Genomic DNA, 57,671 nt, shown 5'->3' with positions numbered 1-57,671 from the left:
TGTACTTCGACCGTCTCGGTCGGCGCTGGCGACGTGCGCCTGAGCGTCTGGAGCCGGTAGAGCAGCCATGAACCTGTCCGGACCTTTCATCCGTCGGCCGGTAGCGACCCTGTTGCTGAGCCTGGCGATCATGCTGCTGGGCGGTGTGAGTTTCGGCTTGCTGCCGGTTTCGCCGCTGCCGCAAATGGATTTCCCGGTGATCGTGATTTCGGCGAGCCTGCCGGGTGCAAGCCCCGAGGTCATGGCGTCCACCGTGGCAACACCGCTGGAGCGATCCTTCGGTGCCATCGCCGGGATCAACACCATGAGCAGCCGCTCCAGCCAGGGTTCGACCCGGGTGATCCTGCAATTTGACATGGACCGCGATATCAACGGCGCGGCGCGGGAGGTGCAGGCGGCGATCAACGCCTCGCGCAACCTGCTGCCCAGCGGTATGCGCAGTATGCCGACCTACAAGAAGGTCAACCCGTCCCAGGCGCCGATCATGGTGCTGTCGCTGACCTCGGACGTGCTGGAAAAAGGTCAGCTCTACGACCTGGCCTCGACCATCCTTTCGCAAAGCCTGTCGCAGGTGCCCGGCGTCGGCGAAGTGCAAATCGGTGGCAGTTCGTTGCCGGCGGTACGTATCGAACTCGAGCCACAACTGCTGAACCAGTACGGCGTAGCGCTGGATGACGTTCGCAACACCATCGCCAACGCCAACGTGCGCCGGCCCAAAGGCTCGATCGAAGACGATCAGCGGATGTGGCAGGTACAGGCCAACGACCAGTTGGAGAAGGCCAAGGATTATGAACCGCTGATCATTCGCTACCAGAATGGCTCGGCGTTGCGCCTGAGCGATGTGGCCAAGGTCCGCGACAGTGTCGAAGACCGCTACAACAGCGGTTTCTTCAACGATGACGCGGCGGTGCTGTTGGTGATCAACCGCCAGGCCGGTGCCAACATCATCAAAACGGTCAACGAGATCAAGGCGCAGTTGCCGGCCTTGCAGGCGGTATTGCCGGCCAGCGTCAAGCTGAACCTGGCGATGGACCGTTCACCGGTGATCAAGGCGACCCTGCACGAAGCGGAAATGACCCTGCTGATCGCCGTGGCGCTGGTGATTCTGGTGGTGTACCTGTTCCTCGGTAATTTCCGCGCATCGTTGATCCCGACGCTGGCGGTACCGGTGTCACTGGTCGGCACCTTCGCGGTGATGTACCTCTATGGTTTTTCGCTGAACAACCTGTCGCTGATGGCGCTGATTCTCGCCACGGGGCTGGTGGTGGACGATGCCATCGTGGTGCTGGAAAACATCTCGCGGCACATCGACGAAGGTATCGCGCCGATGAAGGCGGCGTACCTGGGCGCCAAGGAAGTCGGTTTTACCTTGCTGTCGATGAACGTCTCGCTGGTGGTGGTGTTCCTGTCGATTCTGTTCATGGGCGGGATCATCGAGAGCCTGTTTCGTGAGTTCTCGATTACTCTGGCGGCGTCCATTGTGGTGTCGCTGGTGGTCTCGTTGACGCTGACGCCAATGCTCTGCGCCCGCTGGCTGAAACCCCTTACGCCAGGCGAGGAAAACCGTTTGCAGCGCGCCAGTCGGCGAGCCAACGACTGGATGGTCAAGCACTATGCCAGCAGCCTGGATTGGGTGTTGCGTCATCGCCGGCTGACGCTGCTCAGCCTGTTTATCACCATTGGCGTCAACATCGCCTTGTATGTGGTGGTGCCCAAGACCTTTCTGCCGCAGCAGGATACCGGTCAACTGATCGGTTTTGTCCGCGGCGACAATGGCCTGTCGTTCAATGTCATGCAGCCGAAAATGGAAACCTTCCGCCGTGCGGTGTTGAAAGACGAGGCTGTTGAAAGTGTCGCCGGTTTTATCGGTGGTACCAACGGCACCAACAACGCCTTCATGCTGGTGCGCCTGAAGCCGATCAAGCAGCGCAATATTTCTGCGCAGAAGGTCATCGAGCGCCTGCGCAAGGAAATGCCCAAGGTAGCCGGCGCCCAATTGATGCTGATGGCCGACCAGGACTTACAGTTTGGCGGCGGCCGCGAACAGACCACCTCGCAATACACCTACATCCTGCAAAGCGGTGATTTATCGGCGTTGCGCGAGTGGTACCCGAAAGTCGTCGCGGCGCTCAAGGCGCTGCCGGAGCTGACAGCCATTGACGCTCGTGAAGGACGGGGTGCCGCGCAGGTGACGCTGGTGGTCGACCGTGACCAGGCCAAACGGCTGGGCATCGACATGGCCATGGTGACCTCTGTGCTGAACAACGCCTATAGCCAGCGCCAGATTTCCACCATCTACGACAGCCTCAACCAGTATCAGGTGGTGATGGAGGTCAATCCGAAATACGCCCAGGACCCGATCACCCTCAATCAGGTGCAGGTGATCACCGCTGCGGGCGCGCGGATTCCGCTGTCGGCGATTGCCCACTATGAAAACAGCCTGGAAAACGACCGGGTCAGCCATGAAGGGCAGTTCGCTTCCGAGAGCGTCTCGTTTGATATGGCCGAAGGCGTCACCGTTGAACAAGGCTCGGCCGCCATCGAGCGGGCGATCGCCAAGCTGGGGCTGCCGGAAGAAGTGATCGCCAAGATGGCCGGCACCGCCGACGCCTTTGCCGCGACCCAGAAGAGTCAGCCGTGGATGATTCTCGGTGCGCTGGTGGCGGTGTATCTGGTGTTGGGTGTGCTGTACGAAAGTTACGTGCACCCGTTGACCATTCTTTCGACATTGCCTTCGGCGGGCGTCGGCGCGTTGCTGTCGATCTATGTGCTGGGCGGTGAGTTCAGCCTGATTTCGCTGCTCGGGCTGTTTCTGCTGATTGGCGTGGTGAAGAAAAACGCCATTCTGATGATCGACCTCGCGCTACAGCTTGAACGCCATCAGGGCATGGAAGCGCTGGAGTCGATTCGCAGCGCGTGTTTGTTGCGCCTGCGGCCGATTCTGATGACCACCCTGGCGGCGATCCTCGGCGCCTTGCCGTTGCTGCTGAGCACCGCTGAAGGCGCGGAAATGCGCCAGCCATTGGGCCTGACCATTATTGGCGGGTTGATTTTCAGCCAGGTGCTGACGCTTTTTACCACCCCGGTGGTTTACCTTTATCTCGACCGTTTGCGCCATCGGGTCAACCGCTGGCGTGGGGTTCGTACCGATGCTTCTCTGGAAACTCCGCTATGACTGACCGTTGCCTGTTCAACCTCGACGCACCGATGGCCCGGCGCCTGGCTTCGGCCCGCGGCTCGCGCTTGCTGAGTCTTTCGCTCAGCGTCTTGATGCTCAGTGCCTGCGCCATCGGCCCGGATTATCAGCGTCCGCCAGTGGCCGAGCCTGCACAGTACAAGCAGGCAGAAGGCTGGCGTCAGGCGACCCCGAGTGACTCATTGGCGCGTGGCGCCTGGTGGGAGTTGTACGGTGATCAGCAGCTCAACGGGCTGGTCGATAAACTTAACAGCGCCAACCAGACCGTCGCCCAGTCCGAAGCCCAGTACCGGCAGGCTCAGGCATTGGTCCGCAGTGCCCGGGGGGCGTTTTTTCCAACCGGCAACTTGAGTGCCGGGAAAACCCGCTCCAGCCAGGGCACCGGCAGCAGCAGTTCTAGCCTGAGCAGTACCAGCAGCGGCATCCGCGACACCTATAACACCCAGCTTGGGGTGAGTTGGGAGGCGGACGTCTGGGGCAAGTTGCGTCGCGGTCTGGAGGCCGATAAAGCCAGTGCCGAAGCGAGTTTTGCCGACCTGGCCGCGATGCGCCTGAGTCAACAATCCGAGCTGGTGCAGAACTACCTGCAATTGCGGGTAATCGACCAGCAAAAACGCCTGCTGCAAGCCACGGTCGAAAACTATCAGCGTTCGCTGACAATGACCGAAAACCAGTACCGCGCCGGTGTGTCCGGCAAGGACGCAGTCGCCCAGGCGCAAACCCAGCTGAAAAGTACTCAGGCCGACATGGTCGATCTGATCTGGCAGCGTGCGCAGTTCGAGAACGCGATTGCGGTGCTGATCGGCGTGCCGCCGGCTGAATTCGATCTGGCCGAAACCCAGAACATCCCGACATTGCCGCAGATTCCTTTGAGCCTGCCATCGCAACTGCTGGAGCGCCGCCCGGACATCGCCTCGGCCGAACGTTCGGTGATTGCCGCCAACGCCAACATCGGCGTGGCCAAGGCCGCTTATTACCCGGACCTGACCTTGAGCCTGAGTGGCGGCTACAGCAGTAGCACGTATTCTGACCTGATCAGCTTGCCGAACCGTTTCTGGTCGGTGGGGCCAAAACTGGCCATGACCCTGTTCGACGGCGGTCAGCGCTCGGCGGAAGTCGACCGCACCGAGGCAGCCTATGACCAGACCGTGGCCAAGTATCGGCAAACCGTGTTGGACGGGTTCCGTGAAGTCGAAAACTACCTGGTACAGCTCAAGGTGCTGGAAGACGAGGCAGCGGTGCGTCAGCAGGCGCTGGACGCGGCTCGTGAGTCGTTGCGCCTGACCCAGAACCAATACAAGGCCGGGTTGATCGCCTACCTCGGTGTGGTGGTGGTTCAGGCCACGGCGCTGAGCAATGAGCGCAGCGTGCTGACCTTGCAGCAAAGCCGGCTGATCGCCAGCGTGAATTTGATCGCCGCGTTGGGCGGTGGCTGGGATGGTCAGACCCAGGCCAGTGAGAAATAGTAGGCAGGGGACCGCGGTCGAAAACCGGCTGAATCATTTCACCTGTAAGGACGTGTTCGACTTGATACAGACTGTCCGTCGCGCTAATGGCCTTTTGGTTACTTTGTGAGTGCGTTCGTTGTCGGAATCAGTACAATCGCGCACTTTGCCCCCACGAGCATGGACGCAGATCGGCGGGGCGGCCACGAGAAGTTCTGATGCTCATCGGTAGCTATTCCCCCGCCCTGGTTTTGATCTCCCTTTGCGTGGCGATGCTTGCCTCCTATACCGCCCTGGACCTGACCGGACGCATTGCAACCGCCAAAGGCCGCGCAGTTCACTTTTGGACGGCGGGTGGCGCGTTGGCGATGGGTATCGGCGTCTGGTCGATGCATTTCATTGGCATGCTGGCGTTCAGGCTGCCGATGATCCTCGGGTACGATATCGGCATCACCTTTTTGTCGCTGGTGATCGCTATTTTGTCCTGCGGGTTCGCGCTGTGGCTGGTCAGTCAGCCGCGTTTGCCGGGCTGGCAACTGGCGTTTGGCGCATTGATCATGGGTGCGGGCATCAGCGGCATGCACTACACCGGCATGGCCGCCATGCGCATGCAGCCAGGCATTGATTACGATCCGACATTGTTTGGCGCCTCGTTGGTGATCGCGGTCGGCGCTTCGGCCGCGGCGTTGTGGATCGCCTTTCGTTTGCGCCAGAACACCCCGTATGTGCGCCTCGCTCGTGGCGGTGCAGCCGTCGTCATGGGTTTCGCTATTGTTGGCATGCACTACACCGGGATGGCGGCAGCGCGTTTTGCCGATGGCAGCTTTTGTGGTGCCGCACTCGACGGTTTGAGTGGCAAGGGTCTGGATAACCTGGTGCTGATCACCACCCTGGCGGTGTTGAGCATCGCGTTGCTGACCTCGATCCTCGATGCGCGTCTTGAAGCACGCACCGCCGAGCTGGCCAACTCGCTGACCCTGGCCAACCGCGAACTCACCCAACTGGCGTTGCACGACCCCCTGACCGGATTGCCGAACCGGGTGCTGCTGGCCGATCGCATCGACCAAGCCATGCATGTGGTGCAGGAGCAGGGTGGTTGCTTCGCGTTGATGTTCATTGATCTGGACGGTTTTAAACCGGTCAACGATGCCTTCGGTCACCACATGGGCGATCAGTTGTTGCGCGAAGTCGGTGTGCGTTTGCGCGAGGAGCTGCGCAGCCAGGACACGCTGGCGCGAATCGGCGGTGATGAATTCGTCCTGCTGGTGCAGCTCGCCGAACCCGACGATGCCTTGCGTCTGGCGGCGCGTCAGGTCGGCTTGATCTCGCGCGCGTTCCGGGTCGCCGAACACGACTTGCAGATCTCTGCCAGCGTTGGCATTGCCGTATACCCTGGCAACGGACAGACCCCGCAAGAACTGCTGATGAACGCCGACGCGGCGATGTATCACGCCAAGGGCGCAGGCAAGAACGGCTACAGCTTCTTCGACGCCTCGATGAATACCAACGCCCGCAAGCAACTGCAAATGCTTCAGGATTTGCGTCATGCGGTAGAGCAACAACAATTCAGCCTGCACTACCAACCCAAGTTTGACGCCAGCAATGGTCTGCCCGTCGGTGCCGAGGCCTTGTTGCGTTGGGAACACCCAACCCAGGGCATGCTGCTGCCGGACAAGTTCATCGAGCTGGCGGAGAAAACCGGGCTGATCATCCCGATCGGCGATTGGGTGCTCAATGAGGCGTGCCGACAAATGCGCCTCTGGCACCAACAGGGTTACACCCATTGGCGCATTGCGGTGAATCTCTCGGCATTGCAGTTCTGTCACGTCGGGCTGGTGCAAAGCGTCGCCACAGCCCTGGCCACCCACGGTTTACCTGCCAACAGCCTGACCCTGGAAATCACCGAGACCACCGCCATGAGCGATGCCGACGCGAGCATGACGGTGCTTGCGCAGCTCTCGGAAATGGGCGTCGACCTGTCCATCGACGACTTTGGCACCGGCTATTCGAGTTTGATGTACCTCAAGCGCCTGCCGGCCAATGAGCTGAAGATCGACCGTGGTTTTGTCCGCGACCTGGAGCGCGACAGTGATGACGCAGCGATCGTCTCGGCCATTGTCGCCCTCGGGCAGGCATTGGGTTTGCGCATCGTCGCCGAAGGCGTGGAAACCGATGTGCAACAGGACTTCCTGACTCAGTTGGGCTGTGATTCGTTGCAAGGCTACCTGCTGGGCCACCCGTTACCGGCCGAACGGTTCATGGTCGACATCCACCGGGCCGAGCAATTGGCGACAGGCTGAACGCCAGACCGACCGCCGTCCATGCAAAACTCGACGCCGACAGGTATTCTTGCGGCGCAAGGCTTCGGGTCTGAATGGGGGAATCAGCATGGACAAAGTCATTGTCATCACCGGTGGCAGTCGCGGTATTGGCGCGGCCACGGCGCTCCTGGCCGCTGAACAGGGCTATCGAATCTGTATCAACTACCAGGCCGACGAACAGGCCGCGCAACACGTACTCGAACACGTCCGTGCGCTCGGCGCCCAGGCGATTGCGGTGCGCGCTGACGTCAGCATCGAAGACGAAGTGATCAGCCTGTTCCATCGCGTCGACTCCGAGCTGGGCCGAGTCACCGCGCTGGTGAACAACGCGGGCACGGTCGGACAAAAGTCGCGCGTCGATGAAATGTCCGAATTCCGCATTCTGAAAGTCATGAAAACCAACATCCTGGCGCCGATCCTCTGCGCCAAGCATGCACTGTTGCGTATGTCACCCAAACATGGTGGGCAGGGCGGCAGCATCGTCAACGTGTCCTCGGTCGCCTCGCGCCTCGGCTCACCAGGCGAATACGTCGACTACGCGGCCTCCAAGGGCGCGCTGGATACGTTCACCATCGGCCTGTCCAAGGAAGTCGCCGGCGAAGGCATTCGCGTCAACGCGGTACGTCCCGGCTATATCTACACCGACTTCCATGCCTTGAGTGGTGACCCGGATCGGGTCAGCAAGCTTGAATCGGGGATTCCCATGGCGCGTGGCGGCCGCCCGGAGGAAGTGGCGGAGGCTATTATCTGGTTGTTGTCGGACAAGGCTTCTTATGCGACCGGGACGTTTATCGATCTGGCGGGTGGGCGTTAAAAAGATCGCAGCCTGCGGCAGCTCCTACAGCGTTGCGTACATCCGTAGGAGCTGCCGAAGGCTGCGATCTTTTGCTTTTAGAACGACCGCACAATCCGCCCCAACGTCTCCATCGCCTGCTCGGCATCCTCTGTCCACGGGCTGCCGTAGTTCAAACGAATGCAATTTCGAAAGCGCCGGGTCGGTGAAAAGATCGGCCCCGGCGCAATGCTGATCCCTTGCGCCAACGCCATCTGGAACAACTTCAACGAATCCATCTGTGCCGGCAATTCCAGCCACAGGAAGTAGCCGCCAGCCGGTTGGCTGACGCGGGTCTGGGCCGGAAAGTAGCGGGCGATGGCCGCGAGCATGGCGCTTTGCTGTTCTTCGAGGGCGTAGCGCAGTTTGCGCAGGTGGCGGTCGTAGCCACCGTGTTGCAGGTAATCGGCGATCGCCGCCTGGGCCGGCATCGAGGCGCAAAGCGAGGTCATCAGCTTCAGGCGTTCGATTTTCTGCGCGTAGCGCCCGGCGGCAACCCAGCCGATTCGGTAACCGGGGGCGAGGCTTTTGGCGAACGAGCCGCAGTGCATCACCAGCCCTTCGGTGTCGAAGGCTTTGGCCGGTTTCGGCGCTTGCTGGCCGTAATAGAGTTCGGCGTAGACGTCGTCTTCGATCAGCGGCACCTGATGGCTGCGCAACAACTCCACCAGTTCCTGTTTTTTGGCCTCGGGCATGGTCGCGCCCATCGGGTTCTGGAAACTGGTCATGCACCAGCAGGCCTTGATCGGGTGGCGTTCGAGGGTTTGCGCGAGCACGCCGAGGTCGATGCCGTCACGCGGGTGCACGGGAATTTCCACCGCTTTGAGCTTGAGCCGTTCAAGCACCTGCAGGCTGGCGTAGAACGCCGGGGCTTCGATGGCCACCAGGTCGCCGGGTTCGGTCACCGCTTGCAGGCACAGGTTCAGTGCTTCGAGCGCGCCGTTGGTGATCAGCAATTCTTCCATGGGCAACATCAGGCCGCCGACCATGTAGCGCAGGGCGATTTGCCGACGCAATTGTGGATTGCCCGGCGACATGTCGGTGACCACCATGCGTGGGTCCATCTCCCTGGCGGCACTGGCCAGCGAGCGTGACAGGCGTTGCAGTGGAAACAGCGTCGGGCTGGGGAAGGCCGAGCCGAAGGGTACGGTGTTCGGGTCCTTGATCGAGTCGAGGACCGAGAACACCAGTTCACTGACGTCGACTTCGGTGGACTCGCTGACCTGGCTGCTGATCACCGGCTCCGAGAACGGGCTCGGCGCATGGGTGTTGACGAAGTAGCCGGAGCGCGGCCGGGCGCGGATCAGCCCGCGACGTTCCAGCAGGTAATAGGCCTGAAACACGGTGGACGGGCTGACCCCGTAAGTCTGGCTGGCATAACGGACCGAGGGTACGCGCTGGCCAGGGCCGAGCACCCCGGAGCGGATCAGTTCAGCAATGTCGTCGGCGAATTTTTCGTAGCGTTTCATCTAAGTCCCGGATTTGACGGAAAACAGGCGACACAGGGCTGGCATCTTAAAGGCTCAACGGTTCAGCGGTGCAACAAAACGGCTCTGTGCCACGCTGTTCACCGGAGGCTCATCGCTGTCGGTGATCTTGAAACTGATCTTCTGCGAGCTGCTGCTGGGCTTGTCGGTGGTCATCGCCACAGACACCGGTATGTCGACGATCTCTCCCGGCGCCAGGTTCAACTCGGTCTTGCCCTGCAACTGGAAGCCGTCGCCGTCCACCAGGGACAAACGATAGTCCTGCCGCTGCTGGGTTTTGTTGATGACTTTGAGGCTATAGATGTTTTCGATCTGCCCCTGGCTGTTTTCGCGAAACAGGCCACGGTCCTTGCTCACGTCCAGCGACACCATCGGCCGCTCCATCAGGGCCAGCGCCAGTGCGCCGATCATCACCACCAGCACCGCGGTGTAGCCGATCAACCGAGGCCGCAGCAGGTGGGTCTTGCCACCTTGCAATTCATGCTCGGAGGTATAGCTGATCAGGCCACGGGCATAGCCCATTTTGTCCATGATCGAATCACAGGCATCGATACACGCCGCGCAGCCGATGCATTCCATCTGCAATCTATCGCGAATGTCGATGCCGGTCGGGCAGACCTGCACGCACAGGTGACAGTCGATGCAATCGCCCAGCCCCACGTCGGCCGGCTTCACCTCGCGTTTGCGCGGACCACGGCTTTCGCCACGGGCGGCGTCGTAGGAAATGGTCAGGGTGTCTTTGTCGAACATCACGCTCTGGAACCGCGCATACGGGCACATGTGCATGCACACCGCTTCACGCAGCCAGCCGGCGTTGATGTAGGTCGCGCCGGTGAAGAACAGCACCCAGAACAGACTGACACCGCCCATTTGCAGGGTCAGCAGTTCATTGGCCAGCGGGCGAATCGGGGTGAAGTAGCCGACAAACGTCAGGCCGGTCAGCACGCTGATGGCCAGCCACATCGTGTGCTTGGCCGAGCGACGCAGCAGTTTGTTCAGGCCCCAGGGTGCGGCTTGCAGCTTGATCCGCTGGTTGCGCTCGCCCTCGGTGACCTTTTCGCACCACATGAACAACCAGGTGAACGAGCTCTGCGGGCAGGTGTAGCCGCACCAGACCCGCCCGGCGAACACGGTGATCGCGAACAGGCCGAAGGCGCAAATGATCAGCAGCGCTGAGAGCAGGATGAAGTCCTGCGGCCAGAACGTTGCACCGAAGATGTGGAATTTGCTTTCCGACAAGTCCCAGAGCACAGCCTGTCGGCCACCCCAGTTCAGCCACACGGTGCCGAAAAACGCCAGGAACAGAAAGCCCGCACCGCTCAGGCGCAAGGTACGGAACAAACCGGTGAAGCTGCGGGTATGAATCTGGTTGTCGCTGGATTTGGCCTTCATCTTTGGACGCGAAGGCTCGAATGTTTCTACTAATCGGACGGGGATTCTATCGCTCATGGTCTTTCGCTCATCAGCCTCCATCAGGCCGATGAACTATGACCACCGATCTGTTTGCATAACAGACTCAGGTATTGGATTAAAAAGCGGATCAGATGAGTGCTTGATCCGCCCCTGCGACAACTTGATGCACCCCGACAGGCGCGGCAACAGCGCCTGTCACAGGCGTTTGCGGCGGTCTGTGATCTGCGTCAGTCAAATCACCGAATCACTGCGGGTGACCTTCAGGTGCCGGCGACCATCGGTGGCACCTGCTACGGTTAATGCGTCGGCTTCTGCTTCGGTGATGTAGATGCGCTGGCCGTCGAGGTCCACCGCCGACATGGCTTTGTCCGCGTCGGTGATGATGGTGACATCGGCAGGAAGGCGAATCTCCTCACGGTTCTCGGTAATGAAGAAGCAGACCTGGTTTTCGATGCGCACGGTCATGGGGGGCTCCATTCTCTGCGGGATCTAAAAGATTAGGGTGCAGGCGCTGCTCATCGTTCTGTGGAACCGATTAGCGGTCGCCGGTGAAGGCACAGCACTTCTATGATGAGGTCGGGTTGTCGTCCGCACATGGCGCAGGGTCTCGATTTATTTCTGTAGAGGTTAGTTCGTGTTTGTTGTAGTCGATTCCATGGGTGTGACTGGTTGTATGCAGTTCTTTTAAAAGTGTATTTCGGCTGTCCTTTAAGTTTGTCGGGTGTCGTACATGGAAGTTCAGTAATTCATAGTTGTAGAGATTCATTGCTAGGATGGCCAGTTTTCAATTGGGCTGAAGTCAGCGCTCTAAAGGCTGCATTCGTTGTTTGCGAGCAGTATTTGGAGTTTGAAAACATGGTTTTCATTGTTAGCACTTCCTGTACGTTATGTTCTATGGGGTGTTGGTAGACAATATGTTCCTGCTTTCTGTGTTGGGTCAATGGTTAGGTGATCTGCTTGTAGGACAGGGTTTACCTGACTTTCAGGATTTTCTTGCGCTAATTTAGGGTGGCGTTTTTTACGAGTGGAGATGTTTTTGAAATGATTCGTTATTGCGGCTCTGTTTGGTTTTGGGGGGGTAGTACATTTCTTAAGACGCAGCGTTGTTGAGATGGAAATATATGGGAAATAAAAGATAAGCGGTCAGAGTCTTTGCGCTAATCATGGTGGTGGCACGGGAGCGATTCGTTCGGTGATAGATCGTGATTGCAATGAATCACGCCTAAGATCAACACATCGCAGGTTTTGACAGTGGATACAGTCCAACGATGACTGGCGGTTGGGTGACAGGTGGTTGTTCTTTCGCCGGATGCACGCTTTCAGATGGCTCCTGTTCGGGAACAGGTTCAGGCTGATCAGGTAGCAAGGTCAGGGGGGCGATGTCCGGATCGGGCGTTTCGGGCGAGATCGGGATATTCAACGGTGTGGCCTCTTTTGTGCTTGGCTTCTCTCGGTGGGCTGTTGGCGGATCGATTTGCGTCCACCGGTGAGCCGGCAAAAAACTCTCTGAACTTTTAGCAAGGCCCGGCGCTCGGAACCTAAGTAGCGTCATGCAGGCAGCACACGATCAAGCACAAATGCGTCCATGGGACGTAAGGGGCGATGCTCGATGACGACTGAAAAACCGACTGAACTGCACTACAACCCGCAACTGCCGCTGTCGCAGGCCTTGCTGCTGCCGCGGATTATTATTGAAAACACGATGCCGGTGATTGATGGCGGCCAGTTTGCGGCCAAGGCCATCGAAGGGCAGGCGGTGACGGTGACCAGCAAGGTTTTTGCCGACGGCCACGACACGCTGGCGGTGCGCGTGCGTTGGCGTGCCGAGGCCGACTCGATCTGGCAATGCGAGGTGATGACCGATCTGGGCAATAACGCTTGGCAAGGCCAGTTCAGTGTCGCACTGCCTGGGCAGTATCGGTTTTGCATCGAGGCCTGGATCGATCAGTTCGCCAGTTTCTGTCATGAGCTGGAAAAGAAGCATGTCGCGGGCGTGCCGGTCAGCCTGGAGCTGCAAGAAGGGCGCACCCTGGTATTGCAGGCGGCAGAGCGCAGTGACGGTCAGTTGAGCGAGCAGTTGGCGGCGCTGCACCATGAACTGGTCGGGCTGCTTGAAACCGAGCAAGTTGCGCTGTTTCTGCACCCGCGCAGTGCCGGGTTGATGGCCGAGGCCAATCAGCGCCCCTACCTCAGCCTGAGTCCGGAGTACCCGCTGGATGTCGAGCGCGAACGTGCGCAGTTCGCCAGTTGGTATGAGCTGTTTCCCCGCTCGATCACCGACGATCCAAAGCGCCACGGTACATTCAATGACGTGCACTCGCGTCTGGCGATGATCCAGGACATGGGTTTTGACGTGCTGTACTTTCCGCCGATCCACCCGATTGGTCGCCGCTATCGCAAAGGCCCCAACAACGCGCTGACCGCCGGCCCCGATGACTTCGGCAGCCCGTATGCCATTGGCGGTGTCGAAGGCGGGCACGAGGCGATTCATCCGCTGTTGGGCAGTCGCGAGGACTTTCGTCGTCTGGTCGCGGCGGCCGCCGCGCATGGGTTGGAGATCGCCCTGGATTTCGCCATTCAATGTTCCCAGGATCACCCGTGGCTTGCGCAGCATCCGGGCTGGTTCAACTGGCGGCCGGACGGCACCATCAAATACTCCGAGAACCCACCGAAGAAATACCAGGACATCGTCAACGTCGACTTCTATGCCAGCGAGGCGATCCCCAGCCTGTGGCTTGCACTGCGGGACATCGTGGTTGGCTGGGTCGAGGAGGGGGTGAAGATTTTTCGCGTCGACAATCCGCACACCAAACCCTTGCCGTTCTGGCAGTGGTTGATCGCTGATGTGCGGGCGCTGTATCCCGAGGTGATTTTCCTTGCCGAGGCTTTTACCACCCCGGCGATGATGGCGCGTCTGGGCAAGGTCGGCTATTCCCAGAGTTACACCTACTTCACCTGGCGAAACACCAAGCACGAGCTGGCGACGTATCTCACCGAGCTGAACCAGTCGCCCTGGCGCGAGTGTTTCCGGCCAAACTTCTTCGTCAATACACCCGACATCAATCCGGTTTTTCTCCATGAGTCGGGCCGCGCCGGGTTTCTGATCCGGGCGGCGCTGGCGACCATGGGCTCGGGCCTGTGGGGCATGTATTCGGGGTTTGAGTTGTGCGAGTCGGCACCCGTGCCGGGCAAGGAGGAGTACCTCGACTCCGAGAAGTATGAAATACGTGTCCGGAACTTCAACGCGCCGGGCAACATCATCGCCGAGATCGCCCAGCTCAACCGCATCCGCCGACAGAATCCGGCGCTGCACAGCCATTTGGGTTTGCAGGTCTACACGGCGTGGAACGACAACATTCTGTACTTCGGTAAACGCAGTGCCGATGGCAGCAACTTCATTCTGGTGGCGGTCAGCCTCGACCCGTTCAACGCCCAGGAGGCACATTTCGAATTGCCGCTGTGGGAGATGGGCCTGAGTGACGATGCGGCCACCCAGGGTGAGGACCTGATGAATGGCCACCGCTGGACCTGGTATGGCAAAACCCAATGGATGCGCATCGAGCCGTGGAACCAGCCGTTCGGGATTTGGCGGATTACCGTTTAGCCGCCCCCACAGGTCCTCACTGTACTCAGGAGTTTCCAATGGCGAAGAAACCCAGGTCAGCCACCTTCAGCAACGACCCGCTCTGGTACAAGGATGCGGTGATTTATCAGGTTCACGTAAAGTCTTATTTCGACTCCAATAACGACGGGATTGGCGACTTTCCCGGTTTGATCGCCAAGCTGGACTACATCGCCGATCTGGGCGTCAACACCCTCTGGCTGCTGCCGTTTTACCCCTCGCCACGCCGCGATGATGGCTACGACATTGCCGAATACCGGGGTGTACACAGCGATTACGGGACCCTGGCCGACGTCAGGCGTTTTATTGCCGAGGCCCACCAGCGCGGGTTGCGGGTGATCACCGAGTTGGTCATCAACCATACCTCGGACCAACATCCCTGGTTCCAGCGCGCGCGCAAGGCCAAGCCAGGATCAAAGGCGCGGGACTTTTATGTCTGGTCCGATGACGATCAAAAGTACGACGGCACACGGATCATTTTTCTCGACACCGAAAAATCCAACTGGACCTGGGACCCGGTGGCCGGCCAGTACTTCTGGCACCGTTTTTATTCGCATCAGCCCGACCTGAATTTCGACAACCCGCAGGTCATGAAAGCGGTGCTTTCGGTGATGCGCTACTGGCTGGACCTGGGCATCGACGGCCTGCGCCTGGATGCGATTCCCTACCTGATCGAGCGTGATGGCACCAACAACGAAAACCTGCCCGAAACCCACGACGTGCTCAAGCGGATTCGCGCCGAGATCGATGCCCATTATCCGGACCGCATGCTGCTGGCCGAGGCCAATCAGTGGCCGGAAGATACTCAACAGTACTTCGGTCAGGCCCACAGTAATGACGGCGACGAATGCCACATGGCCTTTCACTTCCCGCTGATGCCGCGCATGTACATGGCGCTGGCCCAGGAAGACCGTTTTCCGATCACCGATATCCTGCGCCAGACGCCGGAGATCCCGGCCAACTGCCAATGGGCGATTTTCCTGCGCAACCATGATGAGCTGACCCTGGAGATGGTCACCGACAAGGAGCGCGATTACCTGTGGAACTACTACGCGGCCGACCGCCGTGCGCGAATCAACCTCGGCATTCGCCGGCGCCTGGCACCGCTGATGGAGCGTGATCGGCGTCGCGTCGAGCTGCTCAACAGCCTGCTGCTGTCGATGCCGGGGACGCCGACTCTGTACTACGGCGACGAAATCGGCATGGGCGACAACATCTATCTCGGTGACCGCGATGGCGTGCGTACGCCGATGCAGTGGTCGATCGACCGTAACGGCGGTTTCTCCCGCGCCGACCCGGCGAGTCTGGTGCTGCCGCCGATCATGGACCCGCTCTACGGTTACCTGTCGGTGAACGTCGAAACCCAGGCTGGCGATCCGCATTCACTGCTGAACTGGACCCGGCGCATGCTGGCGATCCGTAAACAGTCCAAGGCGTTCGGCCGCGGCACCTTGAAAATGCTCTCGCCGAGCAACCGGCGGATTCTCGCTTATACGCGGGAGTACACCAGTGACGACGGCAAACACGAAATCATCCTTTGCGTGGCCAACGTCTCGCGCAGTGCCCAGGCGGCAGAGCTGGACCTTTCGGCTTTCGCCGGCATGGTTCCTGTGGAAATGCTCGGCGGTAACGCTTTCCCGCCGATTGGCCAACTTAACTTTCTGCTGACCCTGGCGCCGTATGGTTTCTATTGGTTTGTGCTGGCGGCGGAAAACCAGATGCCAAGCTGGCACGTTGAACCCGCGCAAAGCCTGCCGGACTTCACCACCCTGGTACTAAAAAAGCGCATGGAAGAGCTGCTCGAAGCACCGTCTCGCACCCTTCTGGAGCAAAGTGCGCTGCCGAGCTGGCTGCACAACCGACGCTGGTTCGCTGGCAAAGACTCCAGTATCGAAACGGTGCACATTGTTTACGGCGTGCGTTTTGGTGATCCGCTGCATCCGGTGCTGTTCAGCGAAATCGAGGTGGTCAGCGACGGTCAGACCAGCCGTTACCAGCTGCCGTTCGGATTTCTGGCGGAAGACCAGGTGGGCGCCGCCTTGCCGCAGCAGTTGGCGCTGGCACGGGTGCGGCGTGGGGGGCAGGTGGGATTGGTGACGGACGCGTTCAGTCTCGACACGTTTATTCGCGCGGTGTTGCAGGCGATGCAGACACACACGGTGTTGGCCGCAAGCGACGGCGAGATTCGTTTCGAGCCGACCGCCGAGCTGGTGAACCTCGGCCTGGCTGCTGACTGCGACGTGCGCTACCTGTCGGCCGAACAATCCAACAGCTCCGTGGTCGTCGGCGGCAGCCTGGTACTCAAGTTGATCCGCAAAGTCGCCAGCGGCGTGCACCCGGAACTGGAGATGGGCGCTTACCTGACGGCTGCTGGATTCGAGCATATTTCACCGTTGCTCGGCTCGGTGATTCGCCGCGATGGGCAAGGCGAGGACACTCTGTTGATGATTGCCCAAGGTTATCTGAGCAATCAGGGCGATGCCTGGGAATGGACCCAGAACAACCTTGAACGGGCGATTCGCGATGAGTTGGCCGAGGCGATGTCCGAGCAGGAACAGCATTACAACGCGCTCGGTGAATTGAAAGATTTCGCTGGCATGCTCGGTCAACGCCTTGGGGAAATGCACGTGCTTTTGGCGGCGCCCAATGACAACCCGGCGTTTGCTTCGCGGGTCTCCACGCATAAGGATCAGCTGGCGTCGGCGAAAGCGATTGGCGCACAACTGGAGCATGCCTTGCAGTTGCTTAAACAGCATCAGGCCGGGCTGAGCCCGGGGGATCAGGTGTTGGTGGTGCGTTTGCTGGAGCAGAAAAAAACTATCCTCAAGTACCTTCAGGAGCTGGCGGAAAAAGCGGTGGGCGGATTGCAGATGCGCGTCCACGGTGATTTACACCTGGGCCAGATACTGGTGATCAAGGGCGATGCCTATCTGATCGATTTCGAAGGTGAACCGGCGCGGCCATTGCATGAGCGAAGGGGTAAACACAGTCCGTACAAGGATGTGAGCGGCGTACTGCGCTCGTTCGATTACGCGGCGGCGATGGCGCTGAACGGGCAGGGGGTTGATGGCACCGCGCAGACGCTGGCGGCACGGCAGCGGGTGACGGAACGTTATTTGCGTGAGGCCACGGTAGCGTTTGTTCAGGCGTATCGGCAGGCAACAGCTAGTCTTGCTCATGCATGGCAAGACCCGAATGCCGAAGACGCCGCGCTGGCGTTGTTCAGTCTGGAGAAGGCGGCCTATGAAGTGGTGTATGAAGCTGAAAATCGTCCCACCTGGTTGCCCGTGCCATTGCACGGTTTGTATGGGTTGTTGAGTGGACTCAAACCCTTTTCCTATGTAGTTGGAGAGCAGTCATGAAGGATCGGGGACATGAGAAACAAGCGCTGCTGCCGACGGCGCGAGACATTGAAGCGCTGGTGCGTGCCGAGCACCAGGATCCGTTCGCGATACTCGGACCCCACACGGACGGGGTGGGCGGTCAGTTCATTCGCGCTTACCTGCCGGATGCCTTGAGTGTGGACGTGATCGCCCGTGACTCCGGCGAAGAGCTCGGCAGCTTGAACGCTACCGAGGTGCCGGGGTTGTTTGCCGCGCATTTCGATCGGGCACAGGCTTATTTGTTGCGCACCCGTTGGGCCGGCGGTGAGCAAACTGCAGAGGATCCTTACAGCTTCGGTCCGTTGTTGGGCGAGATGGATTTGTATCTGTTCGCCGAGGGCAATCATCGGGATCTGAGTGCGTGCCTGGGCGCGCAGTTGAAGAGCGTGGATGGCGTCGACGGCGTGCGCTTTGCGGTGTGGGCGCCGAATGCCCGGCGGGTTTCGGTGGTGGGTGATTTCAATAGTTGGGATGGTCGCCGTCATCCGATGCGGTTGCGTCATCCGTCCGGGGTCTGGGAGTTGTTTGTCCCGCGCTTGCAGGCCGGTGAAGCGTACAAGTACGAAATTCTCGGTGCCCACGGGATTCTGCCGCTCAAGGCTGACCCCGTGGCACTGGCGACACAGCTGCCGCCGGACACCGCCTCGAAAGTCGCCTCACCGTTGAGCATTGCCTGGCAGGATCAGGACTGGATGCAATCACGCGGTGAGCGCCATCGCCCGAGCGCGCCGCTGTCGATCTATGAATTGCATGCTGGCTCGTGGCAGTGTGAGGTGGACGACGTCGGTGAAGTGGCGCGCCAATACCACTGGGGCGAGTTGGCGGAGCATCTGATCCCTTATGTGCAGAAACTCGGCTTCACCCATATCGAACTGATGCCGATCATGGAGCACCCGTTCGGCGGTTCCTGGGGGTATCAGCCGCTGTCGCAATTCGCGCCGAGCGCCCGTTACGGCTCGCCGAGTGACTTTGCCGCGTTTGTCAACGCCTGCCACCTGGCCGACATCGGGGTGATCCTCGATTGGGTGCCGGCGCATTTTCCCACCGACACCCATGGCCTGGCGCAGTTCGACGGCACCGCGCTGTACGAGTACGGCAACCCGCTGGAAGGCTTTCACCAGGATTGGGACACGCTGATTTACAACCTCGGACGTACCGAAGTGCATGGCTTCATGCTGGCGTCGGCATTGCACTGGCTCAAGCATTTCCACGTCGATGGGCTGCGGGTCGATGCGGTGGCCTCGATGCTGTATCGCGACTATTCACGCAAGGCCGGCGAGTGGGTGCCCAATCGCCATGGCGGTCGGGAGAACCTCGAAGCCATCGACTTTGTCCGCCACCTCAACGATGTGATCGACCTTGAAGCCCCCGGCGCCTTGGTGATTGCCGAGGAATCCACGGCCTGGCCGGGTGTCAGCCAGGGTACGCAGCAAGGCGGGTTGGGTTTCGACTACAAATGGAACATGGGCTGGATGCACGATTCGCTGCACTACATTCAGCAGGACCCGGTCTACCGCGCCCATCATCACAACGAACTGAGCTTTGGTCTGGTTTACGCCTGGTCCGAGCGCTTCATCCTGCCGATTTCCCACGACGAAGTGGTGCACGGCAAACATTCGCTGATCGACAAGATGCCCGGCGATCGCTGGCAGAAGTTCGCGAACTTACGGGCTTACCTGAGTTTCATGTGGGCGCATCCAGGCAAGAAACTGCTGTTCATGGGCTGTGAGTTCGGCCAGTGGCGCGAGTGGAATCACGATCAGCAGCTGGACTGGTACTTGCTGCAATATCCGGAACACCGTGGCGTGCAAAAACTGGTGACTGACCTCAATCAGCTCTACCGCGAAGAGCCGGCACTGCACGAGCAAGACGATGTGCCGCAAGGCTTCCAGTGGCTGATCGGTGACGATGCAATCAACAGCGTCTATGCCTGGCTGCGCTGGAGCAAGGAAGGACGGCCGGTGCTGGTGGTGGCGAACTTCACGCCGGTGCCGCGTCCGGCCTATCGGGTTGGCGTGCCATTCGCCGGGCGCTGGAGTGAGGTGCTCAACAGTGACGCAGGGATCTATGCCGGCTCCAATTACGGTAATGGCGGCGGTGTGTTTACCGAAGAGGAAGGCAGTCATGGCCAGGCGTTGTCGCTGGTGTTGAATTTGCCGCCGTTGGCGGTGTTGATTTTGCGGCCGGAGGGTTGAAGTGTTAATCACGCGGTTATAGGGACGCTGGAGTGTGGCGGGTGATCCATTCCACACTCCACTTTCTGGTTATAGTTTCTAATAGGGCATTGCAGTTCGATTGCCACGATGAGCTCTGACTTCCCTAAGTTTAACGTGGTACTGGTTTTGGTTGTTTTCTCTTGTCCCGACGGCAGTGACTTCAAAGTCCGCATGCGGGGTAAATACCAGGTCTTTTTCACCGAGGGCGGAGTATTCTGTGACGACATTTGCGGCGCTGAATCCCTCTATCGTCATGAAAAGTGGATTTTCTCCATGCATAAAGCCTTCGGCTACGCTTTTGGTCTTGGCCACTGAAAGAAAGCTATTGGAGTGAAGGATGGTTTTATTGTCTTTGGCCGAAATGAACTTATCTATTCCTGACTTGGTTATACCTTGCCCCCGAAAATATGTGTTTGTTGTTGTGTTGGATTGAAGGTATAGCTGATGGCTTATCTGTTCGGTGTTATATAAGTTAAGGCCGCCTGCTATAGTTTTAATCCAGGATGCTGCCTCTTGGCCTGATTTTCCGGAAAACTTTTCATCCCCAAATCTATCGTTTAGTTCTCTAATGACTGCTGTTTTGCTAAGGAGGATTTGGGTTCCTGCTCGCATGGCGCCATTGATTGCTGCGGATCCGACGTTTGTTGAGTAAATGGCTTTAAATTCTTTCATGTAAGAGTATTCTTGCAAGGGTTTGGGGAGAGGCTTTTGTTTTTCGGCAACTGCGAGATTAGTCATTGCTTTTGCCAAAACAGCATCGCTGGCAGTCATTGTTTTCTGAACTCGTTTTATAGCCTTCGCAACAATATCCGGGTTATATCCATTCTCCAGGTACGTATCAGACATTGCCTCAAGTGCCCGTTTTGGATTTTCTTTATAGTATTCGTTAAAACTTTTGGATGCCATCATCGCTCTTGCCAAGTCGCCGTGTGGCGACAATCCATTAGAGTCAAATAGCGCAATGGGATTGTTTCTCACCATCCGAAAAAAATTGAGCCCATCAATCGCCCCCGCCGGGTCCGGATTGATCCAGCGCTGCAACCACGGCGCGTAATACCGGAACCCATAGTAATAAAGCCCTGTCGCATCTCGCTCCTTGCCGGAATAGCGCACGGTTTTGTACTTGGCCTCGGTCGCGGATCGACCCGCCCAACACGCGGTGCCCCCGAACGGGTAATAGCTTTCCTGGCTGATCAGGTTGGCCTGTTGGTCCAGTTCCAGCGTGCTGGATTTCAAATGGTCGTTGAGGCTGTAGCGCATCTGATCGTTAGGGATGTCATCGGGTTGTTTGGCGACCCAGTGCAGCACTTGCACGCTGTTGCTGCCGGCGGAAGCGCTGATGACGTGGAGGATTTCACCGGTGCCACTGTGGCTGCGAATTTCCAGGCCGGGCAGGTAACGCACCTCGCTGATGAGCGTGCGGGCGTTGGTCTGGCTGGTGCGAACCTTGCGCAGGCGTTGGCCGCCGCCGTCGTAGATGTAGCATTCGCAGTCGTCCGCCGCGTCTTCGCGCACCACCGGGCGCACTTGCTGTAGCTGATTGCGCAGATCCCAGCTCAGATATTGCCCCGCTTGGAGCTCGCACAGGTTGCCGTTGGCATCGAAGCCGGCGGCCAGTTCGTCCTCGGTCGGTGGGCGGTCCTCTCGTTCGGGCAGGCAGCGATTACTGTAGCGGGCGCGGGTCAAGGTGCGGCCGTGGGCCTGCGCGCCGACATGCACCAGATCCAGCAGGTTTCCGGCTGGGTCGTAGTGATAGGTCTGGGTGTAGTTGGCGGTCTGGTTGGGGTCGGGTGGCAAGGGTTGCAAGTCCGGCAACGCAGGGCCACCTCGGCCGGTGCTGGCCTCCCACCCTGTGGCTTCGATCAGTTGGTAGAGCGTGTCGTAGCGGTACGTCTTGATCGGCTCGATGCGCTGGTTGTTGAAGTAGCGGATCGGTTGCGCGGCGTCTTCGATGCTCTGCACGTTACCGACCGGGTCGTAGGTGTAGGTCAGGTCTTGCAGTGGCGTGCCATCGGCTTTATGCGCGCTGAGACCGGTCAAGCGGCTGTTGGCGGGATCGTAGCGGTGACGGGTGATCACGCCGTTGCCGGCAGTTTCCGCATCGACCTGGTCGAAGACGTTGTAGTGGATATCGCTCACCAGAATCTTCTCGACCTGTCCGTCACCGGCCAGTCTCAGTCGAGTGTTTTTCAGCCCACCGGCGACGGTGTAGGCGAAGGCTTGAAGGTTGCCCAGTGCGTCGGTCTGACTCAGCGGTTCGGCGGTGGGCGAGTAGCTATTCCAGGTGGTTGCGCCGTCCCCAGTTTCGAGCAGGGCGTCCCGCTCGGCTACATCGGTCGGCCAGTTGGGCGCGTCGGTACCGAGTAAAAAATGTCGCCGCTGTTGCAGCGGGGCGCCGCCCAGCCCCAGGTCGAGCAGGTGCAGGGTGCCGGCCGGGTCATCATGGCGAATCAGTTGGCCACACAGATTGTGCGTGACGGCGTCCTCATCGGCACCGGCATAGGTAAAACGCTCTAGGGTGTGCTCGGCGACCTCCCGACCACGTTCATGCACCGCCACCGGGCGCAGCAGTTCGTCGTATTCGACCAATGAATGGCTGCCACGGCTGTCCCAGCGCTCCACGACCTGACCCGCGGCGGTCTGCAAGGCAATACGCCATCCGGCGTCCACACTGTCACTCGACAACAGAGCGCCGGACAGGCTGAAGACCTGACTCAGGTTGACCGGCACCGACTCATTGGCCTGGGCCAGGGCAAACAAATACGGATCACGACTGGCCACCGGGCGGCCACCGGCGTCGTACCGTTGATGCGTGACCCGCGTTTCAAGGGCATCGGCCACCCGACGCCGATGGAACTGCACGGTCCTGAGCGCCAGGCCACGTGGGTCCGATACCAGAATGGTTGGCGTTGCAGCGTCGGCATGAGCCAAAGCGCGCGTTGTCATCCGTGATGGCCTTTATCAAGGTGAACGGCTGATCACACTGCCTGACCTCCGGGAGTTTGGATACTGTAAGAACTAACAGGTAGCGTCGGTTTTTTCACCAGCGCATCCGCACTCCAATACTGCCCATCAACCCATTCAAATCGTTGTTGACAGTCGCGCTGCTGTAATCGCCGCTGACATACAGGCTGACGGCGGGCGTGACTCTGGCCACCAATCCCAGTCCCAGTTCGACCGAGGATGAGTTTCGGCTGCTGCTGAGCTTGTCGACCTGACCGAGGGTCACGGTGTCGCTGGTATTGACCGTGTGCCAGAAGTCGGTACGGACATAGGGTTCGACCGGCAGGCCCTTGATGTCATAACTGCCTTTCAAGCTTGCACCGACCCGGCCGCTCCAGGACGTCAAGTCGCTGGATGAGGCATTGCCGCTGCCGGCATACGGGGTGTCCAGGCTAATACGCTGGTTGATCAACTGCGCCTGGGGTTCGATTACCCAGTTGTCGCTGATACCGATGGGGAATCCACCTTCCACCGAGAGGGTCATTGCGCTGCCCTCAGCGACTTGCCGCTGACCCTGATCATTGCGGCTGTAGCCATTGACCCGCCCACCGCTGGCGGTCAAATCCACATGCCAGCCGTTTGTGCCGGTCAGGCTCCAATAGGCGCCAAGGTTGGGGCCTTGCACGTTGAGGGTGTTGTTCGGGTCGACGATGGCAGGGCCGATCAACAGGCCATTGCCGTTGCTCTGAAACTGGTTTGTACCGCCCACCAGACCCACGCGCTGAGTGCTGTCGCCGTTACTTTGCAGGGTAAGCACCGCCGGGCCTTTGACTTCGGCACCGGTCATGCCGGAATACTGTGAGTTGAGGACATCGCGTTCGGCGTTCCTGGCGGGTTGGCCGTAAACCCGATCCCAGGCTGAAGGAGCGGTTTGCTCGACCGTCAGCAACTGGTTATCAAGGCCGGGATCTCGGATGAAGCGGATGCTGTTAATCGCATTGGGTGTCGGTAGGGTGAACTCTGGGACATCTTGCTGATACCAGGGGATCGCCTCGTCCTCGACAGACGACGCCTGAATCTCCATGGACGTGCACAGCAGCAGCGAAGTGGAAACGGTGTACAGAGTGACTTTGATCTCGTGTTGGATGAAGGAGGTATTCATGGACATCTACCTTGCAATCGCGTGCCATATCTCTATTTGGCGTCTCTCCTACCCCGAATGAGGGGCGACCGATTTCATTGAGGCAAAACCCGGCGGCCCGCTGCAGCGGGTTCCCGAGGCTTGCCCCAGGAGGTAATTCCGGGGGTAGTACGGTTTAGCTAAGAAGATCGCTGGCATTGCGTCAAGAAATTGAACGATGAGCGGTATGATTAAATTAGGCTCTGCAACTAACTGATTATTGGTGATTATCTAAGTCGTTGTTTATCTGGGGAATCGTCTTTTTGACGTCAAATCAGAGATTTTTTCTGGCAGCAAAGGCCTTAAAAATGCACTTCAACCGCCAGCGGCAAATGGTCGGAGAGGTGGGTCCATGGCTTGTTTCCCAGAATCTTCGGCTCGTGACTGCTGGCATTGCGCAGGTAGATGCGGTCCAGGCGCAGCAGTGGAAAGCGCGCTGGGTAGGTTTTGGCCGGGCGTCCGTGATGGCGCTCGAAAGCTTCGTGCAGATCGTCGCGTTGCGCGAGCATGGCGTTGCCTTGAAGTTGCCAGTCATTGAAGTCGCCAGCGATGATCACGGGGGCATCGTCGGGCAGCGACTCGATCAGTTGACAGAGCAGGGCCAGCTGCAATTGGCGATGGCTTTCCAGCAGACTCAGGTGGACACAGATCGCGTGTACTTCGGCGTGCCCCGGTACATCGAGCACGCAGTGCAGCAACCCACGGCGCTCGGGCCCGGTGATGGAGACATCGAGGTTGCGATAGTGGCGGATCGGGTATTTGGACAGCAGCGCATTGCCGTGATGGCCATCGGGATACACCGCGTTGCGGCCGTAGGCGAAGTCGCTCCACATGCTGTCGGCGAGGAACTCGTATTGCGAGGTCTGCGGCCAATGGTTATGGCGCATGGCATGGCGATCATGTTCGCCGAGCACTTCCTGCAAAAACACCAGATCGGCAGAGGTGCTGCGCACGGCTTCACGCAGTTCCGGAAGAATGAAACGCCGGTTGAGGGCCGTGAAGCCCTTGTGGGCATTGACCGTCAGAACCCTGAGACGATGAACGGCTGGCGGCGTATTCATCGAGGCTGGATGGGCGGCGTGCCGTTCTGAATCGGGGCTCACGTTCTCTCCACTGAATCGGGCGGGTTATCTATGCGACTGATGCATTGGCCGGCAGTTCAGAGTTTTGGACGAGGCCACGGCATCACGCCTTTCACGATCACACAAAAACGATTTCATAGGGTTGACGCATCCGCGCCAGAATAACCCTGGGCAGTTTCGGCGCGATGCCGATCTCCGGTTCACCATTCAGCTGGCTGGCGTACGCATGGGTGGCGTGGCACTTGCGCGCGACGGTCCAGGTGTCGAGGCGGATTTTGCGGGCGCGGTGCCAGGGAATCAGTCCCTGATCGCGTGCGGGCCAGTGCCAGGCCCAGACCGGCACTTCATTGACACTCGCTCCAACCATGAGGGCGGCTTTTGCGGTGGCCCGACCTACCGTGTCATGGTCGATGATGCCGTCCTCGCTCCAGGTGGTAAACACCACATCACCCGGCCGCAGGTAGCGCGCAATGAATTGCGTCAATTGCAGTTCACGCTCGGCCAGCGCGTCGTCGGTAAAGCCGCCGCGAATCCATTTCAGGCTATGCATGGGCAAACCGAGACGGCGCAGGGCTTCGACGCTTTCCTGAGGGCGGAACACGCTCAGGCGCTTCTCCGACCACAGGTTCGAGCCTGGATGACTGGCGCTGCCGTCGGTGATCGAGATCAATTGCAGAGGGTGGCCGAGGGTTGCGAGCAACTGCAGCAGGCCGCCGCAGGTCACCACTTCATCACCCGGATGCGGGGCGATCACCACGGCACGAGCGCCTGCGGGGATCAGGGTAGAAGTGCTGATAACTGGAATATTGTCCAGTTGCCGGGCAGCGTTCCAGATCTGCGCAGGCAAACTGCTGTCGACGAGGGTAGTGGATTTCATGGCGATACGTCCTTGTTCTGGTTTGCCGTCACACGTATTGCGGCGGGCTGAACATGCCGGCGCAGACCCCTTGCGGCCAGATGATCGCAGGGCACAGCGCTCCAAACCCTGGATTGCTGCGAGCAGAGTATTGCTCATACATCACCATTCGTCGCCCCCGTCCCCCTTCAAAGAGCGTTTTTTTCACCACGGAGCTTACTCAAGCACCGATGATCGCTGTCAGTGAGCGGTATCAGTCTTCGTCCTCATGTTGTAACTCGAACAACAGTAACGAGCGTCCGGTCACGGAGTATTCGTGACTGAAATCGAACCGCTCCTGGCCCCGAATCGATGGCTGATTGGTGTCGATCATGCATGTCCAGAAACCGCCGTCAGGCACTTCTGGCAGATGAAAGTTGACGATGTCGTGGTGGGCGTTGACCACCAGCAGCAAGGTGGCGTCGGCGCCTTTGCGGCGGATTCCGGTTTCCTGGGCGCGACCATCGAGCAACATGCCCAGGCACCGCACGTGGCCTTCCTGCCATTGTTCGGTGGACATTTCGCTGCCATCCGGCGCCAGCCAGGTGACGTCCTTGACGCCAATGTCCTCGTTGTAATTACCCACCAGAAAGCGTCCACGACGCAGCACCGGATAGGTCAGGCGCAGCTTGATCAGACGTTTGACGAATTTGAGCAAGGCCTTGCCGTCTTCGCTCAAGTCCCAGTTGACCCAACCAATTTCGCTGTCCTGACAGTAGGCGTTGTTGTTGCCGTACTGGGTCCGGGCAAATTCGTCGCCGGCCACCAGCATGGGCGTGCCCTGGGCCAGTAGCAGGGTGGCGAAAAAATTGCGCATCTGCCGCTGGCGCAGCGCATTGATCTCGGGATCGTCAGTGGGGCCTTCAACGCCGTGATTCCAGGACAGGTTGTAATGAGTACCGTCCTGATTGTTCTCGTCGTTGGCTTCGTTGTGCTTGTCGTTGTAGGAGACCAGGTCATTCAAGGTGAAGCCGTCATGGGCAGTGACGAAGTTCATGGAGGCGTAGGGACGGCGACCGCGTTGATTGAACATCTCACCCGATGCGGTCATGCGCGCGGCGAAGTCGGCGAGCTGGCCGTCATCGCCTTTCCAGAAGGCGCGTACGGTGTCGCGGAAGCGGTCGTTCCACTCGACCCAGCCCGGCGGAAAATGGCCAACCTGATAGCCACCGGGGCCGATGTCCCAAGGCTCGGCGATCAATTTTACCTGACGCAGAATCGGGTCCTGACGGCAGGCGACGAGGAAACTGTGACGCTCGTCGAAACCGTCGTGGTAACGCCCGAGGATGGTCGCCAGGTCGAAGCGGAAACCGTCGACGTGCATTTCCGAGGCCCAGTAACGCAGCGAATCGGTGACCATTTGCAACACACAGGGATGGCTCAGGTCGAGGGTGTTGCCGGTGCCGGAGTCGTTGATGTAGAAGCGTTTGTCATCGGGTTTCAGTCGATAGTAGGAGACATTGTCGATGCCGCGCATTGACAGGGTCGGGCCTTGTTCATTGCCCTCGGCGGTGTGGTTGTAGACCACGTCGAGAATCACTTCCAGGTTGGCTTCGTGCAGGTGCGCAACCATTTCCTTGAACTCGGCGATCTTGCCACTGGCCAGGTAACGTGGGTCGGGGGCGAAGAAGGCGATGCTGTTGTAGCCCCAGTAATTGGTCATGCCCTTGTGCAGCAGGTGTTGGTCATTGACGAAGGCGTGAATAGGCAGCAACTCGACCGACGACACGCCCAGTTTGCGGATGTGTTCCAGCAGGTCATCGACCATCAACCCGGCGAAGGTCCCGCGGACCGCCTCCGGGACGGACGGGTGACGCATGCTGATGCCGCGTACGTGAGTCTCATAAATGATGGTTCGATCCCACGGCACGTTGATCCGATGGTCGTGCCCCCAGGTGTGTGCAGGGTCGATGACCTTGCACTTGGGCACGAAGGGCGCACTGTCGCGCTCATCGAAACTGAGGTCGGCGTCGGGGTGGCCGATCGTGTAGCCAAACAAGGCTTCGGACCACTTCAATTGACCTACCAACTGCTTGGCGTAAGGGTCGATCAACAGTTTGTGGTGGTTGAAGCGGTGACCGTTTTGCGGGTCGTAAGGGCCATAAACCCGGTAGCCATAGATCAGCCCCGGATGGGCGTCCGGCAAATAGCCGTGAAAGATTTCGTCGGTGTATTCCGGCAACTCGATGCGTTCGAGCTCGATTTCACCGGCATCGTCGAACAGGCACAGTTCGACCTTGGTGGCGTTAGCCGAAAATATCGCGAAGTTGACCCCCAGACCATCCCAGGTCGCACCGAGCGGGAAGGGCAAGCCTTCACGGATTCGCGAGACCTCGACATGAGGTTCTGGCGCGGCTTTTTTTGGCGTGGTCATAATTGCTCCTGCAATTGGGCTTGGGTGTTGGCTCCGGCATTGCTGGTTTCTCAAGGCTGAGCCAGCCCGAAGTGGCGAGCCTGCTCGCCACGCGATCAATCAGGATGAGTGTGCTGGCGCCCTCAATTGGCCGGCTTGCGCGGTGCTCGAGGCTTTTTCGCGGCTGCGGACTTTTCACCTGGCGGCGTCACGACCTTGGCGGCGGCGGTCTTGGTTTTGGGTTTGGCCGCCGAGGGCTTGCTGGCTGCTGTGTTACCGCTGTTGGTTTTGCCGCTGTTGGTTTTAGCGGTCTTGGCAGGCTTGGTCGGGGCCAGCGCTTCGGCCTCTGCCAGCTTGCACGCCATCTCCCAGTGGCGCGCTTCCTGGCCTTCGGGTTTCCCCTCGGACTCCCAGATCTGATAGGCAAATTCACGAACGCGTTTGTCATCGGTACTCATCGCAATGCTCCTGGGTTGAACTCAAGTCTGGATAAACAGATTGACCGGGAAGTCTCCCAGCGCGGCGCTAATCAGCAACTCCTTGTGGTGTGTGACTGCACCTGTTGTAAAAAGTCCCTTCAGCTTTTCGCCTGCGGCGGTGAACGGCAGTTTGACTCGGGTGTCGCCCCAGAGCAGGGCAGGCACCTTCGGTGTGGCACTGCTTTCCAGCAGCGGGGCGACCCGCACCGGCACCAGCACAATCGCCCGATGGCCGTTGAGTTCACGGGCGAAAGCCAACACCCGTTCAGCCTCGCTGCCCACCACCTGCAACGCTTGGTAACTCCCCCGCCGAAACAGCTGCGGGTACTGCGCGCGTACTGCCAACGTGCGAGCTATCAGCGCCTGCTTGATGTGCCCGTCACGCCAGTTGTGCAACAACTGCTCAGGGGACGCCACGCTCCTTAAGGCGTCCCGACGTGTGTTGAAATCAACCGCTCGCCGATTGTCCGGGTCCACCAGGCTGAAGTCCCAAAACTCGTTGCCCTGATACAGATCCGGCACCCCCGGCACCGTCATACGCAGCAAGGTTTGCGCCAATCCATTGAGCGCACCGCCGCACGCAATCGCTTGTGCAGCACTGGCGATGGCGCCGCGTAATGGCAGGCCTTCGGGACTGAGCAGAAGGCGCTCGAGGAATGCTCGCGCGGCCTGTTCATAAGGCTCATTCGGTGCGCTCCAACTGCTCTGGAGTTTCGCTTCGCGCAGGACCTTTTGCTGCCACTGTCCCAGGCGTTCGGCGTAGGCCATCAGCGACGGCGGGTCATCGCAACGAAGCTCCAGCGGCCAACTGGCGAGCAAGGTCTGGTAGAGCATCAGTTCATCAGCGGCCGAGGGTGTCGACGGATCACTGCGCAGGGCGGCGGCCTGTATTCGCCAGTCTTCGACCTGTTCGGCATACCAGGCACTGCGTTCGCTGAGCAGTGCCAAACGTGCCCGACTGTCTTCACCGCGTTTGTGGTCATGGGTGGCGGTGGTCAGCAGCGTGTCCGAAAATTCTGCGAGACGTTGGCTGCACGCCGAGTGGAAGTCGGCGAGCGGGGCGCTGAACTGTTCGACGTTGAAGCCGACATCGTTACGCGACAACAGCACGCCAGAGCGATAGAGCGCAGTGTCCTCCACGGCTTTGGCGGCGGCCGGCGAGGTCAGTTGCTGAAAGCGCACGCAGGCGTGCTTGAGGATTTTGCGTTGACGGCCCACCGGGCGCTCGCGCCAGGGCTGCCCGCCCAGCCACTGCGCCAGATAGTCGAGCACTGGCCAGTCGGCTTCGCTCAAGGTCTGGCGCGCGCCGGTCATGGCTTGCTGAAAAAACACCTCGTCTTGTGCCGAGCGCCCACACGGGCTGATGTACGTTCGGTACACCGGGAAATGCACGATCAATTCCTGCAATGCCCGACGGATCGCACCGAGGGTCAAATCCCGGCTCATCAGGTCATCGCGAGCCACTTGCAGCAAGGCCTGTGCGACACTTTCGAAGTCGCCGGCCAGCGAACCGTTGAGAATCTGCTGCCGCGCCAGCTGTGCTTCTTCGATGAACGCGACGGGCCGTTCGGTGTGCCGGCTCCACAGTTCGCCAAGGACCTGCGCGCCTTGCGGGTCGTGTTGCAGCAACGACAACTGATTCATGAACTCATAGCCGGTGCTGCCATCGACCTGCCAGTCGCGGCGCAGGGTTTCACCGCCACCGAGGATTTTTTCGACGTAGATCGGCACGTGTCGCGCCGGCGACAAGGCGTTCACCCGACGTCTGAGTTTGCGGCAGTAACCACGCGGGTCGGCGAGTCCATCGATGTGGTCGATGCGCAAACCATCCACCAGACCGTCGGCAATCAGCTCGAAAATCTTTGCGTGGGTGGCCTCGAACACGGCCGGGCGTTCGACCCGCAACCCGGCGAGTTCATTGACGTCGAAGAATCGCCGCCAATTGATGTCGTCGGCCGCCGTGCGCCAACTGGCCAGGCGATAGCTCTGGCGTTCGAGCAGGTTGTGCAGGCGGCTGAAACCTTCGGGCTCGCGGGAGTCGTGAAGGCTGAGGTTGTGCTCGATGCAACGCCGGATCGGCGGATTAGTCGTCAGTATTGTCAGCGCTTGCTGCAAGGGGCGTGCAAGGGAATGGGCGTCGGTCTGGTAGCGCAGGGTGGTGAATTGATCGGCCAGGGTTTTTAGTTGCAGTGCCCGTTCGGCGTCGAGCGAGTCGTCAGGCTTGAGCAGTTCAGCGTAATCGGTAGGGCAAATCGGGAAGTGGTGCTCATAGTGTTCGACATGGAAGCTGCCCCGTCCTGGATCGAAGCGCAGCGAGAGTGTGCCGTTCTGTAGGGCGACACCGTAGTCGCTGCCCAGAAACGGCAGTAATAGTTGACCTTCGAGCAGCGGGTCTGGCGAGTGCCATTGAATGTCGAAGAATTCGCCATAGGGACTCAGCCGCCCCCATTCGAGCAAGTCCAGCCACCAGGGATTGTCGGCGCCGCCCACGGCCATGTGGTTGGACACGATGTCCAGAATCAACCCCATGTTCTGTGCCCGCAACGCACTGACCAATCGCCGCAGGGCTGTCTCGCCACCCAGCTCGGGATTGACCCGGCTCGGGTCGACCACATCGTAGCCGTGCATCGAACCGGCCCGGGCGCTCAGCAGCGGCGAGGCATACAGATGGCTGATCCCTAAGCCGGCGAAATACGGCACCAGCGGCACGGCGTCATCCAGGCTGAACTGGTGATGAAACTGCACGCGCAGCGTCGCCCGGACCGGCGGGGTTTGCGCCTCGCTCATTGATCACGCTCGGCCGCCTGAAGTCGTGCGCAGGCGAGCAACTCCAGGCGTCGTGCGGCATCTGCATCGTCCAGCAGCACTTCACTTTCATCGGCGAAGCGCCGACGCCAGTTCGGGTGACTGTCGATGGAGCCGGGGAGGTTGGCCTGTTCATCGATACCCAACGCATCTTCCAGCGGTAGCAACACCAACGGCGCGCGGGTATGGCCAAGGAAGCGCACGCTGGCGTCGAGCACCTGGTCGGTCTCGTGGGATTCCTCGCGGAAATTTTGCGGGTCCTGACTCAAGGCCCGACGCAGGCCTTCGCGCTCGCGCTGGCGGTGTTCGCGCCATTGCTGTTCACCGTGGCTGTCGGCCAGCCCCAGCCGGACATTCCATTCGATGTCGCGGCCATGCCACCAACCGTTGAGCGTTGGCAGGTCATGGGTGCTGGTGGTGGCCAGCGCGTTGTCCGGCCAGTCGAGAATCGGTTTGAAGTGTGCACCGTGGTCCTGCTCGAACAGCAGCACGCGCATACCCAGGATCGAACGGGCGACGAGTTTGTCGCGCAGGCCATCGGGCACGGTGCCGAGGTCTTCGCCGAGCACGATCGCCTGATGTCGATGGGACTCCAGCGTCAGCAAGCGCAGCAGGTCGTCCACCGGGTAATACAAATACGCGCCGTCACTCGGTGGCGCGCCAAGGGGGATCACCCACAGCCGTTGAAGGCCCATGACATGGTCGATGCGCAGACCGCCCGCATGGGCAAAATTGGCCCGCAGCATTTCGATGAATGCGCGAAAGCCGTTACGGATCAGCCCTTCGGGAGAGAATGCAGAAATCCCCCAGCCTTGACCCGCGCGGTTGAGGATGTCCGGTGGTGCGCCGACGGTGAGGGCCGCGAGCAATTCGTCCTGACGGCTCCAGGCCTGGCTACCTCCGCCATCCGCACCGACGGCCAGGTCGGCGATCAAGCCGATGCCCATGCCACTGCTTCGGGCAACGGTTTGCGCGCGTTGCACACTGCGGGCGATCAACCATTGGCAAAAGGCATAGAAACCGATGCGTCCGGCATTTTGCTCGGCAAATGCCGCCAGTTCGGCACTGCGCGGGTTACGCCAGTGCTCAGGCCACAGGCGCCAGTCAAGACTTTCGCCCAGAGTGACACAGGCTTCCTGGAGCGCCTCGAAGCGGCAATGGTTTTCCAGCGCTTCGCCACCGCAGTGGCGAAAGCTGCTGAAGTCTTCGTGCAAGGGATGCTCGCCCCGGGAAAACCCCTCATACAGCGCTTGAAACAACTGTTGCTTGGCCTTGGCGGCGGCAGGCCAGTCAATCAGCGGTTGGTCCTCCAGTTGCTTGAGTTCGTCGGCCAATTCGGTGGCGTCGATGGCCAGGCGCAAGGCGCGCTCGCCGAGAATTTCCCCCGGTGAGGCGTACAGACTGTTGAGGAACAAACGGCTGGAGGGTGAGTAGGGACTGTAGCGTTGCGTGTCGTTGCTGAACATCGCGTGCAGCGGGCTGATCGCTAACGCGTCGGCGCCGCGCTCACCGGCAACGCGGGCGAGGTTTTCCAGTGCCTGCATGTCGCCGAAGCCACCGTCGCCGGGGCGCCGCAACGCATAAATCTGCACGCTCAGGCCCCAGGCGCGGGGTGTCTGGCTGTCAACGGCGGCAGCCACGCTATGACACTGCAAGGGGGCCACGGCGAGCGTGAAGCATTGGTCGGCGATGCTGACTTCCTGGTAGCCGACCGGGATCAATCCCGGCAGTACCGCGTCGGCATCAAGTTTCAGATTGAGGATTGCGCCGTCTTCCAGATGAATCTCGCAGGGCGTTTCGGGGGCAAAGTAATGCGCAAGGTCGAGCCCGGCTCCGACGTCGACGGTCATCAATGGCGGCAAGTGTTTGTTCTGTTGGTTCTGTTGCAGTTCCAGCAGGCTGGCGTCGATTTCCTGAGTGCTACCGGCCGGGTGGCCGAGCCCGCTGAGGACCGCCCGCAGCGCCGCCGGAGCGACTTTCTGTGGGCGGCCGTTGGCGTCGATCCAGTCGACTGCCAGGCCTGCTCGGCTGGCGAGGATTTCCAGTTGCGCATCGCTCATGGGCGCTCTCCAGTGGGGGGTAGCAAGGGTGCCGCTGCCGTCAGGCTGACAAGCGCGCAGTACGGGTCGAGGGTGCCTTGTTGCAGGTGTTCGAAGGACTGTTGCGGGTAGTCGAAAAGTAGTTGGGTGTGGGGTTGTGGCGAATGGGGTACAGGCTCCGCGCTGAGGTTCAGGTCGATGCACAACAGGCTGCCGTCGCCCATGTGCCAGCGCGCGCTCACCGCGCCTGTTGCCAGCACCGTGGCGCCCAGAGCGTGAGCGCCGGGCAGGCGCGGGATGATGTGTTGATGACGGATCAGCAGTAGCTGTCGATAGAGCGTCAGGGTCGCTTGCTTTGTTACAGGTTCAGATGGCATCAGTGTCGGGCGCGACGCCGTGAACGTGTGCAACGCATTCGGGTCGGGAATCTGCTCGCGGTTGTGCGGATCGGCAAAGGCGCTGAAGGCCGCGAACTCGTTGCGTCGACCTTCTCGCACCTGCTCGGCCAACTCCCCGTGGTGGCTGGTGAAAAATAGAAAGGGTTCGTCAGCGGCGTATTCGTCGCCCATGAACAGTAACGGGATCATCGGCGACAACAACAAAAGCACCGTCGCCGCGTGCAACGCCTGAGGCGCAGTCAACTGGTGGAGGCGCTCGCCAAAGGCCCGGTTGCCGATCTGGTCGTGGTTCTGCAGAAACAGCACGAAGGCACTGGGTGGCAAATGCCCGCTGGGTTCTCCTCGGGCATGACCGTGGCGATTGGTGTGGCCCTGATAGGCGAAGCCCTGGCTCAGGCACCGGGCCAGTTTATCGGTGGGTTGCTCGGCAAAGTCAGCGTAATAGGCCTCGGTTTCTCCGGTCAGCAGCACGTGCAGAGCATTGTGCCCATCGTCGTTCCACTGCGCGTCGAAGCCCTGTTCCAGCAGGCTGGCCTGGTTGTGCTCGTTTTCCACGATGAGCCAGACATGACGTGGCGGATCGATGTGCTGGCGTACCCGCGACGCCAGTTCCTGAAGGAAATCCGGATCTTCGATGGCGTGCACCGCATCCAGACGCAAACCGTCGAAACGGTACTCGAGCAGCCACATCAGCGCATTGTCGATGAAGAAGTCGCGCACCTCGCGACGCCGAAAATCAATGGCTGCGCCCCAGGGTGTGTACAGATCTTCGCGGAAAAAGCCCTTGGCATAGTGATGCAGGTAATTGCCGTCCGGGCCGAAGTGGTTGTAAACCACGTCGATGATCACCGCGAGGCCCAGACCGTGGGCGGTATCGATCAAATGCTTGAGGGCTTCAGGGGGGCCATATGAAGACTGCGGCGCATAGGGCAGCACGCCGTCGTAGCCCCAATTGCGCTCACCGGGAAACTGCGCCAGCGGCATCAATTCGATCGCTGTAACGCCCAGTTCAGCCAGCCGTGGCAGATGCTTTTCGACCTCGGCAAAACCGCCCAGCACGCCAACGTGCAGTTCGTAGATCACCGCTTCATGCCAGGGCCGGCCTTGCCAGAAAAGGTGCTGCCAACGGTAAGCGTGCGGGTCAACCACCACGCTCGGTGAATCCGGACCACCGGCTTGGGCTCGGGACGCGGGATCCGGCACGTCCCGTTCGCCATCGATGTTGTAGCGATAGCGGGTGCCGACCGGGCAGAGGGTTTCGATCACGAACCAGCCGTCCGCCTGGGGCAGCATCGGCAGCGATTGCCCGTCTTCAAGCTCGACACTCACATAAAACACATCGGGCGCCCACAGGGCGAAACGGGTGTGCTCGGCATCCAGCATGACGGCGCCGTGGGGCCAGGTTTCCAGAGTCCGTAACGGCATTCAAGAAGCCCTCTTATTGCTTGACCGACTGACCCAATGCCTTCGCGACAAGTTGTTCATAGAGTTCAGCGTAGGGTTCGACCGCTTTGCACCAGTTGAACGGCGCTGCCATGGCCCGGCAGCGCATGGCGTTCAACAGGGCCGGGAAGGCGAACACCTTGAACGCCCGGCGCAAGGCTTCCTCGTAGCTGGCAACGCTGGACTCATCGAAAAGAAAACCGGTGACGCCATTTTCGATGGTATCGGCCAGGCCGCCGGTGTTGCGGGCTACCGGCAACGAGCCAAAGCGCTGCGCATACATCTGGCTCAAGCCGCAGGGTTCATAACGTGAGGGCATCAACAGGAAATCACTGCCGGCGAACATCCGCCGCGCATCGGTTTCGTTAAAGCCGATGCGCACACCGATTTGTCCTGGAAAGCGCAGGGCCAGGGCGCGCATGGCTTGTTCTTCTTCCGGCTCGCCACGGCCGATGATCGCGATTTGCCCACCCGAAGACACGATGAACTCGGACACGGCTTCGGTCAGGTCCAGGCCCTTTTGGTAGACCAGTCGCGAGACCACGGCGAACAGCGGGCCTTTGGAGTCCTTCAGGCCGAACAGTTCGCGCACGTGGGCAGCATTCACCGCTTTGCCGTCCCAGTCGCCGATGCTGAACGGGCAAAACAGGTGGGGATCGGACGCAGCGTCCCAACTCTCGTCGATGCCGTTCGGGATGCCGCTGAGCAGACCTTGCTGGGTCTTGCTGGCGAGGAAACCGTCGAGACCGCAGCCAAAGGCCGGGGTGGTGATTTCCTGGGCGTAGGTCGCGCTGACGGTGGTGATATGGCTCGAATAGGCCATGCCCGCCTTGAGGAACGACAGTTTGCCGTAGAACTCCATGCCTTCTTGTTGCAAGGCATGTTCGGGAATACCCAGTTCGGGGCAAGAGGCGAGGCTGACCACGCCTTGGTAAGCGAGGTTATGAATGGTGAACAGGGTCGGTGTGCGCTGACCACGCCAGTGCATGTAGGCCGGGGCGAGGCCGGCGGGCCAGTCGTGGGCATGCACCAGATCCGGGCACCAGTGAATCTGTGCCAGGTTGGCGGCGATGTCGGCGGCGGCCAGGCCCAGACGGGCAAAACGAATGTGGTTATCTGGCCAGTCGCGGCCATTGTTGGCGCCGTAGGGCGAGCCTTCACGTTCGTACAGTTCGGGGCAGATCAAGACGTAGATGACCAGCCCGTCCGGCATGTCCATGCGGCCGATGTTGCAGGGTGGCAAAGCGGCGTGACCACTCAGTTCACCGATGATGTGAATCGGGTTTTCGCTATGCATCACTTGCGGATAACCGGGGATCAATACCCGAACGTCGTGCAAATGGGCCATGGCGCGCGGCAATGCTGCAGAGACGTCACCCAGGCCACCGGTTTTCACCAGATCGGCGATTTCCGAGGTGACAAACAGCACTTTCTTTTTGTTCGGGTTCTGACGTGGAGCGGGCAGTACCGTTTTCGCACCTGGGGCAAGAACCGACATCGAGGTCGGCTCGCCAATTTGCTGATGAGAACGCTCTCCCTGGATTTCTAAAGCGGCACCATTCATGTGTTTCTCCCGTTTTATTGATCTGTTTCAGGCATATCTCACCCGTGATGCAGATGGCCAGTTCCTGTGGCCGGGCGCAAAAGCGCTACGCAAGGAGCAGCAAACGCTGGTCGATGCGCTGAATCTCAAAGGCTGTAGTGGTCGTTGCAAGGATTGCACCAGTGCTGCGGCCCCACCTTTAACCTGACCCGTTGCTTCGGCAGAAAGTTTCGAGTTTTTCCCCACAAAATGACCGGCCGGTTTCCAGTCACGAAAAGGAGTCTAGGTCAGAAGTTAGAGCGAAGTGTGTGACGTTTTGAAATTGTTCGACAATCGGTTCTGACGTCGCGATTTACGGGCTCTACGAGGTTGATCCGCACCGACGAAGTGCAGGTTCTTCGCAGCCATGGCACGAAAAGAGGGAGAGGATTGCCAGAGGGTGGGGCGCAGTAAACGTTTTTTCGCACTCTATTGGTGCGATCTGCTGGCTTATATCAAAGCACCGGTAGCTCGCTCAGATAGTGCAGATCCGGTCGTGGCGGCATCGCCAGCGTTGCTACGCCAGTCATGTGTTGAGTCAGAACGTATTCATCGGGATCTTCAGGTAGACAATGCCGTTGTCTTCCGCCGGCGGGAAGTTTCCGGCTCGCACATTCACTTGAATCGCCGGCAGCATCAGCGTCGGCATACATAAGCCCCCATCGCGCTGGGTGCGCATCTCGACGAAGGCTGCTTCGTCGATACCGTCATGCACATGAATATTGCTTTTGCGCTGCTCGCCGACGGTGGTCATGCACTGGGAAGTGCGGCCAGCTGGCGGGTAGTCGTGACAGACATAGAGACGAGTGTCGGTGGGGAAGGCCAGCAGTTTGTGCATCGAGGCGAACAGCTGATTGGCGTCACCGCCGGGAAAGTCGCAGCGGGCGGTGCCGACGTCAGGCATGAACAGCGTGTCGCCCACCAGAATCAATTCATCGTCGATCAGATAGGCCATGTCGGCCGGGGTGTGTCCTGGCACATGCAGCGCCTTGGCCTTGAGGTTGCCGATGGCAAATTCTTCGTCCGGTGCGAACAAATGGTCGAACTGCGAACCGTCGCTGCGAAACTCCGGCTCAAGATTGAACAGGCTTTTGAAGACCTTTTGTACCTGGCTGATGGACTGGCCGATGGCGATCTTGCCACCCAGCTCACGGCGCAGGTAAGGCGCGGCGGACAGGTGATCGGCGTGGGCGTGGGTTTCCAGCAGCCATTGGGTTTGCAACTGGTGCTCACGGACGAAAGCAATCACCCGGTCAGCCTGAGTGGTGTCGGTTCGGCCGGACGCCGGGTGGTAATCGAGCACCGAATCGACAATCGCGCAGGGGCTGCCGTCGTGTTCGTAGATCACGTAGGTGTAGGTCGATGAGGCGTTGTCAAAAAAAGCTTCAATCAAGGCGGACATGATGGCCGGTTCTGTCTGAATGAGTGTCGAGGGTAATTTCATTTTCCCCATGCTGACCAGCCCCGCGTTAATTGAATGAAGGAAAAAAGCTGCTCGGGCTCTATCCTGTTACTCAATCGATACCGGGCGTTCCCGGCTTATTTCATGGATTACGAGTTTTTTATGTTGCTGGCAAGTTTCTTTGGTGTGGTGATGGGCCTGATCCTGGGGTTGACCGGGGCCGGTGGCGGTATTCTTGCGGTGCCGGCCCTGGTACTCGGGTTGGGCTGGAGCATGACCCACGCAGCGCCGGTGGCGTTGTTTGCGGTGGGCAGTGCAGCGGCGGTCGGCGCCATTGACGGCTTGCGTCATGGGCTGGTGCGATATCGCGCGGCGTTGTTGATTGCCTTATTGGGTGCGGTGTTTTCCCCGGTGGGCATCTACTTCGCCCATCAGTTGCCGGAAAAAATCCTGATGATCCTCTTCAGCCTGCTGATGGTCATGGTGGCCTGGCGGATGCTGCGGCGAGAAAAACAGCAGCCGGGGCCGAGCGACCATGGCCATGCCAACTGGGGCCAGAAAAACTGCATGCTCGATCAACAGACCGGACGCTTTTCCTGGACCGCCAAATGCACCGCGACCCTGGCTGCGCTGGGGGCGGTGACCGGAGTGGTTTCAGGCTTGCTCGGGGTCGGCGGCGGATTCCTGATCGTCCCGGCGTTCAAGCAACTGACTGATGTACAGATGCGCGGCATTGTCGCCACGTCCCTGATGGTCATCAGTTTGATTTCAGCGATTGGGGTAATCGCCGCTTTTCATGCCGGTGTGACCATCGATGCCTTGGGCGCGGCGTTCATCGTCGCCAGCATCGTCGGCATGCTGATCGGTCGCCGGCTGTGCGCCCGGGTCCCGGCCCGCATGCTGCAGATGGGGTTTGCCAGCGTTTGCCTGGTGGTGGCCGGTTACATGCTGTTCAAGGCTTGAGGGTTGAACGGATGCCTACACAAGGGCAGCCATCGGCGGCAACGTACCCAGCAGGGAAACCGCCGCCACGGCCGCCACTCCCAGCAGCCACTCCAGCATCACGCTGGTGCGCAACGTCGACAGGCGTTGTTCGCAGTTCTTGATCCTCAAGCGATTGAACAGCGCCAGGCCAAGCATGGCGCTGACCAACAGCACCTTGATCAGCAGAATCAGCGCGAACCCGGACAGCAGTGGTGTCGGCAAGAAGGCCCCGGTCAACACCCGGACGTTGATCAGACCGGTCACCAGCAAACCCGCCACCAACCCATAACCGACCCCGCTGAAGCGTTGCAGTATCGGCCCGACAGCATAAGTGGCCGGGCGCAGCAGAATCATCACCAGCAGCATCAACCCGCCCAGCCAGGCACCGACGCAGGTCAGGTGAATCACTTGGTTGAGGATCAGCAACTGGCCACTGAGGCCATCGAGCATGGCGCCGTGGCCGACCGGGGCGAGGGTAACCAGCAGCAGGCAGCTCAGAAGCATACGCAGCGCAAACGAGTTTTTCAGCGGGCTTAGCAGGCAGACCACAAGCAGCCCGTTGAACAGCAGGTGCCAACGCCAGACCTGTCCGAAGAAGGTGTTGCTCAACACCAATTGCACGGTCGGCCAATCGAACGCCGCCGACAGCGAGCCGGCCATGCTGGCGGTGATCAACAGCAGCCAGCAAACCCCGGTGAACAAGGCGAACCCGGCGAGCAGCCGACTCAGTCCGGCGAGGCGTTGATCGAGTGTCGCGCGTGCTTGGGTCAGCGGCTCATGGCGCAACAACAGGGGTCTGAAGATACAGGCCCCAAACAGCATCAGCACGACGGCAAAATGCAGGAAGCGGCACAGGACCAGCGCGTTCGACATCTGTTACTGACTCACCTTGAAACTGTACTTGCCATCGCTTTTGTGAGTGTCGACCGACACCGCATGCCATTCGACCTTGTATTCACCGGCGGTCAGAGATGCAGTGGGGGTGACGACCAGGGTCTTTTTATCGGCGCTTTCGGTGGCGATGCTTTTCACGGCAACGGCTACGCCATCCTTGCTGATATCGACTTTGGTGAAACTGGCTTCTACCCCTTCGGAGAACACCAGGCGCAACTCGGCAGGTGCGGCAACGCTGCTGTCGGCGGCCGGTGTCGAGCTTTTCAGGTGAGCGTGAGCAAACACCGAGGACGCGGCGAACAGCGAGCCGAGCAAGGCCGTCACAGTCAGGGCTTTTTTGAGCAACATCGGTCAGCACCTATCAGGCAGATTGGAAGAGGCGTCAGTTTACCTTTGCCTCCCGTGCTGTACGACGTTTCGTTTCGTAGGTGGCGAATGCTAGTCTTGGTCAATGCAGCTGTCAGGGAGCCCTTATGGGCAATCACAAAATCGAGATCCGTCGCAGTAACGTCGAGAAAATCCTGCTGGCCGCCGAGAAGGTCTTCGCCGAGAAAGGCTTTGGCAGTACGACGATGGCCGATATCGCTAAGGAAGTGCAACTGCCGCGCTCCAATCTGCATTACTACTTCAGCACCAAAACCGAACTGTACAGCGCGGTGTTGTTCGATTTGCTGGAAGTCTGGAAGCAGGATGCGCTGTGCTTCGAGATGTTCGATGATCCACGGGTGGTGCTCAGCAGTTACATCCGCGCCAAGATGAACCATTCCCGCAGCCGGCCTTATGGCTCGAAAGTCTGGGCCAATGAAATCATTCACGGAGCGCCGACCCTGGGCGAGGCGCTGGACGCCAGCCTGTACGACTGGGCCAAGATGAAGGAAGCGAAAATTCGCCAGTGGGTGGAGGACAAACGCATCCTGCCGCTAGAGCCTTCAAGCCTGCTGTACATGATCTGGGCCTCGACCCAGCATTACGCCGACTTCGATCATCAGATCAACATCCTCAACGACCATCAAGCACTGTCGGACATGCAGTTCGAGCGCGCAGTGCAGACCGTGACCAGCGTGATTTTGCGGGGGATCGGGTTGGAGCCTTGAGATGTGTTACACGGCTGATGGCCTCATCGCGAGCAAACGGAACGCCGCCCGGCTGCTCCCACATTGGATCTCCAGCGTTCACCAGATCCCTGTGGGAGCGAGCTTGCTCGCGATGGCGTCTGATCAAGCGACGCGAATCTTAACTGGCGACGTGATACGGATTCCTCGGATCATGGTTCCAGTCCAGAAACGCTTTCCCGTTATCGACAGACACCATCTCGATGCAGTCCTGCACCGGGCAGGTGATCTGGCACAGGTTGCAGCCCACGCACTCGTCGTCGATCACTTCATATTTGTGCGTGCCGTCCGGCTGCTTCAGGCTGGCGATGGCCTGGTGCGAGGTGTCTTCGCAGGCGATGTGACAACGGCCGCAGCCAATGCAGGCCTGCTGGTCGATCTTGGCGATCACTTGATAGTTGATGTCCAGGTACTTCCAGTCCGTGGTATTGCCCACTGCACGCCCGGAAAAATCCTGCACGCTTGAGTAACCTTGGCTGTCCATCCAGCGTGACAATCCGTCTTTCATCTCCTCGACGATCCGAAAGCCATGCAGCATTGCTGCCGTGCACACCTGCACCGCGCCACTGCCCAGGGCCATGAATTCCGCCGCGTCACGCCAACTGCCGATACCGCCGATGCCACAGATGGGCAAGCCTTGGGTCTGCGGGTCGCGGGCGATTTCGGCGACCATGTTCAAGGCAATCGGTTTGACCGCTGAACCGCAGTAGCCGCCGTGGGTGCTCTGGCTGCCAACCATCGGATGCGCAACCATGCGATCCAGGTCAATGCTGGTGATCGAGTTGATGGTGTTGATCAGCGACACCGCATCGGCACCGCCACGGTAGGCCGCTCGAGCAGCGACGCGGATGTCGGTGATGTTCGGCGTCAGTTTGACGATCACCGGCAGTGAGCAATAGGTCTTGCACCAACGGGTGACCTGCTCGACGTATTCCGGCACCTGGCCGACTGCCGCACCCATGCCCCGTTCCGGCATGCCGTGTGGGCAACCGAAGTTCAGCTCGATACCATCGGCGCCGGTGGCTTCTACCAGCGGCAGGATGTTTTTCCAGGATTCCTCGACGCAGGGCACCATCAGCGACACGATCAGAGCGCGATCCGGCCAGTCCTTTTTGACCTGGGTGATTTCCCGCAGATTGATTTCCAGCGAGCGGTCGGTAATCAGCTCGATGTTGTTGATGCCCATGACCTCACGGTTAGCACCAAAGTGCGCGGAGTAACGCGATGAGACGTTGACCGCCGCCGGGTCTTCCCCCAGGGTTTTCCAGACCACGCCACCCCAGCCGGCCTCGAACGCGCGGACCACGTTGTAGGCCTTGTCAGTGGGCGGCGCGGAGGCCAGCCAGAACGGGTTGGGGGCTTTGATGCCGGCGAAGACAATCGAGAGATCGGCCATTTACGCAGCCTCCACGTTGAGCATGAGTTGGGCATGGATCGCTTGCGCCGCGAGTTTGCCGTGCTGCACGGCCTGCACGGTGAGGTCCTGATCGAGACTGGTGCAATCGCCACCGGCATACACGCCGGGGATGCTGGTACGCATCTGTTCGTCTACCTGAATCCGTTCGCCCTCGCGTTTCAGCTCGCGGGCCAGCGGATCACTCAGTGCGCTGTCGTCGAAGCGCTGGCCGATGGCTTTGAAGATCGCATCGGCGGCCAGCTCGAAAGTTTCCCCAGTGTTGATCAGTCGGCCGTTTTCCATACGTGTGCGGGCGAAACGCATGCCGCGCACCTGGCCTTTATCGTCGAGCAGGACTTCCTGCGGTTGCGCCCAGGTCATCAGCCGTACCTGATTGGCCTTGGCGATGTCCTGCTCATGTCCCGTCGCGCCCATGTCCTCAAGACCCCGGCGATACACCAGATTGACGTCGTGTGCACCGAGGCGGGCCATTTGCACGGCCATGTCGATTGCCGTGTTGCCGGCGCCGAGGACGATGCAATGATCGGCCAGCGGCAGTTGTGTCAGGTCATCGGCCTGGCGCAGTTCGCGGATGTAATCGGTGGCGGCCAGTAGCCCTGGAGCGTCTTCGTCGGCCAGCCCCAGGTGTTTGCTGGCGGCAAGACCGAGGCCGAGGAATACTGCGTCGAACTGCTGATGCAGTTCGCTGAGGCTCAGGTTCTCACCGAGTTTTTGCCCATGGCGGATTTCGATGCCGCCGATTTCCAGCAGGAAATCCAGCTCGTGCTGAGCAAAGTCATCCACCAGTTTGTATTTGGCGATCCCGTATTCGTTGAGACCGCCGGCTTTTTCGCGAGCTTCGAAAATCACCACCTCGTGGCCGTGCATGGCGCTGCGGTGCGCACAGGACAAACCGGCAGGCCCGGCACCGACCACGGCAATCCGTTTACCGGTGGCCGCCGCGCGTTTGAACGGGTGCTCCGTGAAGTGCGCGTTGTCGATGGCGTAGCGCTGCAACAGACCGATCAACACCGGCGCGCATTCCTCGGCGTTGTTGCGCACGCAGGCATGCTGGCAGAGGATTTCTGTCGGACAGACCCGGGCGCAACTACCGCCCAGGATGTTTGCCGAGAGAATTGTTTGCGCGGCGCCCTGGACGTTCTCTTGATGGATGTTGCGAATGAACGACGGGATATCGATCTCGCTCGGGCACGCGTTGACGCAGGGCGCGTCGTAGCAATACAGGCAGCGCGAGGCTTCCAGATGCGCCTGACGGTCGTTGAGCGGCGGCGCCAGGTCGGTGAAGTGGCCGGCGAGGGTGACCGCATCCTCAGTAGGATGCGGGAGGTGGTTCAGGGTCTTGATCACAGTGTTGGCCTCACGGTTATTTGAGGTATTGCCTCTGATGGGCATTGTTTTTTGTAGTTAGTGATGACGCCATCGCGAGCAAGCTCGCTCCCACAAGGGAATGCATTTCAAATGTGGGAGCGAGCTTGCTCGCGATAGGCCGAAGGCCGCTTTCAGCGTTTGACAGCAGTCGGCCTGTGCAACTCAGCGCGTTTGCTCAGCAGGTCGAACACCGCCGGATAAGCCGGGCGTTCGATGTAGCGCCCGGTCCCCCGTTCGGCGCGCAGGTCGCCGTCGGCCCAGACCAATTTTCCCTGGCTGATGGTATGGCTGGGCACGCCGCGCACGGTCTTGCCTTCAAAAATATTGAAGTCGACGTTTTGGTGATGGGTCTTGGCAGAGAGGGTGCGTGTACCTTGCGGGTCCCACAGCACCAGGTCGGCATCGGCGCCGACCCGGATCGAACCTTTGCGCGGGTAGAGGTTGAAGATTTTTGCAGTGTTGGTGGAGGTCAGCGCGACGAAATCCTGCATCGACAGGCGCCCGGTGTTGACCCCTTCATCCCAGAGCACCGCCATGCGATCTTCGATGCCGGCCGTGCCGTTGGGGATCTTGCTGAAGTCGTCACGGCCCGCGGCTTTCTGCTCAGCACAGAAACAGCAGTGGTCGGTGGCGGTGGTGTGCAGGTTGCCCGATTGCAGACCATGCCAAAGGGCTTCCTGATGGCCGCGCGGACGGAAGGGCGGACTCATCACGTAACCGGCAGCGGTTTGCCAGTCCGGATGTTGGTAAACGCTGTCGTCCAGCAGTAAATGCCCGGCCAGCACTTCGCCGTAGACCGGTTGGCCCTTGCTGCGGGCATAGGTGATTTCATCCAGCGCCTCGCGGGTCGAAACGTGAACCAGGTACAGCGGCGTGCCAAGGGTTTCAGCGATACGGATCGCCCGGCTCGCGGCCTCACCTTCAACCTGGGAGGGCCGCGACAGCGGGTGCGCTTCAGGGCCGGTGATGCCTTGGGCCATCAGCTTGCGTTGCAGGTGATAAACCAGTTCGCCGTTTTCCGCATGTACGGTCGGCACTGCGCCGAGTTCCAGACAGCGCTCGAAACTCGCGACCAGCGTGTCGTCAGCCGCCATGATCGCGTTTTTGTATGCCATGAAATGCTTGAAGCTGTTGACCCCGTGCAGGCGTACCAGCTCGGCCATTTCTTCGCGAACCTGTTCGCTCCACCAGGTGATGGCGACGTGAAAACCGTAGTCTGAGGCTGATTTCTCGGCCCAGCCGCGCCATTGATGGAAGGCTTCCAGTAGCGACTGCTGCGGATTGGGAATGACAAAGTCGATGATCGAGGTGGTGCCGCCGGCCAGACCTGCCGCCGTACCGCTGAAAAAATCTTCGCTGGCCACGGTGCCCATGAAGGGCAGTTGCATGTGCGTGTGCGGGTCGATGCCGCCGGGCATCAGGTATTGGCCGCTGCCGTCGAGCACTTCGCAGCCTGCGGGAGTATCGAGGTTATTGCCAATGGCTTTGATCACGCCGTCGGCGCACAAGACATCAGCGCGATAACTTTCATCATGGGTAATAACGGTGGCGCCACGGATCAACAGAGACATTCCGAGTTCCTCGCAGGCAAAACCTGCTTGTGCCGGTTCTAAGTGTTTTATATGTAGCAGGCTAAGGAAGTTTTATTCCTGTCAGCGCTGTCAGGAATAGACGCTAGCTGGAGATATTGGATTGGGCAAGAATATTTTTTATAAGCTTATGACTTAATTAACGTATTGAAATTAAACGAATAAAACTACAGATCACCAAAATGGTGAGGCCCCTCACCATTTTGACGCACTTGACAGGATCGAAATATGGTCAAGATTTCCTATGTGAAATCAGCTATTTGAGGTGCGCCTGTGGCTGACAGAAAAAATACAAAATAAATGTAACGCACCAGATTGAGTCCGGACGGTTCGGACAACTTGCCGGGCATTTTGCCTGAGTGCCCAAGCACGTATTCGCGGACTCGATAGTTGTTTAAATAAAACTGATGAACATCAGTTGCTTACATGGATTTTACTGATGCACCCAGGTCGTCGGCAGACCGTCCGGCATGCTTATTGATTGCCGCTGCTGACACCTTGGCCGGTCGGTAAAAGTCGTCAGTTCTCCGGCCATCGTCCGGCTCGCGGTCCAACCGCTGGCCAGCCTGATGAGCAAAATAATCAAAAGAACAGTGGAGCGGCCATGCAACAGAACAGATCGCACGTCACCGAGCGCGAAGGGTTGTACGAACTGGACGCCGGCAGCGACGTCCTCGACAGTCCCCGGTACAACCACGACATTGCGCCGACCAAGGTGCACGAACGAACCTGGAACAAATGGCACATCACCGCACTGTGGATCGGCATGTCGGTTTGCGTGCCGACCTACACCCTCGGCGGGGTGCTCACTGCGTACTTCGGCCTGACCGTAGGTGAGGCACTGCTGGCGATTCTGCTGGCCAACGTCATTGTGCTGATTCCGCTGACCCTGAACGCCTTCGCAGGCACCAAGTACGGCATTCCGTTTCCGGTATTGCTGCGTTCATCCTTTGGGGTGATCGGCTCCAACGTGCCGTGCCTGATCCGTGCGCTGGTGGCTTGCGGCTGGTTCGGTATCCAGACGATGTTTGGCGGGCTGGCGATTCACCTGTTCCTCGGCTCGATTTTCGACGGTTGGAAATCCCTTGGGGGCACCGGTGAAGTAATCGGTTTCATGATGTTCTGGGCGCTGAACCTATGGGTGGTACTGCGCGGGGCCGAGTCGATCAAATGGCTGGAAACGCTTTCGGCACCGCTATTGGTGCTGGTGGGGCTGGGCCTGCTGGTGTGGGCCATGCCGAATGTGTCGCTGACCGAGTTGCTGGCAATCCCGGCCAAACGTCCTGAAGGCGCCAGCGTGACCAGTTACTTCCTTGCCGGGCTGACCGCGATGGTCGGGTTCTGGGCGACCTTGTCGCTGAACATTCCGGACTTCAGCCGTTACGCCAAAAGCCAGAAGGACCAGATCCTCGGGCAGATTTTCGGCTTGCCGCTGACCATGTTCCTGTTCGCCTCGCTGGGGGTGGTGATGACCGCTGCGTCAGCGAAACTGGTGGGCGTAACCGTGTCTGATCCGGTCAGCCTGATCGGGCACATTCAGAGTCCGGTCTGGGTGGCGGTCGCCATGGCGCTGATCATCATCGCCACGCTGTCGACCAACACCGCAGCCAACATCGTGTCGCCGACCAACGACTTTCAGAACCTCGCGCCCAAACTCATCAACCGCACCAAAGCGGTGATGCTGACCGGTCTGGTAGGACTGGCGCTGATGGGCCACGAACTGCTGAAGAAGCTGGGGCTGATCATCTCCGATGTCAGCCTGGAGACGGTTTATTCCAACTGGTTGCTCGGCTATTCGAGCCTGCTCGGGCCGATTGCCGGGATCATGGTGGTGGACTATTTCCTGATCAAGAAACAACAGCTGGATCTGGCGGGTCTGTACCGCGATGACGTGTACCCGGCGTGGAACTGGAACGGCTTCATCGCCTTCGGCGTGCCGGTGGTGTTGACCTTACTGTCGCTGGGCAGCGATGCCTTCAGCTGGTTCTACAGCTACGGCTGGTTCACCGGCTCGGCTCTTGGCGGTTTGATGTACTACGGTTTGTGTTCGATGCGAACAAGTCCGTCTGTTGCGAAATCTGCGGTGTGAGGGATGGCCTCATCGCGAGCAAGCTCGCTCCCACATGGGTTTTGTGAACACTGGAGATCCACTGTGGGAGCGAGCTTGCTCGCGATGACGGCCTCAAATACACCAAGGAATTGCCTGAAGAAACCCATAAAAATTAGTCTGAAGGAGATCACCATGAACGCAGCCGTAGACGTTCTGCAGTCCAGCCATCAGCACATCAACCGCGACCGCCTCTGGCAGTCGCTCATGGAGTTGGCCAAGCTCGGCGCCACGGTCAAGGGCGGCGTCTGTCGCCTGGCGCTGACCGATCTTGACCGCCAGGCCCGCGACATTTTTGTCAGGTGGTGCGAGGAGGCGGGCTGCACGGTGAGCGTCGACGCCGTCGGCAACATCTTCGCCCGCCGCGCCGGACGTAATCCGCAACTGCCACCGGTGATGACTGGCAGCCACATCGACACCCAACCCACCGGCGGCAAGTTCGACGGCTGTTTCGGCGTACTGGCCGGGGTCGAAGTACTGCGTACCCTCAACGATCTGGGCGTGGAAACCGAGGCGCCGCTGGAAGTGGTGGTCTGGACCAACGAAGAAGGCTCGCGTTTCGCCCCGTGCATGATGGGCTCCGGGGTGTTTGCCGAAAAATTCACCCTCGAAGAAACTCTGGCCAAGACCGACGCCAGCGGGGTGACCGTGGGTGAGGCGTTGAATGCCATCGGCTATGCCGGTCCGCGCAAGGTCAGTGGCCACGCAGTCGGTGCCTACTTTGAAGCGCATATCGAGCAAGGCCCGATTCTGGAAGACGAGAGCAAAACCATTGGCGTGGTGATGGGCGCGTTGGGGCAGAAGTGGTTCGACCTGAAACTGCGCGGCGTCGAGGCTCACGCCGGACCAACTCCGATGCATTTGCGCAAGGATGCATTGGTCGGCGCTGCCGCCGTTGTCGCCGCGGTGAACCGCACCGCCCTGGGTCACCAACCTCACGCCTGTGGCACCGTCGGTTGCCTGCAAGCCTATCCGGGCTCGCGCAACGTCATCCCCGGCGAAGTGCGCATGACCCTGGACTTCCGTCATCTGGAGCCGGCGCGACTGGACTCGATGATCGCCGAGGTGCGGCAGGTGATCGACAGCACCTGCGATGAGCACGGTCTGAGCTTCGAACTGACCCCGACCGCCGACTTCCCACCGCTGTATTTCGACAAGGGCTGCATCGAGGCAGTGCGTGGTGCGGCGCAAGGTCTTGGGTTGTCACACATGGACATCGTCAGCGGGGCAGGGCATGACGCGATTTTCCTCGCCGAGCTGGGGCCGGCCGGAATGATCTTCGTCCCCTGCGAGGGCGGCATTAGCCACAACGAAATCGAAAACGCCACACCGGATGACCTGGCAGCCGGTTGCGCGGTGTTGTTGCGGGCGATGCTGGCGGCTTCGGCGGCGATTGCCAGTGGTGAGTTGGCGGCCTGAAAGACCGACGTGCACCGGTGGGCTGCATCAGTGCACGTTATCCCCCAGGTCCAGAGGCCCTGACCTAAGTGTTTGATGTGTTCAACGACGGGTCTGCAGGACATTGAAAATGAGCATGCCCGCCAGCATGGCAATCACAAACACCCAGGCCTGCCAGTGTCCCGTGGGCAGCAGCACCAGTGCCGGGCCCGGGCACATACCGGCAATGCCCCAGCCGACGCCGAACAGCAGACTGCCACCGATCAGGCGTCGATCCAGTTCACGGCTTACCGGCAGTTGCATGGGTAAGCCCAGCAGGGATTTTTTCTGTTTCATGGCCCAGTGAAACGGTACCCACGCTATGGCAATGGCCCCGATCATGACCAAGGCCAGGGACGGGTCCCAAAGCCCGGTAATGTCCAGAAAGCCCAGTACTTTGGCCGGGTTGGCCATACCGGCCAGCAACAGGCCAATGCCGAACAGCAAACCGGCAATAAACGCAGTCAGTTTTCTCATGCTCAATTCCCCAGCAGATGACGCAAGATGAACACCGTCGTAAAACCGGTGAACATGAAGCACAGCGTGGCGATGATCGAGCGCGGAGAAAGACGCGAAATGCCGCATACACCATGACCACTGGTGCAACCTGCGCCATAGCGGGTGCCGATGCCCACCAGCAGCCCGGCCACGATCAGGCCCAGGGTGCCGGTTTTGAACTCGATACCAGGCTGTCCGAGGAACAGCACCCACAGCACCGGTGCCGCCAGCAATCCCAGGATGAACAGGGCTTTTTCTCCCGAGGCCGAATCTCTGGGGCCAAGCAGGCTGCCCAACAACCCGCTGATGCCTGCGACACGACCGCTGGCGACCACCCACAAACCGGCAGCGAGACCGATCAGCGCGCCTCCAGCCAGCGCGGACCATGGGGTGAAGTGAAGCGAATCGAACGTCATGACAACTCTCCGGGTGGGTAATGGGCGGCACTAAACCACTCTTTTTGCCTTGAGCATAGGTCCGGTTGTGCGGAGCTGGGAGAGGTAATCAACCGGAGCAGGGAATCGATCAATGGCAACGTTTACGTTGAGAAAGCTGTTTCAAAAAGAATGTATGTCGGTGACTATGCCCGATATTTGTCGCTTTGTTACGGAGTCATGTAGTTGAGCTCACCACGGAGAATCGGTTTATGGCCATCAAGATCGAAGGAGTGATCGCCAGTAAAGTCGGCTTTGCATCCCACCAGAATGCTGTACCCGTGATGCGAGAGCTGACGGTACACAATGATAGTGCTACGGATTACAACGATCTTGTACTGGAGCTTGTGGCGGATCCACCCTTTCTTGAAAGTAAGAAATGGCACCTGGACCGATTGAGCAAAGACTCAACGTTGCACGTTGCAGAGCGCAATTTATCGCTTAATGCAGGTTATCTTGCGGATCTCGCAGAAAGCCTCGCTGCGACGTTGGTTTTGCGTCTGACCTGCAAAGAGGAAGTGCTTTGTAGTCGATCTTTTCCAATTGAACTCCTTGCGAAAAACGAGTGGGGCGGCGTGAATTCGATGCCTGAGTTACTGGCAGCGTTTTCAATGCCCAATGACCCGGCCGTAGATCGGATTCTGAAGTCCGCTTCCGATGTATTGCGGCGCGCGGGAAAGGCAGATGGCATCGATGGGTATAAAAGCCAATCTAGAACGAGGGCATGGGAGCTGGCCTCCGCCCTATGGTCGGCAGTGTGCGGTCTACGACTGAGTTATGCATTGCCACCTGCCAGTTTCGAAACTCACGGGCAAAAGGTACGAACTCCCGGTTTGATTCTGGACGGTGGAGTCGCGACATGCCTGGATACAGCATTGCTCTTTGCCGCGGCACTTGAACAAGCTGGGCTGAATGCGCTGTTGGTGCTGACGAAGGGACATGCATTCGTTGGTGTTTGGCTGCAACCGCAAGAGTTCTCCCAACTTATTACCGATGAGGCTTCAGCGGTTCGCAAACGAATCGATTTGAAAGAGGCTTTGGTATTTGAAACTACTCTGGCAACGCAGTTACCGGTTCCCAGTTTCAGTCAGGCTATAGCGAATGCAGAACGGCAAATCAATGATGACGATTTCATCATGGCTGTCGACATACATCGCGCGCGTATGCAACGCATTCGGCCGCTGGCCAGCTCGATTGCTCCGCCTAAAACCGACGGCACCGCTGAGGCTGAAGCGGTGTTCGAGGCATTGGAAGATGCACCGTCGCTCCCGGGCTTTGACGTTGAGATTCTTCCGGAATCAGACTCCCCAGCCGGGAAACTTACTCTTTGGCAACGCAAGCTCCTGGATCTGACGACGCGCAATCGACTCTTGCACCTGCCAGACAGTGCCAAGGGCGTTCGACTGATTTGTCCCGACCCTGCAGAGCTGGAGGATCAGCTTTCCAGCGGTAAACGCATTCGTATTGTCTCGGTGCCAGATTTGGAGGCGGGTGGTCGAGATGCCGCGCTCTATGAACAACAAAACCGTGAAAACCTGCGCGATGAATACGCCAGAACCGCCTTGTCTCGCGGTGAAGTGCTTGCCACTCTCGAAAAAAGCAAACTTGAAGTCGCGCTAATCGAGCTGTACCGCAAAGCCCGCAGCGATCTTGATGAGGGGGGAGCCAATACTCTGTTTCTCGCCCTCGGTTTTCTGAAGTGGAAAAAAACGGCGGACGACCCAAAGACTTACTCGGCACCCTTGATTTTGCTGCCGGTGAAGCTTGACAGGAAAAGTGCACTGTCAGGCGTAACCATGACGTTGCTTGAAGACGAACCTCGCTTCAACCTGACATTGCTTGAGCTACTGCGGCACGATTTTGAGCTAGTGATTCCAGGGCTTGATGGCGAACTTCCGACGGATGACAGTGGTGTCGATGTGGCCGGTATCTGGAATATCGTCAGACGCGCTATCAGGGATGTACCAGGGTTTGAAGTAACCACTGAACTTGTACTGGGGACCTTTTCTTTTGCCAAGTATTTGATGTGGCAAGACTTGGCGGCCCGTTCAACCCAGCTTCTGCAAAGTCCTATGGTCAAGCACCTGTTGGAACGTAGTGTCGGTGGTGAAGGTTACAGCAGCTCTGGCGACTTCCCGAGACCCGACGAGCTGGACAAAAAGGTCGATCCAGCCAATTTGTTTACTCCCTTGCCCGCAGACTCTTCCCAACTGGCCGCTGTGGTTGCATCGGCCAGTGGTTGTGACTTTGTTCTCGACGGTCCTCCAGGAACCGGTAAATCGCAAACCATTGCCAACATGATCGCTCACAACCTTGCGCTGGGACGCCGGGTTTTGTTCGTTGCCGAAAAAATGGCAGCGTTGGATGTGGTCTATCGTCGACTTGAAGAAAAAGGTCTTGGAGAGTTTTGCCTGGAGCTGCACTCCAGCAAGACATCGAAAGTGGACGTGCTCAAGCAACTGGAGCGCGCGTGGGATGTTCGTGACACCCTCACCAGTGAACAGTGGATAGCTGAAACGACAAAGTTGCACAGGCTGCGGAATCGACTCAACGAAGTCGTCGAGCTATTACATCGACGATCGCCAAACGGATTGTCTGTGCATCAGGCCATCGGCCGCGTCGTTCGGGATGGAAACCCCTCGATACCACGATTGGGCTGGCCTGAAGGGACAACCCACGATGCTCAAACCTACGAGCAACTGCGAGATGTGGCACGACGTCTAGATCTCAATAGTCAGGCCGCGCGAAACCTGTCGGGCAGTTTTGCAGTGCTGGCGCCTACTGACTGGTCGAATGGTTGGCAGGAGGCGATCGTTGCTGCAGCGGGTGAGTTACCAAAGGCTATCGAGCGCCTCACAGCGGCCAGTGCAGGTTTGCTAAAGGCGACGAATCTACCTCTTCCCGTCGCAGATAGTGATGAGATTGAGCAGCTTGCCCAGTTCGTCTCTCTGTTGGTTGACGCACATGGGATGGATCTTTCATTCGTCTTCACACTAAATGTGAGTGCAAAGATCACTGCAGCAAAAAAAGCCGTTGTTCTGCTGGGTGAGTATCGAGAAATAGAGCAGTCGCTTTCTCTGCCTTATGCGCAGGAGGCGTGCCGTGCAATCAATATCGAGCAAATAAAAAACGACTGGGAACAAGCCAAAGGCAAGTTTTGGATTCTGGCCACGTTTGGCAAAAATAAAGTGGCCAAAAGCCTCGCCAAGGTGGGGGGTATATCAGGACTACCGGACGTTGAGTCAGATCTGGTCAAGCTGTTCAACTTGCGTAACTTGCTGACATCTCTTGACGGTTTGTCTGCAGATTTGAGCTCGATTCCAGGTTGGAGCGGCTTGTCCAGCGATACAGCAGCAATAGCCACTGCCTATGAGCTGGGCGAGCGCCTTCGAACAATGATCAGCTTGCGGGCCGAATCTCCAGAAGATCTGATCTCGTTGCGTGAGGCGACTGAGAAGCTCGTCGTCAAAGCCAATGAATTGCTAGGTGGTGGCGGTCACATCGCATCTGCGTTGCATCAGTTAAAGGACTCGTTGGCACATTTCAATCAGGTGGCGGCACGATTCTACGAATTGAGTAACCGACCCCACGAATCCAGGTTGACGATCGAGGCATTGCAGGATGCCTCCAGCACGATTGTCCGTCAGGAATCGAAACTGAAATCCTGGTGCGACTGGTGCAGGGTGAAAGAGGAGGCTATCGCTTCCGGGCTTCAGCCGTTGGCAGATGCGCTGGCCGCAAATGCATTGCCGGAGCGCGGAACTGTCGATGCCTTCGAAACGGCTTATGCTCGTTGGTTTGCAACGGGGGTGATCGATGCCGAGCCGTTGCTACGCAACTTTGTGCCAGTAGAACATACGAGTGATATCGCGGCTTTCGTTCGACTCGATGACGAACTGTCCAAGCTAACCGTGCGATATATCCGCGCGAAATTATGCGGCCTGATTCCGTCAAAAAACGAGATCGGCAAGCAGGGCGGCTTTGGTGTACTGAAACATGAGCTGCAGAAGTCCCGGCGCCATAAACCTGTTCGACAACTCGCCGTCGAAATGGGGGATGCAATGTCCAAACTGGCACCTTGCATGCTTATGAGCCCACTTTCGATTGCGCAGTATCTTCCACCCGACTTGGCACTTTTTGATCTGGTTATCTTCGATGAGGCCTCACAGATCGCTCCTTGGGATGCAATCGGGTCCATTGCCAGGGGCAAGCAGGTGGTGATCGCGGGTGACCCTCGGCAGATGCCGCCCACTAACTTCTTCAACCGTGGTACCTCAGCGTCAGAGGACGATACGGCGGAGGATATGGAAAGCATTCTGGACGAGTGTCTCGGGGCGGGTATTCCCAGCCACAGTCTCAGCTGGCACTACCGAAGCCGCCATGAGAGCTTGATTGCGTTCTCCAATCACCGTTACTACGACAGCAACTTGATCACATTCCCTGCACCTGAAACGCGGCCGAGTGCTGTCGAGTGGCGTCGCGTCGACGGTGTCTATGCCAAAGGAAAAGGCCGACACAATCAGGCTGAAGCGGAAGCAATTGTCACCGAAACAGTAAAGCGGTTAATGGACCCAGCCTTTATTTCTGCGGGGCATACGATTGGGATCATTACGCTCAACAGTGATCAACAACGACTTATCAACGATCTTCTTGATAGAGCTCGGCAGCAGTATCCGCAGATCGAGGCGTTTTTCCAGGACGATCTTCCTGAGCCCGTAGTGGTAAAAAACCTGGAAACAGTGCAGGGCGACGAGCGCGATTTGATCATGCTGGGTGTGGGCTATGGCCCGACCGAGCCGGGAGCCCAAGTCATGTCGATGAACTTTGGTCCTCTCAATAAAGAAGGCGGATGGCGGCGATTGAACGTTGCGATCACACGTGCTCGCCGGGAAATGTTGGTGTTCTCGTCCTTTGACTCGTCCATGATCGATCTGAATCGTACCAATGCACGGGCGGTGCGTGACTTGAAGCATTTCATTGAATTCGCGCAACGTGGACCCCGAGCGCTCGCAGAGGCAGTACAAGGATCGGTGGGCGGCTATGACTCGCCATTTGAAGAGGCGGTGGCCCAAGGTCTGAGGCGCAAGGGTTGGGAGGTAGTGCCACAGATTGGCGTGTCGCGTTTCCGCATTGATTTGGGGATCGTCCATCCAGACAGACCTGGGGATTACCTTGTCGGAGTCGAATGTGACGGCGCGACTTATCACAGCGCGGCAACGGCCAGGGACCGGGACAAAGTGCGCAGTGCCATTCTCAAAGGGTTGGGCTGGAAACTGGTTCGCTTATGGTCGACCGATTGGTGGATCGACAAGTCTGGCGCATTGGATCGTCTGCATGCATCGCTTGAAGCGCTGTTGCAGGAGTCTCGTGCGATTTCGGAAGTGAGTCAGGTATCCGCAAAAGAGCTTCCTATACCCCATTTGTTGCTGGTGCAATCCCCATCAGCCGAAGCAGTCGTCGATCAACCGCAAGCGTTTGTCGTCGACCCGGCTGCTGCAGAGCCGACAGAACTCAAGATTGCAGGATCGTTTGCGGTTTCAGCCACTCCTGCAGTCAAGGCTGAATACCGTGTCACCGACTTTACCGGTGTTGGCGAACGGATCAGTGCAGAGGCCTTTTACTCGCAAGAATACGATCAGGTTCTCGCCGATCTGATTGCGCATGTCTTGATACAGGAAGCTCCAATCCTTGATTCGTTACTGGTGCAGCGCATTGCCCGAGCTCATGGTTTCCAGCGCACCGGCCGACTGATTCGAGAGCGAGTCCTGGACCTGACTGTGCAGAACCATCATCTGAGGCGCGATCCTGTTGATGGTCATTTTGTTTGGCACTCGGCAAATGATATTGCCGCGTGGAATAGCTACCGGATTCCTGTGACTGCTGATGACGCCCGGTCCGTGGAGGAGATTGCTGCCGAAGAACTACTCACGGTGGCATCCTTGATTTCTGCGGGTGACAGACCATTGGAAATTGCCAAGACACTGGGTGTGAAACGCCTTACCGGCTCTGCGCGTGAACGAATTGAACAGGTCATGAAGTCGATGCCAGATTTCTAAACCATCAGGTGTAGAACTGTTCAGCATCAGGAGAGAATGGCTTGTTAGCCAGACTCTCCTTTTTGGTTCTGGCCGCCCTGACGGCCTGAATCGCCTTACCAGAACGCTCGGACATAATTGAACGGCGCATGGTCAGCCAGGCGCCGGGTCATGACATTGCCGTTGCCGGGCGGGTTCTTGTAATGGGCGTTGTAATACTGCTCGCCCAGTTGCTGGTCCTGATCCATGAACGGCTGACCGGGCGTCGGGTGAACAAGACCATTGAAATCAATGTAGTGCAGCTGTCCTGTGTGCTGATAACCGAGAAAATCAGGCGGCACGGTGGTGACCAGGTCGCAGCAGTCAACGATCCGGATGCTTTGCAGTTCGGCGAGACTGGCAACAAAGGTGGTGTCGCCGACCTTGGGAGAACCCAGGGTCACCAGCAGATCGGCATTTGCCGGTTTGGCCAGCAGAGTGGCGATTGCCGCGCCCAGGCTGTGGCCGCAAATGATCAAGCGGCTACGGGAGCTGGCCGGTCCGGCAAGCCACGTCGATACCGGCTCCCAGAGACCTAATGCGGTCATCTTGAATCCATGGTGGACGTGACCGCGACCGCTGCACAGATCCCAGCGTTCAAGGAGGAACTGAATATTGGTGACCAGATCCAGCAAGTGATCCGGCTGAGTGCCCCGAAACACCAGCAATGCAGTGCCGTTGGGGGCGTTCATGACGCCGAAGCCGGCACCGTCGGTGGGGACATCGACAAAGTGCTCAAGACCATGACTGAATCCCGTCAGCGCCAGTGCGTCGGACAGCCGTGCGCTCTCTGTCGTCGATTGCTCGAAACGCACGTACGCCAATCGGGAGGCTTCGGTACAGAGTTGCAGGTCATCGACGGCAGGCGAAGTAAAAATGCTTGCTCGCTCTTCGGGTTTGTAGAGCGCTCTGCGGCCTGGATCATAGGGCAGTGTCATGACGACAACCTTTTTTGATCTTCTACGTTGATTGAGTAAAGGCCTGACCCTGCCAGTGTAGACGCGGGCGTGGACGGCGAACGTTCAGTCCTGCTTTTGGCCGATGCGCTGCCTTACAGCCAGGCGCGATGGCTTGTTATAGTTCAGGCCTCATTTACAGCGCCAGCAAGGATCACTGCCATGTCCGAATACCAAGCCTTTCGCGTCGAACTGACGGACAACATCGCCCATGTGCAGATCAACCGCCCGGAAAAGATCAACGCGATGAATGCGGTGTTCTGGACTGAAATCATCGAGATCTTC

38 protein-coding genes (2 of these 38 running past the window's edge) are annotated in these 57,671 nt (G+C 59.1%); 15 read left to right on the top strand and 23 right to left on the bottom strand.

Features of this window, described 5'->3' with window-relative positions:
* The 5 genes from AC1RPZ_RS02880 to AC1RPZ_RS02860 form a co-directional block, all read left to right on the top strand.
* Positions 1 to 71: the final stretch of an MdtB/MuxB family multidrug efflux RND transporter permease subunit gene (locus tag AC1RPZ_RS02880; RefSeq protein WP_493134632.1), read on the top strand. Its footprint begins 3,034 nt before the window's first position; 71 of the gene's 3,105 nt are visible here — the last part of the coding sequence; its start codon lies off the left edge, out of view; it ends in the stop codon at positions 69 to 71.
* Positions 68 to 3,175 carry an efflux RND transporter permease subunit gene (locus tag AC1RPZ_RS02875; protein WP_493134630.1) on the top strand — a complete coding sequence of 1,036 codons (3,108 nt, stop codon included), beginning with the start codon at positions 68 to 70 and terminating at the stop codon, positions 3,173 to 3,175. Before AC1RPZ_RS02880 ends, AC1RPZ_RS02875 begins: the two co-directional genes overlap by 4 nt.
* Entirely contained in the window at positions 3,172 to 4,662 is a 1,491-nt protein-coding gene (locus AC1RPZ_RS02870; RefSeq protein WP_493134628.1) for an efflux transporter outer membrane subunit, read from the top strand. Before AC1RPZ_RS02875 ends, AC1RPZ_RS02870 begins: the two co-directional genes overlap by 4 nt.
* Positions 4,663 to 4,859: 197 nt before the next feature.
* Complete coding sequence (locus AC1RPZ_RS02865; protein WP_493134626.1) at positions 4,860 to 6,941, top strand: putative bifunctional diguanylate cyclase/phosphodiesterase; 2,082 nt, start codon at positions 4,860 to 4,862, stop codon at positions 6,939 to 6,941.
* Between the two features lie 88 nt (positions 6,942 to 7,029).
* A complete protein-coding gene (locus AC1RPZ_RS02860; protein ID WP_493134624.1) occupies positions 7,030 to 7,776 on the top strand; it encodes an SDR family oxidoreductase in 747 nt (248 codons plus the stop codon).
* A 77-nt stretch (positions 7,777 to 7,853) separates the two neighbouring features.
* Here the strand turns inward: AC1RPZ_RS02860 and mapR are convergent, their stop codons facing one another.
* The 4 genes from mapR to AC1RPZ_RS02840 all read right to left on the bottom strand — a co-directional run bounded on the left by mapR (position 7,854) and on the right by AC1RPZ_RS02840 (position 12,114).
* Positions 7,854 to 9,263: a GntR family transcriptional regulator MpaR gene (gene mapR / locus AC1RPZ_RS02855; protein ID WP_493134622.1), complete on the bottom strand. Its 1,410-nt coding sequence runs from the start codon at positions 9,261 to 9,263 to the stop codon at positions 7,854 to 7,856.
* 54 nt (positions 9,264 to 9,317) lie between these two features.
* Complete coding sequence (gene ccoG, locus AC1RPZ_RS02850; RefSeq protein ID WP_493134620.1) at positions 9,318 to 10,730, bottom strand: cytochrome c oxidase accessory protein CcoG; 1,413 nt, start codon at positions 10,728 to 10,730, stop codon at positions 9,318 to 9,320.
* Positions 10,731 to 10,925: 195 nt separating this feature from the next.
* The gene (locus AC1RPZ_RS02845; protein WP_493134618.1) at positions 10,926 to 11,159 is read right to left on the bottom strand and encodes a DUF3203 family protein; all 234 of its coding nucleotides are present in this window, start codon (positions 11,157 to 11,159) and stop codon (positions 10,926 to 10,928) included.
* Positions 11,160 to 11,922: 763 nt separating this feature from the next.
* Complete coding sequence (locus AC1RPZ_RS02840) at positions 11,923 to 12,114, bottom strand: hypothetical protein (protein WP_493134616.1); 192 nt, start codon at positions 12,112 to 12,114, stop codon at positions 11,923 to 11,925.
* 189 nt (positions 12,115 to 12,303) lie between these two features.
* Between AC1RPZ_RS02840 and AC1RPZ_RS02835 the strand changes: the two genes are divergently transcribed.
* From AC1RPZ_RS02835 to glgB, 3 genes are read left to right on the top strand one after another with little or no spacing between them, the layout of a single operon-like run.
* Positions 12,304 to 14,298, top strand: a complete 1,995-nt coding sequence (locus AC1RPZ_RS02835; protein ID WP_493134614.1) for an alpha-1,4-glucan--maltose-1-phosphate maltosyltransferase — start codon at positions 12,304 to 12,306, stop codon at positions 14,296 to 14,298.
* A 38-nt stretch (positions 14,299 to 14,336) separates the two neighbouring features.
* A complete protein-coding gene (gene treS / locus AC1RPZ_RS02830) occupies positions 14,337 to 17,678 on the top strand; it encodes a maltose alpha-D-glucosyltransferase (protein WP_493134611.1) in 3,342 nt (1,113 codons plus the stop codon).
* The gene (glgB, locus tag AC1RPZ_RS02825; protein ID WP_493134609.1) at positions 17,675 to 19,894 is read left to right on the top strand and encodes a 1,4-alpha-glucan branching protein GlgB; all 2,220 of its coding nucleotides are present in this window, start codon (positions 17,675 to 17,677) and stop codon (positions 19,892 to 19,894) included. The genes treS and glgB overlap by 4 nt, the downstream gene beginning before the upstream one ends.
* Before the next feature lie 78 nt (positions 19,895 to 19,972).
* Here glgB and AC1RPZ_RS02820 read toward each other — a convergent pair whose 3' ends face one another.
* The 10 genes from AC1RPZ_RS02820 to glgA all read right to left on the bottom strand — a co-directional run bounded on the left by AC1RPZ_RS02820 (position 19,973) and on the right by glgA (position 37,096).
* Positions 19,973 to 22,861: an RHS repeat domain-containing protein gene (locus AC1RPZ_RS02820; RefSeq protein WP_493134607.1), complete on the bottom strand. Its 2,889-nt coding sequence runs from the start codon at positions 22,859 to 22,861 to the stop codon at positions 19,973 to 19,975.
* Between the two features lie 94 nt (positions 22,862 to 22,955).
* Complete coding sequence (locus AC1RPZ_RS02815; protein WP_493134605.1) at positions 22,956 to 24,020, bottom strand: autotransporter domain-containing protein; 1,065 nt, start codon at positions 24,018 to 24,020, stop codon at positions 22,956 to 22,958.
* Between the two features lie 320 nt (positions 24,021 to 24,340).
* Complete coding sequence (locus AC1RPZ_RS02810) at positions 24,341 to 25,141, bottom strand: endonuclease/exonuclease/phosphatase family protein (RefSeq protein WP_493134602.1); 801 nt, start codon at positions 25,139 to 25,141, stop codon at positions 24,341 to 24,343.
* Between the two features lie 97 nt (positions 25,142 to 25,238).
* Positions 25,239 to 25,997, bottom strand: coding sequence for a PIG-L deacetylase family protein (locus AC1RPZ_RS02805; protein WP_493134598.1), 759 nt, complete (start codon positions 25,995 to 25,997; stop codon positions 25,239 to 25,241).
* A 232-nt stretch (positions 25,998 to 26,229) separates the two neighbouring features.
* Entirely contained in the window at positions 26,230 to 28,389 is a 2,160-nt protein-coding gene (glgX, locus tag AC1RPZ_RS02800; RefSeq protein ID WP_493134596.1) for a glycogen debranching protein GlgX, read from the bottom strand.
* A gap of 122 nt (positions 28,390 to 28,511) precedes the next feature.
* The gene (locus AC1RPZ_RS02795) at positions 28,512 to 28,826 is read right to left on the bottom strand and encodes a DUF2934 domain-containing protein (RefSeq protein WP_493134594.1); all 315 of its coding nucleotides are present in this window, start codon (positions 28,824 to 28,826) and stop codon (positions 28,512 to 28,514) included.
* 21 nt (positions 28,827 to 28,847) lie between these two features.
* Positions 28,848 to 31,634: a malto-oligosyltrehalose synthase gene (locus AC1RPZ_RS02790; protein ID WP_493134591.1), complete on the bottom strand. Its 2,787-nt coding sequence runs from the start codon at positions 31,632 to 31,634 to the stop codon at positions 28,848 to 28,850.
* Positions 31,631 to 33,712, bottom strand: coding sequence for a 4-alpha-glucanotransferase (gene malQ, locus AC1RPZ_RS02785; RefSeq protein WP_493134587.1), 2,082 nt, complete (start codon positions 33,710 to 33,712; stop codon positions 31,631 to 31,633). Before malQ ends, AC1RPZ_RS02790 begins: the two co-directional genes overlap by 4 nt.
* Positions 33,709 to 35,514, bottom strand: coding sequence for a malto-oligosyltrehalose trehalohydrolase (treZ, locus tag AC1RPZ_RS02780; RefSeq protein ID WP_493134585.1), 1,806 nt, complete (start codon positions 35,512 to 35,514; stop codon positions 33,709 to 33,711). The genes malQ and treZ overlap by 4 nt, the downstream gene beginning before the upstream one ends.
* A 13-nt stretch (positions 35,515 to 35,527) precedes the next feature.
* Positions 35,528 to 37,096 (bottom strand): glycogen synthase GlgA, encoded by a 1,569-nt coding sequence (gene glgA / locus AC1RPZ_RS02775; RefSeq protein ID WP_493134583.1) that lies wholly within the window; start codon positions 37,094 to 37,096, stop codon positions 35,528 to 35,530.
* Here glgA and AC1RPZ_RS02770 point away from each other — a divergent pair.
* Positions 37,095 to 37,283 carry a hypothetical protein gene (locus AC1RPZ_RS02770; protein WP_493134581.1) on the top strand — a complete coding sequence of 63 codons (189 nt, stop codon included), beginning with the start codon at positions 37,095 to 37,097 and terminating at the stop codon, positions 37,281 to 37,283. The two genes, glgA and AC1RPZ_RS02770, sit on opposite strands and share 2 nt — an antisense overlap.
* 369 nt (positions 37,284 to 37,652) lie before the next feature.
* Here AC1RPZ_RS02770 and AC1RPZ_RS02765 read toward each other — a convergent pair whose 3' ends face one another.
* Positions 37,653 to 38,516 carry an MBL fold metallo-hydrolase gene (locus AC1RPZ_RS02765; RefSeq protein ID WP_493134579.1) on the bottom strand — a complete coding sequence of 288 codons (864 nt, stop codon included), beginning with the start codon at positions 38,514 to 38,516 and terminating at the stop codon, positions 37,653 to 37,655.
* Between the two features lie 162 nt (positions 38,517 to 38,678).
* Here AC1RPZ_RS02765 and AC1RPZ_RS02760 point away from each other — a divergent pair, with 162 nt between their 5' ends.
* Complete coding sequence (locus AC1RPZ_RS02760; RefSeq protein ID WP_493134577.1) at positions 38,679 to 39,479, top strand: sulfite exporter TauE/SafE family protein; 801 nt, start codon at positions 38,679 to 38,681, stop codon at positions 39,477 to 39,479.
* Between the two features lie 15 nt (positions 39,480 to 39,494).
* Here AC1RPZ_RS02760 and copD read toward each other — a convergent pair whose 3' ends face one another.
* Positions 39,495 to 40,373 (bottom strand): copper homeostasis membrane protein CopD, encoded by an 879-nt coding sequence (gene copD, locus AC1RPZ_RS02755; RefSeq protein WP_493134575.1) that lies wholly within the window; start codon positions 40,371 to 40,373, stop codon positions 39,495 to 39,497.
* Between the two features lie 3 nt (positions 40,374 to 40,376).
* A complete protein-coding gene (copC, locus tag AC1RPZ_RS02750) occupies positions 40,377 to 40,742 on the bottom strand; it encodes a copper homeostasis periplasmic binding protein CopC (RefSeq protein ID WP_493134570.1) in 366 nt (121 codons plus the stop codon).
* A gap of 125 nt (positions 40,743 to 40,867) precedes the next feature.
* On the opposite strand from copC, the gene AC1RPZ_RS02745 reads away from it, so the two are divergent.
* On the top strand, positions 40,868 to 41,488 hold the full coding sequence (locus AC1RPZ_RS02745) for a TetR/AcrR family transcriptional regulator (protein WP_493134567.1): 621 nt from the start codon (positions 40,868 to 40,870) through the stop codon (positions 41,486 to 41,488).
* Between the two features lie 139 nt (positions 41,489 to 41,627).
* Here the strand turns inward: AC1RPZ_RS02745 and preA are convergent, their stop codons facing one another.
* The 3 genes from preA to hydA form a co-directional block, all read right to left on the bottom strand.
* A complete protein-coding gene (preA, locus tag AC1RPZ_RS02740) occupies positions 41,628 to 42,902 on the bottom strand; it encodes an NAD-dependent dihydropyrimidine dehydrogenase subunit PreA (protein ID WP_493134565.1) in 1,275 nt (424 codons plus the stop codon).
* On the bottom strand, positions 42,903 to 44,270 hold the full coding sequence (locus tag AC1RPZ_RS02735; protein ID WP_493134563.1) for an NAD(P)-dependent oxidoreductase: 1,368 nt from the start codon (positions 44,268 to 44,270) through the stop codon (positions 42,903 to 42,905). It lies immediately after the preceding gene.
* A gap of 152 nt (positions 44,271 to 44,422) precedes the next feature.
* The gene (gene hydA / locus AC1RPZ_RS02730; protein ID WP_493134561.1) at positions 44,423 to 45,862 is read right to left on the bottom strand and encodes a dihydropyrimidinase; all 1,440 of its coding nucleotides are present in this window, start codon (positions 45,860 to 45,862) and stop codon (positions 44,423 to 44,425) included.
* A 622-nt stretch (positions 45,863 to 46,484) separates the two neighbouring features.
* Here hydA and AC1RPZ_RS02725 point away from each other — a divergent pair.
* Together AC1RPZ_RS02725 and AC1RPZ_RS02720 are read left to right on the top strand one after the other, a co-directional pair.
* Entirely contained in the window at positions 46,485 to 47,969 is a 1,485-nt protein-coding gene (locus AC1RPZ_RS02725) for an NCS1 family nucleobase:cation symporter-1 (RefSeq protein ID WP_493134559.1), read from the top strand.
* A gap of 153 nt (positions 47,970 to 48,122) precedes the next feature.
* Positions 48,123 to 49,406: a Zn-dependent hydrolase gene (locus AC1RPZ_RS02720; RefSeq protein ID WP_493134557.1), complete on the top strand. Its 1,284-nt coding sequence runs from the start codon at positions 48,123 to 48,125 to the stop codon at positions 49,404 to 49,406.
* Between the two features lie 81 nt (positions 49,407 to 49,487).
* Here the strand turns inward: AC1RPZ_RS02720 and AC1RPZ_RS02715 are convergent, their stop codons facing one another.
* Both AC1RPZ_RS02715 and AC1RPZ_RS02710 read right to left on the bottom strand, forming a co-directional pair.
* Positions 49,488 to 49,901: a DUF6691 family protein gene (locus AC1RPZ_RS02715; RefSeq protein WP_493134555.1), complete on the bottom strand. Its 414-nt coding sequence runs from the start codon at positions 49,899 to 49,901 to the stop codon at positions 49,488 to 49,490.
* 2 nt (positions 49,902 to 49,903) lie between these two features.
* Positions 49,904 to 50,338, bottom strand: a complete 435-nt coding sequence (locus tag AC1RPZ_RS02710) for a YeeE/YedE family protein (protein WP_493134553.1) — start codon at positions 50,336 to 50,338, stop codon at positions 49,904 to 49,906.
* A gap of 230 nt (positions 50,339 to 50,568) precedes the next feature.
* Between AC1RPZ_RS02710 and proA the strand changes: the two genes are divergently transcribed.
* Positions 50,569 to 56,412 carry an anti-phage protein ProA gene (gene proA / locus AC1RPZ_RS02705; protein ID WP_493134551.1) on the top strand — a complete coding sequence of 1,948 codons (5,844 nt, stop codon included), beginning with the start codon at positions 50,569 to 50,571 and terminating at the stop codon, positions 56,410 to 56,412.
* A gap of 95 nt (positions 56,413 to 56,507) precedes the next feature.
* Here the strand turns inward: proA and AC1RPZ_RS02700 are convergent, their stop codons facing one another.
* Positions 56,508 to 57,368, bottom strand: a complete 861-nt coding sequence (locus AC1RPZ_RS02700; protein WP_493134547.1) for a lipase family protein — start codon at positions 57,366 to 57,368, stop codon at positions 56,508 to 56,510.
* 180 nt (positions 57,369 to 57,548) lie between these two features.
* Between AC1RPZ_RS02700 and AC1RPZ_RS02695 the strand changes: the two genes are divergently transcribed.
* On the top strand, positions 57,549 to 57,671 hold the beginning of the coding sequence (locus AC1RPZ_RS02695; RefSeq protein ID WP_493134543.1) for a crotonase/enoyl-CoA hydratase family protein. Its footprint extends 690 nt past the window's final position; only the first 123 of its 813 coding nucleotides appear in the window; the start codon lies at positions 57,549 to 57,551; its stop codon lies off the right edge, out of view.

It is taken from the genome of Pseudomonas sp. GW822-FHT02D10, assembly GCF_058802345.1.
The sequence above is the reverse complement of the archived record's forward strand: the minus strand, read 5'-3'. Positions and strand labels throughout refer to the sequence as shown.

Bases quoted from the DNA above. Each gene is read 5' to 3' on its own strand.
- glgB (WP_493134609.1), top strand. From the start codon at position 17,675: ATGAAGGATCGGGGACATGAGAAACAAGCGCTGCTGCCGACGGCGCGA.
- AC1RPZ_RS02865 (WP_493134626.1), top strand. From the start codon at position 4,860: ATGCTCATCGGTAGCTATTCCCCCGCCCTGGTTTTGATCTCCCTTTGC.
- AC1RPZ_RS02725 (WP_493134559.1), top strand. From the start codon at position 46,485: ATGCAACAGAACAGATCGCACGTCACCGAGCGCGAAGGGTTGTACGAA.
- AC1RPZ_RS02835 (WP_493134614.1), top strand. From the start codon at position 12,304: ATGACGACTGAAAAACCGACTGAACTGCACTACAACCCGCAACTGCCG.
- AC1RPZ_RS02860 (WP_493134624.1), top strand. From the start codon at position 7,030: ATGGACAAAGTCATTGTCATCACCGGTGGCAGTCGCGGTATTGGCGCG.
- AC1RPZ_RS02795 (WP_493134594.1), bottom strand. From the start codon at position 28,826: ATGAGTACCGATGACAAACGCGTTCGTGAATTTGCCTATCAGATCTGG.
- ccoG (WP_493134620.1), bottom strand. From the start codon at position 10,730: ATGAGCGATAGAATCCCCGTCCGATTAGTAGAAACATTCGAGCCTTCG.
- AC1RPZ_RS02805 (WP_493134598.1), bottom strand. From the start codon at position 25,997: ATGAAATCCACTACCCTCGTCGACAGCAGTTTGCCTGCGCAGATCTGG.
- AC1RPZ_RS02820 (WP_493134607.1), bottom strand. From the start codon at position 22,861: ATGACAACGCGCGCTTTGGCTCATGCCGACGCTGCAACGCCAACCATT.
- AC1RPZ_RS02770 (WP_493134581.1), top strand. From the start codon at position 37,095: ATGTGTTTCTCCCGTTTTATTGATCTGTTTCAGGCATATCTCACCCGT.
- mapR (WP_493134622.1), bottom strand. From the start codon at position 9,263: ATGAAACGCTACGAAAAATTCGCCGACGACATTGCTGAACTGATCCGC.
- glgA (WP_493134583.1), bottom strand. From the start codon at position 37,096: ATGAATGGTGCCGCTTTAGAAATCCAGGGAGAGCGTTCTCATCAGCAA.
- copD (WP_493134575.1), bottom strand. From the start codon at position 40,373: ATGTCGAACGCGCTGGTCCTGTGCCGCTTCCTGCATTTTGCCGTCGTG.
- copC (WP_493134570.1), bottom strand. From the start codon at position 40,742: ATGTTGCTCAAAAAAGCCCTGACTGTGACGGCCTTGCTCGGCTCGCTG.
- AC1RPZ_RS02875 (WP_493134630.1), top strand. From the start codon at position 68: ATGAACCTGTCCGGACCTTTCATCCGTCGGCCGGTAGCGACCCTGTTG.
- AC1RPZ_RS02710 (WP_493134553.1), bottom strand. From the start codon at position 50,338: ATGACGTTCGATTCGCTTCACTTCACCCCATGGTCCGCGCTGGCTGGA.
- AC1RPZ_RS02720 (WP_493134557.1), top strand. From the start codon at position 48,123: ATGAACGCAGCCGTAGACGTTCTGCAGTCCAGCCATCAGCACATCAAC.
- preA (WP_493134565.1), bottom strand. From the start codon at position 42,902: ATGGCCGATCTCTCGATTGTCTTCGCCGGCATCAAAGCCCCCAACCCG.
- AC1RPZ_RS02845 (WP_493134618.1), bottom strand. From the start codon at position 11,159: ATGACCGTGCGCATCGAAAACCAGGTCTGCTTCTTCATTACCGAGAAC.
- AC1RPZ_RS02790 (WP_493134591.1), bottom strand. From the start codon at position 31,634: ATGAGCGAGGCGCAAACCCCGCCGGTCCGGGCGACGCTGCGCGTGCAG.
- AC1RPZ_RS02815 (WP_493134605.1), bottom strand. From the start codon at position 24,020: ATGAATACCTCCTTCATCCAACACGAGATCAAAGTCACTCTGTACACC.
- malQ (WP_493134587.1), bottom strand. From the start codon at position 33,712: ATGAGCGATGCGCAACTGGAAATCCTCGCCAGCCGAGCAGGCCTGGCA.
- treS (WP_493134611.1), top strand. From the start codon at position 14,337: ATGGCGAAGAAACCCAGGTCAGCCACCTTCAGCAACGACCCGCTCTGG.
- treZ (WP_493134585.1), bottom strand. From the start codon at position 35,514: ATGCCGTTACGGACTCTGGAAACCTGGCCCCACGGCGCCGTCATGCTG.
- AC1RPZ_RS02700 (WP_493134547.1), bottom strand. From the start codon at position 57,368: ATGACACTGCCCTATGATCCAGGCCGCAGAGCGCTCTACAAACCCGAA.
- proA (WP_493134551.1), top strand. From the start codon at position 50,569: ATGGCCATCAAGATCGAAGGAGTGATCGCCAGTAAAGTCGGCTTTGCA.
- AC1RPZ_RS02745 (WP_493134567.1), top strand. From the start codon at position 40,868: ATGGGCAATCACAAAATCGAGATCCGTCGCAGTAACGTCGAGAAAATC.
- AC1RPZ_RS02760 (WP_493134577.1), top strand. From the start codon at position 38,679: ATGTTGCTGGCAAGTTTCTTTGGTGTGGTGATGGGCCTGATCCTGGGG.
- AC1RPZ_RS02715 (WP_493134555.1), bottom strand. From the start codon at position 49,901: ATGAGAAAACTGACTGCGTTTATTGCCGGTTTGCTGTTCGGCATTGGC.
- AC1RPZ_RS02870 (WP_493134628.1), top strand. From the start codon at position 3,172: ATGACTGACCGTTGCCTGTTCAACCTCGACGCACCGATGGCCCGGCGC.
- AC1RPZ_RS02765 (WP_493134579.1), bottom strand. From the start codon at position 38,516: ATGTCCGCCTTGATTGAAGCTTTTTTTGACAACGCCTCATCGACCTAC.
- glgX (WP_493134596.1), bottom strand. From the start codon at position 28,389: ATGACCACGCCAAAAAAAGCCGCGCCAGAACCTCATGTCGAGGTCTCG.
- hydA (WP_493134561.1), bottom strand. From the start codon at position 45,862: ATGTCTCTGTTGATCCGTGGCGCCACCGTTATTACCCATGATGAAAGT.